The organism is Elusimicrobiota bacterium (genome assembly GCA_016180815.1).
In the GTDB taxonomy this organism is placed as follows: Bacteria; Elusimicrobiota; Elusimicrobia; order JACQPE01; family JACQPE01; genus JACPAN01.
Window position 1 is genome coordinate 1 of the sequence record JACPAN010000021.1, and the last position, 41,354, is coordinate 41,354.

General features: G+C 55.0%; 40 protein-coding genes. 23 read left to right on the forward strand and 17 right to left on the reverse strand.

Features of this window, described 5'->3' with window-relative positions:
• A partial coding sequence (locus tag HYT79_10700; GenBank protein MBI2071054.1) for a ribonuclease P protein component occupies positions 1-165 on the forward strand: 165 nt, incomplete at its 5' end.
• Between the two features lie 2,379 nt (positions 166-2,544).
• On the opposite strand, the gene amrB is transcribed toward HYT79_10700, so the two are convergent.
• Positions 2,545-4,032: an AmmeMemoRadiSam system protein B gene (gene amrB, locus HYT79_10705; GenBank protein MBI2071055.1), complete on the reverse strand. Its 1,488-nt coding sequence runs from the start codon at positions 4,030-4,032 to the stop codon at positions 2,545-2,547.
• 39 nt (positions 4,033-4,071) lie between these two features.
• On the opposite strand from amrB, the gene HYT79_10710 reads away from it, so the two are divergent.
• Positions 4,072-4,554 carry a hypothetical protein gene (locus tag HYT79_10710; protein ID MBI2071056.1) on the forward strand — a complete coding sequence of 161 codons (483 nt, stop codon included), beginning with the start codon at positions 4,072-4,074 and terminating at the stop codon, positions 4,552-4,554.
• On the forward strand, positions 4,551-5,864 hold the full coding sequence (locus tag HYT79_10715; GenBank protein ID MBI2071057.1) for a DUF393 domain-containing protein: 1,314 nt from the start codon (positions 4,551-4,553) through the stop codon (positions 5,862-5,864). The genes HYT79_10710 and HYT79_10715 overlap by 4 nt, the downstream gene beginning before the upstream one ends.
• Before the next feature lie 47 nt (positions 5,865-5,911).
• Here the strand turns inward: HYT79_10715 and HYT79_10720 are convergent, their stop codons facing one another.
• The 3 genes from HYT79_10720 to HYT79_10730 are packed head-to-tail and all read right to left on the reverse strand — an operon-like array spanning position 5,912 to position 9,921.
• Positions 5,912-6,295, reverse strand: a complete 384-nt coding sequence (locus tag HYT79_10720; GenBank protein MBI2071058.1) for a type II toxin-antitoxin system VapC family toxin — start codon at positions 6,293-6,295, stop codon at positions 5,912-5,914.
• Positions 6,296-6,550, reverse strand: coding sequence for a hypothetical protein (locus tag HYT79_10725; GenBank protein ID MBI2071059.1), 255 nt, complete (start codon positions 6,548-6,550; stop codon positions 6,296-6,298). It lies immediately after the preceding gene.
• A 44-nt stretch (positions 6,551-6,594) separates the two neighbouring features.
• Entirely contained in the window at positions 6,595-9,921 is a 3,327-nt protein-coding gene (locus HYT79_10730; GenBank protein ID MBI2071060.1) for a CapA family protein, read from the reverse strand.
• A 91-nt stretch (positions 9,922-10,012) separates the two neighbouring features.
• On the opposite strand from HYT79_10730, the gene HYT79_10735 reads away from it, so the two are divergent.
• Genes HYT79_10735 through HYT79_10760 form a run of 6 tightly spaced genes read left to right on the forward strand, consistent with a single transcriptional unit; the run spans position 10,013 to position 14,729 of the window.
• The gene (locus HYT79_10735) at positions 10,013-10,903 is read left to right on the forward strand and encodes a PAS domain-containing protein (GenBank protein ID MBI2071061.1); all 891 of its coding nucleotides are present in this window, start codon (positions 10,013-10,015) and stop codon (positions 10,901-10,903) included.
• A gap of 30 nt (positions 10,904-10,933) precedes the next feature.
• Entirely contained in the window at positions 10,934-11,311 is a 378-nt protein-coding gene (locus HYT79_10740; protein MBI2071062.1) for a RidA family protein, read from the forward strand.
• Positions 11,312-11,319: 8 nt separating this feature from the next.
• Positions 11,320-11,757 carry a hypothetical protein gene (locus tag HYT79_10745; GenBank protein ID MBI2071063.1) on the forward strand — a complete coding sequence of 146 codons (438 nt, stop codon included), beginning with the start codon at positions 11,320-11,322 and terminating at the stop codon, positions 11,755-11,757.
• Positions 11,747-12,487 carry an alpha/beta fold hydrolase gene (locus tag HYT79_10750; protein MBI2071064.1) on the forward strand — a complete coding sequence of 247 codons (741 nt, stop codon included), beginning with the start codon at positions 11,747-11,749 and terminating at the stop codon, positions 12,485-12,487. Before HYT79_10745 ends, HYT79_10750 begins: the two co-directional genes overlap by 11 nt.
• On the forward strand, positions 12,484-13,833 hold the full coding sequence (locus HYT79_10755) for a glycoside hydrolase family 1 protein (protein ID MBI2071065.1): 1,350 nt from the start codon (positions 12,484-12,486) through the stop codon (positions 13,831-13,833). Before HYT79_10750 ends, HYT79_10755 begins: the two co-directional genes overlap by 4 nt.
• Positions 13,830-14,729, forward strand: coding sequence for a TIGR01777 family protein (locus HYT79_10760; GenBank protein ID MBI2071066.1), 900 nt, complete (start codon positions 13,830-13,832; stop codon positions 14,727-14,729). Before HYT79_10755 ends, HYT79_10760 begins: the two co-directional genes overlap by 4 nt.
• A 4-nt stretch (positions 14,730-14,733) precedes the next feature.
• Here HYT79_10760 and HYT79_10765 read toward each other — a convergent pair whose 3' ends face one another.
• From HYT79_10765 to HYT79_10775, 3 genes are all read right to left on the reverse strand, one after another.
• Positions 14,734-15,798, reverse strand: coding sequence for a trypsin-like peptidase domain-containing protein (locus HYT79_10765; protein MBI2071067.1), 1,065 nt, complete (start codon positions 15,796-15,798; stop codon positions 14,734-14,736).
• A gap of 16 nt (positions 15,799-15,814) precedes the next feature.
• Positions 15,815-16,801, reverse strand: coding sequence for a hypothetical protein (locus HYT79_10770; GenBank protein ID MBI2071068.1), 987 nt, complete (start codon positions 16,799-16,801; stop codon positions 15,815-15,817).
• Between the two features lie 347 nt (positions 16,802-17,148).
• Positions 17,149-17,541: a cupredoxin domain-containing protein gene (locus tag HYT79_10775; protein MBI2071069.1), complete on the reverse strand. Its 393-nt coding sequence runs from the start codon at positions 17,539-17,541 to the stop codon at positions 17,149-17,151.
• A gap of 192 nt (positions 17,542-17,733) precedes the next feature.
• On the opposite strand from HYT79_10775, the gene recA reads away from it, so the two are divergent.
• From recA to HYT79_10805, 6 genes are all read left to right on the forward strand, one after another.
• Complete coding sequence (gene recA / locus HYT79_10780) at positions 17,734-18,816, forward strand: recombinase RecA (protein ID MBI2071070.1); 1,083 nt, start codon at positions 17,734-17,736, stop codon at positions 18,814-18,816.
• A gap of 72 nt (positions 18,817-18,888) precedes the next feature.
• Positions 18,889-19,725 (forward strand): tyrosine-type recombinase/integrase, encoded by an 837-nt coding sequence (locus HYT79_10785; GenBank protein MBI2071071.1) that lies wholly within the window; start codon positions 18,889-18,891, stop codon positions 19,723-19,725.
• A complete protein-coding gene (locus tag HYT79_10790) occupies positions 19,722-20,873 on the forward strand; it encodes a hypothetical protein (GenBank protein MBI2071072.1) in 1,152 nt (383 codons plus the stop codon). The genes HYT79_10785 and HYT79_10790 overlap by 4 nt, the downstream gene beginning before the upstream one ends.
• Before the next feature lie 5 nt (positions 20,874-20,878).
• Positions 20,879-21,946, forward strand: a complete 1,068-nt coding sequence (add, locus tag HYT79_10795; GenBank protein MBI2071073.1) for an adenosine deaminase — start codon at positions 20,879-20,881, stop codon at positions 21,944-21,946.
• A complete protein-coding gene (locus HYT79_10800) occupies positions 21,946-22,938 on the forward strand; it encodes an NAD(P)-dependent oxidoreductase (protein ID MBI2071074.1) in 993 nt (330 codons plus the stop codon). Before add ends, HYT79_10800 begins: the two co-directional genes overlap by 1 nt.
• Before the next feature lie 43 nt (positions 22,939-22,981).
• Positions 22,982-23,860 carry an alpha/beta fold hydrolase gene (locus HYT79_10805; protein MBI2071075.1) on the forward strand — a complete coding sequence of 293 codons (879 nt, stop codon included), beginning with the start codon at positions 22,982-22,984 and terminating at the stop codon, positions 23,858-23,860.
• Between the two features lie 2 nt (positions 23,861-23,862).
• On the opposite strand, the gene HYT79_10810 is transcribed toward HYT79_10805, so the two are convergent.
• From HYT79_10810 to HYT79_10825, 4 genes are all read right to left on the reverse strand, one after another.
• The gene (locus tag HYT79_10810; protein ID MBI2071076.1) at positions 23,863-24,867 is read right to left on the reverse strand and encodes a hypothetical protein; all 1,005 of its coding nucleotides are present in this window, start codon (positions 24,865-24,867) and stop codon (positions 23,863-23,865) included.
• A gap of 72 nt (positions 24,868-24,939) precedes the next feature.
• Positions 24,940-26,448, reverse strand: coding sequence for an ABC transporter permease subunit (locus HYT79_10815; GenBank protein ID MBI2071077.1), 1,509 nt, complete (start codon positions 26,446-26,448; stop codon positions 24,940-24,942).
• Positions 26,433-27,185: an ATP-binding cassette domain-containing protein gene (locus tag HYT79_10820; GenBank protein MBI2071078.1), complete on the reverse strand. Its 753-nt coding sequence runs from the start codon at positions 27,183-27,185 to the stop codon at positions 26,433-26,435. Before HYT79_10820 ends, HYT79_10815 begins: the two co-directional genes overlap by 16 nt.
• A 22-nt stretch (positions 27,186-27,207) precedes the next feature.
• Positions 27,208-28,032, reverse strand: a complete 825-nt coding sequence (locus HYT79_10825; protein ID MBI2071079.1) for an alpha/beta fold hydrolase — start codon at positions 28,030-28,032, stop codon at positions 27,208-27,210.
• Positions 28,033-28,072: 40 nt separating this feature from the next.
• Between HYT79_10825 and HYT79_10830 the strand changes: the two genes are divergently transcribed.
• Together HYT79_10830 and HYT79_10835 are read left to right on the forward strand one after the other, a co-directional pair.
• On the forward strand, positions 28,073-28,372 hold the full coding sequence (locus HYT79_10830; protein ID MBI2071080.1) for a (2Fe-2S) ferredoxin domain-containing protein: 300 nt from the start codon (positions 28,073-28,075) through the stop codon (positions 28,370-28,372).
• A 103-nt stretch (positions 28,373-28,475) separates the two neighbouring features.
• Positions 28,476-29,171 (forward strand): hypothetical protein, encoded by a 696-nt coding sequence (locus HYT79_10835; protein MBI2071081.1) that lies wholly within the window; start codon positions 28,476-28,478, stop codon positions 29,169-29,171.
• Positions 29,172-29,175: 4 nt separating this feature from the next.
• Here HYT79_10835 and acs read toward each other — a convergent pair whose 3' ends face one another.
• The 5 genes from acs to HYT79_10860 form a co-directional block, all read right to left on the reverse strand.
• Positions 29,176-31,176, reverse strand: coding sequence for an acetate--CoA ligase (gene acs, locus HYT79_10840; protein MBI2071082.1), 2,001 nt, complete (start codon positions 31,174-31,176; stop codon positions 29,176-29,178).
• Positions 31,177-31,247: 71 nt separating this feature from the next.
• Positions 31,248-31,715 (reverse strand): hypothetical protein, encoded by a 468-nt coding sequence (locus tag HYT79_10845; protein ID MBI2071083.1) that lies wholly within the window; start codon positions 31,713-31,715, stop codon positions 31,248-31,250.
• The gene (locus HYT79_10850) at positions 31,712-32,653 is read right to left on the reverse strand and encodes a hypothetical protein (protein ID MBI2071084.1); all 942 of its coding nucleotides are present in this window, start codon (positions 32,651-32,653) and stop codon (positions 31,712-31,714) included. Before HYT79_10850 ends, HYT79_10845 begins: the two co-directional genes overlap by 4 nt.
• A gap of 61 nt (positions 32,654-32,714) precedes the next feature.
• Positions 32,715-34,136: a hypothetical protein gene (locus HYT79_10855; protein ID MBI2071085.1), complete on the reverse strand. Its 1,422-nt coding sequence runs from the start codon at positions 34,134-34,136 to the stop codon at positions 32,715-32,717.
• Between the two features lie 24 nt (positions 34,137-34,160).
• Positions 34,161-35,021: a hypothetical protein gene (locus tag HYT79_10860; GenBank protein MBI2071086.1), complete on the reverse strand. Its 861-nt coding sequence runs from the start codon at positions 35,019-35,021 to the stop codon at positions 34,161-34,163.
• 314 nt (positions 35,022-35,335) lie between these two features.
• On the opposite strand from HYT79_10860, the gene HYT79_10865 reads away from it, so the two are divergent.
• Both HYT79_10865 and HYT79_10870 read left to right on the forward strand, forming a co-directional pair.
• Positions 35,336-35,911 carry a hypothetical protein gene (locus HYT79_10865; GenBank protein ID MBI2071087.1) on the forward strand — a complete coding sequence of 192 codons (576 nt, stop codon included), beginning with the start codon at positions 35,336-35,338 and terminating at the stop codon, positions 35,909-35,911.
• A 49-nt stretch (positions 35,912-35,960) separates the two neighbouring features.
• Complete coding sequence (locus HYT79_10870) at positions 35,961-36,740, forward strand: hypothetical protein (protein MBI2071088.1); 780 nt, start codon at positions 35,961-35,963, stop codon at positions 36,738-36,740.
• A 35-nt stretch (positions 36,741-36,775) separates the two neighbouring features.
• Here the strand turns inward: HYT79_10870 and HYT79_10875 are convergent, their stop codons facing one another.
• Positions 36,776-37,966: an ATP-binding protein gene (locus HYT79_10875; protein ID MBI2071089.1), complete on the reverse strand. Its 1,191-nt coding sequence runs from the start codon at positions 37,964-37,966 to the stop codon at positions 36,776-36,778.
• 242 nt (positions 37,967-38,208) lie between these two features.
• Here HYT79_10875 and HYT79_10880 point away from each other — a divergent pair, with 242 nt between their 5' ends.
• The 4 genes from HYT79_10880 to HYT79_10895 are packed head-to-tail and all read left to right on the forward strand — an operon-like array spanning position 38,209 to position 40,878.
• On the forward strand, positions 38,209-39,192 hold the full coding sequence (locus HYT79_10880) for a formylglycine-generating enzyme family protein (GenBank protein MBI2071090.1): 984 nt from the start codon (positions 38,209-38,211) through the stop codon (positions 39,190-39,192).
• Positions 39,193-39,214: 22 nt separating this feature from the next.
• On the forward strand, positions 39,215-39,772 hold the full coding sequence (locus HYT79_10885) for a hypothetical protein (protein MBI2071091.1): 558 nt from the start codon (positions 39,215-39,217) through the stop codon (positions 39,770-39,772).
• 24 nt (positions 39,773-39,796) lie between these two features.
• Complete coding sequence (locus HYT79_10890; GenBank protein ID MBI2071092.1) at positions 39,797-40,411, forward strand: hypothetical protein; 615 nt, start codon at positions 39,797-39,799, stop codon at positions 40,409-40,411.
• A gap of 11 nt (positions 40,412-40,422) precedes the next feature.
• The gene (locus tag HYT79_10895; GenBank protein ID MBI2071093.1) at positions 40,423-40,878 is read left to right on the forward strand and encodes a hypothetical protein; all 456 of its coding nucleotides are present in this window, start codon (positions 40,423-40,425) and stop codon (positions 40,876-40,878) included.
• Positions 40,879-41,354 lie beyond the last annotated feature (476 nt).

Genomic DNA, 41,354 nt, shown 5'->3' on the forward strand with positions numbered 1-41,354 from the left:
CTCCTGACCTGGCGCGTGCGCCCCGTGGAATCGTCAGCCGCCCCGGCCCGTGTGGGCGTGGTCGCCTCCCGCGCCTCCGTCGGCGATGCCGTCCACCGCAACCGCGCCAAGCGCCGCCTGGGCAGCCCGGTTAACAACGGCGGCTTGGTGAACTCCGTGTCATAAGCCAGGCTGATAAAAGGTCCGGCGCTCGCCTTAAGCAATTTGCCGTCGATATCCATGGTTTTGTATTTGAGCTCGGTTTCCACCAAGGCTTGATCGATGGTTTCGTTTTTAATGGCGGGAGTGTTCTGGGGCTTGAGCGTCAGGCGGCCGTAATCCGCGGTGAAGCCGGCATCCCAAGACAATCGTTTGATCATGAGTTCGGAATAAATTTTGAGCGATCCGCGCGCGAAGACTTGATTGATGGCTTGAATCCGGGCGTTGGGCACTTGAGCATAAGCCGCCGCTTGTTCAACTTGAGTATTGGCTAATTGCAGGCTTGTTTGCCTGAGGTTAATCCGCCACAGCGGCTTGGGCGGCGTTTTGCCTTCGCAAAGCCGCTTAATGTGACCGGCGTAATTTTCAGGATTTTGGGTTTGTTTTTTGTCGTTGAGCCAAGCGAGAACGACTTTGTCCAACGTCGTTTCATGCTTGTTGATGTTTTGACCATGGGCAAATTCCGGCAACTTTTCGTCATTGAGCAAATTGTGAGAAACGGCCACCCGGTAGAGCTCATTGTCTTTAAGAGGCAAGCCCGCGACCCTGGCTTCTTGGTCCAAACCGGCCGCGGCCAAGCGTGTTTTTTCGTAATAGCGCGTGGGCCGTACGTCCTTGGGATGGATGGGCACGTCGTCGAAACTCATCTGTTTCATGAGGGCGCGGATATCGCGGCCCGGAAGGTCCATCGTGACGATTTTTTCTTTGTCATCCAGCCAACTGGCGACCAAGCCTTCAAAGGGAGCGCCGGCGACATTGGAACGCAAAGGCTGAATTTTGACCAAAGCCAGTTCCGCGTCGAATGTTTCGCGCATGATCTGGGCCGTCAAATTCCAGATTTCTTCGGCCACATAAACAAGTTTGGGCAAACCTTGCGGTTGGGGCCATAAATTTCTGGGATCGGGCAACACAGGTTCCGAGGAATATTGTTCGGTAATCAGGCCCAAGAGTTCGTCTTGAATTGAAGAAAACAGCTCATCCTCAGGAGCGCGCTCGTTCAACGGCGCGACTGTTTCAACGATCTTTGTCAGGGAATAGCCGGCACGGGTTTTTTGAAAGCCGAGTTTGATATCGCCGTAGCCGTAATTGGGCATCAAGGCAACGAGCGCCGGCCTGCGATGTGTTTCTTGGGACCAATCCCCGAGCGTGATATTGTTTTGCCGCGAACTTGTCAGATCGTCCGTGGAATCTCCGATCATCATATCCACGCCGACGGCATCAAAGAGAAGCTTGGCGTCATCTTGCCTGAGCAGATGGGAGACGCAAACGACCAGATCGACCTTCTGCCGGTTGCGCAGTTCCTCGACGATTATTTTGGCTTTGGCGATGGGTTCTTCCGCTCGATAAGGCAAATGTTTTGAGGCGAATAAGCCGTTGGCGTTCTCGCGGACAAGGGCAAAAACGCCGACCCGCACGCCGTCGATATTTTTGACGACCCAGGCTTTGGCGTGGAAGGGGACCGTGTCATCAAGCGCTTTGACGTTGGCAACAACGATATCCATCGATGTTGTTTTTTGGCCCCGAAGAAGAGGCTGCATGTCGTCATTGCTTAAATCGCCGGCTGTGGGAGCAAAAATGCTGAAGCCGAGTTTTTCAAGAGACTCAAGCAATAGATGACGATGGGATTTAATTTTTTTGGGCAGAAAAGCCCCGCCTTTAAAAATAAGCAATTTAGGCAGGGGGCTTCGTTGAATGCGTTTCTCAAGAGCTGTTGTAATGGCGGCGGGCCCCGGGCGGGGCTTGCCGATCGCGACAACGCGTATTTCGCGGCCGTTGATCGTCAGCCGGTAAGCCTGGGCCAAGTTTGCCTGCCATCGGGCAATTTTTGCGTTAGGGTCGGTGATCAAAACAGGTTGCCACGCGTTCGTAGCATCGCTGATCATGGCCAAGGTGGCGGTTGTCCGTTGAATGCGGGGGTTGTAACCTTCCCCGGACCGGTCCGCGGCTGTTTGAAGAAGCGCTTCCAGAAGCGGGTATTCTGTTTTGGGGTAAGCCAGGAGAATGGACTCGCGGGTTTCAAGAATTTTGACGGTCTCCTGATTTTGTATCTGCGCGGTGTTGGGCAGGCTCTCTTTTTTAAAATTTGCCGGGATATCGAAAAGATAGCGGCCGTTTGATAAATAGGCCGGCTTAAACGCGATATTGTCGAGACGAACGGAAGCCGTTGACGTCTGCAGAAAAGCCTCGAAGGTGGACAGGAGATCGAGATTAACGCCGTGGCGCCATCCGTAGGTGTAAAGAATTTCTATGGTTTTTTCGTCGCCGGTATTCGACGCCGGAGAGAGACCCTTGGCTTGGTTGGGACTGATAAGCCAAATAAGCAAAAGGGGAAAAGGCGCAAACCGTTTAATTTTTTTCTCCGAATTTTTCAGCGTCAAAAACCTGGATTTCGGTTTTGGGATCGTTCCAACAATCGTCGGGCAAATGGGCTTTTTGAGAACAAAGTTCGTTTAAGAAATCGGTTTTATCGGGAATATCCTCCCAAACCGAGGGCAGGAAAAGCCCGGAATTGCGGCCTTGCCGGATCAGCACTCCCTGCCCTGGTTTGACGGCTTGGGCTGAAGAAACTTTGCGAAACGGCGTCAGCATCGAGACCTCGATCGTGATGAGGTTCAATTCTTCCGCCGTGACCGGGCGAAAGCGCGGGTCCTCGACCGCGCTTCTGACGGCGTAGGCTTGAACCGCCTCGGCCAAAGGCAAATCGCAGACTAAAGAGCCGATGCAGCCTCTCAGCGACGCGGCATGAGGCCTGTCTTTTCTGCGCAGCGTCATAAACACCGCGGCCGGAAGATTGAACTCCAAGTCATTCCAGATCGCCCGCTTGGGATTTTCTTTTTTGGCGATGTAATTGACCAACGCTTCCCGGGAAAGTTTCAGCAGCGCGTCTTTTTGCGTTTTCGTCAGCTGCGGGCGTTGGGGCGCGGGCGCTGATTTCGTCCAAGCGACGGCGGCATAGCCCACGGCCCGATCGGGCTCTCCGTGAGCCAATTCTCCTGAATTGATGTATCCAAGGACACGGCTTTGACCTTTGAATGGTTTGACGGCATGGAGGGCGGTCAGCGCCGCGGCCTCGCCGCAATAGGTGCAGACCATATTCTTGGGCCCGCGCTCCATGAGCATGCGATTGGCGAGCCAAAAGTATTCCGGATCATCATGGGCCAGGCGCATGGCCTCAAGCGTGGCCAGATCCACGACTCGGGCCACATTTTTGTGCGGGTAATGCGCGAGATCGGAGGAAACAATGAGCAGGACTTTGCCCGGCTTCATGATTTTAGCCAGGGCGGCGCCGATTTCTTGAGCCACGCGAGGGTCGTCGGTGTTCATGAGCAAGGGGACTAATTTGGCGTTATTTAAAACGGTTTGCAGAAAGGGCAGTTGAACCTCGACCGCGTGTTCGCCCTGGAAGGCTTCGGGTTTGTGCTCGATCAGGGGCGTCAGCTTCATGAGCGTTTGAATCATGTCCGCGTTGATGGCAACCGAGCCCAGGGGCGTGGCGAATGTTCCGCTTTGAATGGTCGCCGCTCCCTTGATGCCCATGCGATGCCCGGAGGCCAGGATAATCGCCGTGTCATAAGAGCGACCCCGGAGCAGCCGGTAGAAACGGGCCGCCGTGCTTCCCGAGTAGATATAGCCTGCATGAGGGGAAAGCCCGCCCAAGAGATCACCTTTGAGCGTTTGTGTGGGCGCTTGAGCGAGGAAATCGTCCACCATGCTCTTTAGCTGCTCCTTGTCGGCCGGATAGAAGGCCCCGGCGACTTGCGGGGCGATGGTTTCGGCGTGTAGGAGATTGCCTGTTAGAAATAAGAATAGGGTGATGCAGATTCTTATGGACATGGCTCCCTTCTTGGGCTATTGTAGTAAGAGGAGGGGGAATTGTCTCGCTGGAAGAAAATCGCCATTTCCGTCTTTGTCGTTGCTTGGACCCTCGTTTTTCATTACGAGTCCACGCGCGCCTTTGTGCTCAATCGGATTTTCAACAAGGAACTACCCAAGTTGAAATTGCTGTTTCCTCCGGCGGGCTGGATTATGTTCTACCAGGTCGATGACAATTACGGCACGGCCGAGGTCTACGGCATCAAGGGCCAAATCGCATTTTTCATCGATCCCCATCGCATTTTTGAAACCCGCTGGCTGGGTTATGACAATATTCACCGCAATATGATGGTTTCCGTTTTAAACGCGCAGCGCGGCCCGGATTTCTGCCGGTATTTAAAGCGCAAATTTCCCGAGTACGATGGTTTTGCCGTGATGCGCGCGATTTGGCCCGCGTTGTCCAAAACCCCGGATTTGAAGCAAATGGGGCCTCTTTATCAATGCGACAAGGAAGGCCGGGCCTTTCTGCCGAGGCAGGGTTGAATACGCTCTCTCGCGCCTGGGATTCTTTATTTTTAGAGGAGCGTTCTTCCTTGAGCCTGTCTCTTTTTCGCATGGCCGTTGCCTGGACCGTTGGGTTTCATGTTCTGCCCACGTTTTTTGAGATGGGGGATAATTATTTATCCGTTTCTTTTCGGGAGTACAATGCCTCGTTTTTTCCGATTCCTGTTTTGGAATGGGTGGCCAAGCATCCCGATTGGGTTGTTTGGGCCATGGCCGGGGCGTTCGTTGTTTCGCTCGTCTTTTTCTTTATCGGTTTTTTGACGCCTGCCAGCGGCGCGATTTTATATTTGAGCTCCTATTATTTTTATGCCCGCAATTCGCTTCATATCGGCACGCTGTCCTGGGACATGTTTCTGGTGGTCTTTTTTTTAGTTTTTTGGTGCCCTTATTTAGGGGATTCTTTTTCCATCGACAGCCTGATTCGCGGTGATCCCGAACCCTGGCGCAAGAAGCGTCCGTTTCACATTCAGCGGCTGCTGCAGATGGTTTTGGCGAGCTTTTATTTTTACACGGCTTTATGGAAATGTTGGCCCCAGGGCAATTGGCTGTCGGATCAGCCGTATTATTACCTGATGCATTACCCCGACGGCGGGGTGATGAAGCAGTTCCCGGGCCGGTCCCTGCTGGCCGCTTCGCCGGTGTTATGCGATTGGCTTGAGGGCGCGATCCTGGCCTTTGAATTTACCTCGCCGTTATGGCTTTTTTGGAAAAAAACAAGGGTGTTCGCCATCCTGGCCTGGATTTTTTTCCATATCATGCTGGTCGTGACCATGCATGTGCCCACGATTTTCTTTTTTCTGTTCATCCCCATGTTGATGTTGTTTATTGACCCCGAACATCTCGTCGGATGGATCGAGCGCCGCCGCAAGGCCTGGGCCAAGGCCTGGGGCCGCCATCGTTTGATTTTCGACGGCGATTGCGGGTTTTGCCAAGCGGCGTTGGCCCGCGTGCGCGTCTTAGATCCGACCGGCCGCCTCGAGCCCGTGGATTTTAGGACAACGGATACGGCGGCTCTGCATTCTTCATTGACCAATGAAGCCTGCCGCGCCCGGATGTATTTGCTTGAGTCCGATGGACGCTTATCCGGCGGTTTTCATGCGTTTCGGCGGTTGACCGTTTGTTTACCCATGCTTTGGCCCATGGCGTTGGTTGTTAATATCCCCGGTTTAAAATTCATCGGCGAGCCCGCGTATGATTGGGTGGCCCGCAACCGTTTCGGGTTTCATGCGTTTAGGGCTTGCCGGGATAATGCTTGTTTGATTGCAGAAAGCGGCAAAAGTAAAGGCTGAAGGTGTTTGAGGGAAGGTCAGAGTTCAAGTGTCGCTGATGGACGGTTTTAGAGAGTGGCGAGTTGCGGAATTTTTGAAAAGTGAGAATCCGTGGTTAATAGCGGTAGATCGTGCTCAAGCGCTAGAGCCGCAATCCAAAGGTCGTTGGTGGGAATGGGAGTTCCTTTGTTTTTCAGGTAGGCGAAGATGCCGGCGTAATGATGCGTCGTCTGTTCGTCCGCATATAAAATCCGTACGCGCGGGGAATTTAAAAATTCAATGAGCTTGGCTTCGTTCTTTTTTCCGGCGCCCCCGACGGCAAAACCGGCTCGAAGCTCCGCCAGCGTAATAAAAGGAACATAAATTTCATCCGCTGCTTTGAGAGCACGCGCGGGTTTTTCCTGACCTCTGCCCGCGGCGCTATAACCGGAAGTATCCAAAGCGAGGCGCATTTATTTCCACAGTTTCGAGTCGATTTTTCTTTGCGCTTTAAGCGCCTGATCTACCCGCGGATCTTCAACCCAACTGCCGAAAAAATGATCCAAATCGTTATGCAGTTCCTGTTGCAAGCCCGCTCCTTTTGCCAGGGATTCCAGGATTAAACGATTCAAGCTCTTCCCGGATTTTTTGGCTTTGATCCGCAGGGCCTTGTCGAGATCGCCGGGCACGGACCGGATCGTATATTGAATATAGTGAATGCTTTCCATGCCTACATTATAGGCACTAAATGCAGGCAAAACAAGGGGGGCGATTATTCGGTTTCGATCCGGTAAACGGACACCGAATTGCCGCCATGAAGCTCGCGGCCTTGCGAGGTGACCCAGACCTGGGCATTGTCCGGAGAAACGGCCAGGCCCACGGGAAAAGAATCAGCCGGAACTTCGGCGACTTTCGTCAAATTCTCGGCGTTCAATGCGACGAGTTTTGAATCCGTGTTGACTGCGGCGAACACCCAGCGTCCATTCGGACTCAAATCAATGGTGCGCGCACCCGACCCGGCAAAAACTTCGGCTGCGGGTTTTACCTCATGACTGCCTGAAGCGTTACCGATGATTTCCTGAACGTTTAATTTGGAAATATAACCGCTGACATTCGAACTGGTATAAAGCCATTTACCATCGGGATGAAGCACCAAGTGTCGCGGCGTGGGCCTCATGCCCCAAACCGTGCCGATATAGCGGCGCTTGGCCACGTCGATCACGGCCACGCCGCCGCCCTTGAGGCGTCCGATCAGCAGGTGGCGGCTGTCTTTCGTGAAGGCGGCGCCGCGCAAACAAAGCCCGCATTCGCTGTCGCGGTCGATTTTTTCGCCGTTTGTTTCGGTTTCCAGATCGCTTAAATTCAGGCGTTTTTCAACGGCGACCAGATGGGAGAGCCGGAATTTGGAAGGATCGGCCCCTCTGATATCCACGAAACCCACGGTATTGTCGCCCCAGTGAACAAACGCCATCCAGCGTCCGTCCGGCGAAGGCGTGATGAATTTGGGTATGGGTCCGGAGGGCAATACCGTTACAATAGCATCGGTTTGCGTATCGATGACCGCAACCGCCGAAGGGTTCTGGGAAAATTCGTCGTAATCGCGCCGGTAATAAGAAACCCAGAGAAAGCGGCCTTCATGAGAGAAGGCCATTTCAACGGGCTTTCCGCAAAAATGGTCGACATCGCCGCTTTTGGGCTTGACGATGAAGGCGTAGTCGAATGGTTTTTGGGACGAGATCAAACCGGCGTTTTTTTCATCGAAACAATGGCGAATCGTGCCCAGTTGTTTTAAGGCGACCGGATCATAAGCGACGGTGGTGAAGCCTTCGAGAGAATTCACATAGGCCTTTGTTCCATCGGGTCTGAAGCCGGCGGATTTAGGCGATTGAACCATGACGTCATAGCGGTCTCGAGGATGCTCCGGGCTGCGGTTGTAGTGCTGGAAACGCGCGGACAGCGTCATTCGGAAATCGTTGTTTTTGGATTTGGCTGTCGCGCCGATGGGGACGCGTTTGACCGGAGGAATGTATTTTTTAGGCTCCTCCAGCGCTTTGAGCCCGCCGTCGGGCGCGATCTCGAGCAGGTTATTGGCGATGTCTTTGCGGCCGAGCTCTTTAATGAGCTTGGCTGCTCTGACTTGCGGGTCGAACAGGGGGATCCCGGGTTCCTTCTGAATAAAAGACACGATGCGGCCCCCCCGGAAGGAGCCGTCGCGGACATGCAGTTCCACGCTCAGCATCGGCGCATAGGCTCGTTGATCGGCCAGGTTCATTTTGCCGTAGGTCTGGAAATTGCCCAGGCTGTAGGCGATGAGGCGGTTTTTATAAAGCTCCATGGCGCGCGGCACATGGGGGCCGTGCCCGATGACGAGCGCGGCGCCGGCGTCGACGAGCGCATGGGCGAAGGCGCGCAAATCGCCGCGTTTGGTGTTTTCAAAAATTTCCATGCCTTGAGGCAGGCGCATCGCGTCCAACCCTTCGGCGCCTCCATGGAAAGAAACGATGACGATGGGGAATCTGGCCTTGAGGTTTGCGACCGACAAAACGGCTTCGGGGATGTTCAAGACGCTGGGGAATTCCCGGCCGCCGGTAAACCCAAAGGCGATCACGGCCGCGCTTGCGCCCGCCACATAAAATTCGGCGATTTCATTTTTTTTGCCGGCATATCGAAGGCCGATGTTGTTGAGGGTCGTGACCATATCCAAATACCCTTGGCCGCCGCAATCAAGGCTGTGATTATTGTTGATACTGACGACATTGAAGCCCGCTTCAATCATGGTTTTGGCGTAGCGGGCGGGCGTCGCGAATTGATAGCAGCCTTTGGGGGAAATATTCGCCGTTTTGCCTTTCTTGTTTGCGGATTTGCGGCATTTTTCCGTCGAGCAGTTGTCCGTGACCGCGCTTTCGAGATTGGCGAAAATAATGTCGCCTTTTAAATAAGGCTTGACTTCATCATAGAGCCCCCGTCCGTCATGCGGCGGCAACGAAGGGGGTTCCGGGCTCATGCTGGCCAATAAAACATCGCCGGCGGCGACGACCGTCATGGTTTCTTTGGGCTTAGCCGCGGCAGGAGCCGGCTCTTCGGGAACCGGGATTTCAACGGCCAGTTTTTGCGTCGCAGGCTGATCCTTAACTTTGGGCGAAGCGCATCCGGCCAGCGCGAGCAGAATCGAACCGGTCAGCGCCTTCCACCAAAGCGAGGAGAAAAGATAGCGCCCCAATTGTTTTTCCGGAACCCACTTTTTGTTCGCATCGGTTGTTTTCAGTCCGTCGCTTTGCGCGTGATCGACATGCGCGTGGATGCGCCAGCGCATAATGGCGTGCGTGAGGGTTTTCAATCCGTTGCCCGGCGGGCATCGATCGATGACCGTCGCAGGCAGGCCCCAGGTATTCTTTAGAAATTTTTCGCCGGGCCCACGGCGTTCAAGCAGAACCCGGCCGGTTTTATCTTGATGAACCCGGATGAAGAGTTCCAGCTTTTGGCTCGCGGCCGGTTTTTGCTCAACAGGATGAACGCCCTCGGTGGCGCAGAAAGCGCGCACCGGGCATGCGTGGCATCGGGGTTCGCGCGCCCGGCAGATCAGCGCTCCTAATTCCATCATGGCTTGATTGAATTCTGAGGGCAGCGCCCGGCTTTCAACCAGCATCGCGTCCAGGGTTCCGGGGTCTTCGGTGTTGAGGAGTCTTAAAATGACCCGCCGGACATTGGTGTCGAGCACCGGCGCCGGGGCCTCAAAAGCGATGCTGGAAACGGCGTTCGCTAAATATGGGCCGAACCCGGGCAAGGTTTTCAGATCTTCGGGATTTGCGGGAAAATTTCCTTGGCGCACGATTTCCTGCGCCGCGCGATGAAGATTGACGGCGCGGCTGTTGTAACCCAAGCCGGTCCAGGCTTTTTTGACTTTCCACAAGGGGGCTTCGGCCAAGGTTTGTATCGTTGGGAATTCTTTCAAAAATAGCTCGTATCGTTTGACGACGGTCGCCACCGTCGTCTGCACCAGCATGAATTCCGATACCATGATGCGGTAAGGATCGCGCGTTTTGCGCCACGGCAGGTCCCGTTTGTTCTTGCGATACCAGGCGATCAGCTTGCGAACCATGCGTGATTTATAACTTAAATAACTCAAGTTGTGAGCAGGCTTACCTTGCGTCCGGGAGTTTAAGGTCTATAATTAAGCAGAGGGGGGAAGAGTGCCTACAAAAGACGTTCGCGTTATTGGTCTGCATGAGTCCGTATTGGACAGCCTGCCGGGCGGTCTTATCGTCACTGATCTTGACGGCTCCGTTCTTGTTTTCAACCGTTCGGCCGAGCGCATCTTGGCTGTTGAAAGCCGCGCGATCCGGCAAAGCCATGTCCGGGAAGTTTTCCGCGCGCAGCCGGAAATCGCGGACATTATTCTAAAGACCTGCAAAACCCTCGATGAGAAGAACCGGCAGGAGGTCCGCGTTTTCAACGGGCGGGGGCAGCGCATTCTCCTGGGCTACGGCACCTTGGTGTTCCGGGGCGAGGAAGGCCATCCGGTCGGCGTGGGCCTGACATTCCAAGACATTACGCGTTTCGTGCCCATGCCCGCCAACGTCCAATTCATCAGTTTGATCAACAGGTTTTTCATGCCCTTTACCGTGGCGATGGTCGTGGCCGCCATGATTTGGGGCTTGGCGGAGACTTATGAAAAGTACATCGCGACCGTGATTTTGGCCGGGTTGGTCGCATTCAATTATTTCGTGGGCTGGCAGGCGCAGCAGCCCGGGCATTCGGATCATGGGATCAAGCGTTTCCACACGCCGGTCAATTTTTTGGGCCTGGGGTCGTTGGTTTATTTGCTGGGCACGCTTTGGGGGCCGATGTGGCTTTTGTTCGTGCTGACGCCGTTGGCGGCCAGCCTCTACACCGACCGTTTGGCCACCGCAGCCATCGCCGTCTTATCCGCCGTTTTTTTGCTGGGGATTTATGAGCACCGAGGCTTGACCGGCACCATCGGCTGGGCGCAAGCTTTCCTGCACGCCCTGTTCATCGTTTTTGTGAGCATGTTCGCCAATGCCCTGGCCAATCTGGTCAGCCGCGTGCGCTCGGGCCGGTAGCCCCTTCGTTATTTCCTGTAGAATATCTTGATGTCGAAAATTGTTCTGATCACGGCTAAAGCGCCTAAGGCCATCGGCCCTTATTCGCAGGCCGTTGAAAAAAACGGTTTTGTTTTTGTCTCCGGCCAAATTCCCGCGGATGCCGCCGGGCAGCCGGTCGCGGGCGACATTAAAATTCAGGCTGAGGCCGCCATTAAGAATATCGAAGCCATTCTTGGGGCCGCCGGATTGGACTTAAGTCATGTGGTGAAAACCACGGTCTACATGAAAAATCTTCAGGACTTCCCAGCCATGAACGAGGTTTATGCCCGGTTTTTCAAAGAGCCTTACCCGGCCCGCGCCACCATCGAAGTGTCCAATTTGCCAAAGGGCGCGGCCATTGAAATCGAAGCCCTCGCCGTTCGTTAAACTGCCGGATGAACCTGGGCGATTTTCTTATCAAAAGTGGCGCCCTCACTCAGAAACGATGGGATCAAGCCTTGGAGCTGTGTCATCAGTCGGGAGAGGAAGTCGGGGAAATCCTGCTCAAGAAGGGCTGGGTCGCAGAGGAACCCTTGGTTCGCGCCCTCTCGCGCACCGTAGGGCGCCCTTTTGCCAGCCGCGCCAACGGGCTTTTAGTCGTCAGCAACAAAAATAAGCTCAAGGATTTTATCCCCGTTGATTTATGCCGCCGTCATTTCATGGTGCCCATCTTTATCGATGACGCGCATTTCGCCGTCGCCTCTTGGAGAGTCCCGGATATGGAAACCATGGAAAATTTGAAAATCCTAACCGGCAAAAAAATCGAGGTATTCCTGGCCATGAAATCCGAAATCACCGCTTTGCAGGAAGAGTTGTACGACCATGCGCATTGACAGCGTTTTGCTGAGCGTTCAAGGGCAAAAACGCGTGGGCGTTCGCTATGCGCCTGATCAAGAGGGAAAAAAACGGCCCGGACTGTTGATGCTCCACGGTTTTCCCGGCGCCGAGAAGAACGTGGATGTGGCGCGGGCCCTCGTCCGCCGGGGCTGGGTTTGCCTGGCGCCGCATTTTCGCGGCAGCTGGGGGAGCCACGGGCAGTATTCCTTTTCCGGAATTTTGCAAGACACCGCGTATTTTTGGCGGATTCTCAACCGCGATCCGCAAGTGAAGAGGCGTTCGACGGCGGTTTTGGGTTTCAGCATGGGCGGCTGGGCCGCGCTGAATTTTGCGGCTCAAGGCGGCCGTAGCGCCAAAGCGGTCGTCGCTTTAGCGCCCATGGCCGGCTCGCGGCAATGGTTCGGTTCCCGTTCGCGCAAGAAAGTTTGGGATTTGGCGCGGACCTTGGACATCCGCTCCAAGGACGCGCTTTGGCGGGATTTTAAAAGGACCTTGGCCGTCCACGATCCGATGAACGTCGTGGGAAAGATCGCCGCGCCGCTGCTGATCGCTCACGGGACGCAAGACGAGTTGGTCCCTTATGAGTTGGGCCGGGGGCTTTTTGTGCGGGCCGGCAGCCCCAAGCGCTTCGTCACCGTGCGCGGCGCCGACCATCAGTTCTCCGAACACCGCGAGAAGCTGATTCAAAGTGTGGTATCCTTTTTGACGGAGACGATCAAATCATGAGCTATTTTCCACCGGATTTTTTATGGGGCGTGTCCACGTCCGCCTATCAGATTGAGGGCAACAACGTTCATTCCGATCTCTGGGCATGGGAAAAAAAGAGGAAGTGGGAGCCCTCGGGCGCCTGCGCGAATTCCTGGGAGCTTTTTGACGAGGACCTGGCTTGCCTTAAGGAATTGGGAGTCAACACCTATCGTTTTTCGGTTGAGTGGGGCCGCGTTTTTCCCGAGCCCGATCGGATTGATCACGAGGTGTTGGGCCGCTACCTGCGCCAAGCCGAACTCTTGAACAAAAGCGGCATTTTGCCCATGGTCTGCCTGCATCATTTCACGAATCCCGCGTGGCTGTTGAAGTTATGCCCATTGGGTTGGGCTGATGAGCGCGCGATCGAACATTTCCTTCGTTTCGCCGACGTGGCGGTGGAGGCCTTGGGCCCGCAGGTCAAGTGGTGGATGATTTTTAATGAGCCCAACGTTTACGTGCTTCAATCGTTGGGCACAGGGCATTTTCCGCCCGGCCGCCGCGCGATTGCAACGCCGGTTACGGGTTTGCTATCGAGCGCCATGAAAAACGTGGTGATCGCCCATCGCAAGGCCTATGCCCGCATCAAGAGCCGCCGTCCCGATTTTCAAATCGGCATCGCGCATAATGTCAACGCCATCCATCCTTACCGCGACAAGCCGAGCCATCGCCGGGCCGCGGAGCGTTGGGACCATTTTTTTCATTGGAGCATGCTTGATGCCATGGTTTCGGGCCGTTTCTCTTCCTGGGACGGCGTTCAGGAAGCGCTGCCCGGTGAACACCGGGACACTTTGGATTTCGTCGGCATCAATTATTACACGCGGGTTTACGTGCGGCCGTTTCCCTTGGTGATGCCTCCATTGAATTTGATTCCTCTCTATTCCGAAATGGAGTTTATCACCGGCCGTTTCCTCGGCTCGTTGATCGGCACGCGCCAGGGTGACAGGCCCAGGGAAGATATGGGGCATGAGGTTTATCCCGAAGGCTTACGCGAAGTGGCGGTGAAGGCCTGGCGTAGGTACTCGAAACCCATCCTAATTACGGAAAACGGCATGGCCACGACAAGCAACGAGCCGTTGAGGAGTGAGTATTTAAGCGGGCATGTGCGTGCCCTTGATGAATCGGTGCGCCAGGGAGTCCGCGCTTTGGGTTATTTGCATTGGTCGTTGCTCGACAATTATGAGTGGAGCACGTACCGGATGCGCTTCGGCCTCTACAGCGTCGACCGGGCCGACGGCTTTAAACGAGCCCCCAAACCCGCGGCCGGCGTTTATCGCAAAATCATCGAAGCCCACCGTTTATCCCAAGCCGGAGCGGCCAGGCCGTGAAAATTGTCGTTGCCGGAGGCGGCGGTTTCATCGGCAAGCGTCTTTGCGGGGCGCTTTCGGGGGAAGGCTATGACATCGTCATTTTAAGCCGCTCCCGCCAAGGCGCTTTTGACGGGGCGCGTTATCTGCGTTGGGACCCGTCCGAAGGCGCGCGTTGGGCCGATGCGGTGGGAGCCGCCGACGCCGTCATTAATTTGGCCGGAGAATCGATCGCGGACGGGCGATGGTCCGAGCCAAGAAAACGCGTTTTGGTCGAAAGCCGCATCGCTTCGACCCGGGCGATTGTCGCCGGATTAAACCGCCTGACGCCGAAACCAAAAATTTTCGTCAATGCTTCCGCGGTCGGTTATTACGGTCCCCGCGGCGATGAAACCATCGATGAAGACTCGCGCCCCGGCTCCGATTTTTTAGCCGAACTATGCCGCCAGTGGGAAAACGAATGCCTGGACGCCGAGCGTCAGGGCGTGCGCACCGTTAAAATCAGAATCGGTATTGTTTTAGGTCATGGCGGTGGAGCGATCGCCAAAATGCTTCTGCCTTTTAAGCTTGGCTTAGGCGGACCCCTGGGTTCGGGCGATCAATGGATGTCCTGGGTGCATATCGACGATTTGGCCGGCCTTGTCCTTTTTCTTATCGATCACCCGACGGCATCGGGACCAATTAATGCCACTGCGCCTAATCCGGTCACGAACCGTGAATTTGCCAAGACGCTCGGCGCCGTGCTTCGTCGTCCGGCTTTCCTGCCGGCGCCGGCCTTTGCTTTGCGTTTGGCTTTAGGCGAAATGGCGGACATGCTCTTGACCGGGCAGAAAGTTTTGCCTAAAAAAGCCCAAGCCCTGAGCTATTCATTCCGCCACTCGCAATTAAAAGAAGCCCTTCAGTCGCTGTTCCTGTAGCCGATTAACGCGCTCCTGTCTCAAAGAGGGCGCCCAAGCGTGATGCGGCGGATGATAATGAGCGCGCGTTAAAGCTCACCGGAACGAATCTCATGATAGGCGCGGAAGCGGCTTCCGGAGCCATGGCCAAGGCGTCCGAGCTTTCCTCATCGCCTGAGTCGGCGAGCGCTTCATTTTGAGCCGATGGGATCAGGCGGGCCAAAGCCGATATCTTTGTGACGTCTTCGCCCCGGCATTCTTCGTTTTTGCAGACTTTGGATACGCGGCAGCCGCCGATATCCTCGTAGTCCCGTTCTCCGCGCACGAGAATGCCTTCGATGGCTCCGGTATCAGCGTTGAAAACAGCGGAGCCGGAATTGCCGCCGTAGGTATCTAAATTCGCGACAAAATAGCCCGTCGGGCTGGAATCTCGGACCCAGGCGCCGCCCGCGACTTTGGTGGGCAGGCCCGCCGGGTGTCCGATGACGACCAACTGGGTTCCATTTTTAATCGTGCCTGAGCGATTGACGGTTCTGGGTTGGTGATTATTGACGGGGCGGTCCAGGCGGATTAGCGACCAATCGGCCCCGTTATGAACAACCGCGCTGCCGATAATTTGGGCGCAGCCGTACACTTCACTCGCGGCCACGCTTTCCGGCAAGGCGCCTGCTTCGCGGATCGCAAAACCAAAAACAAAGCGCGTGCTTTGGCATTCGCCTGCGCTTGAGACGCAGTGTCCGGCGGTCATGACCAGATCGGGACCAACCAAGCTTCCTGAACAAAAAGCCCCATGCTTTTGATCCCGGAACGGCTCGCCATGGCAAAGATTGTAATCGTCGGCATAGGAGTCGGTTCTGAGGTTCACCCGGCCGTTTTCGGCATCCAGAGTCAAGCGGCTCGCGTCAAAGAGAGCCACGGTCGAGTCCGCCCAAGACAATAGCTCGGGATCATCCACTTGATGCAGATCGAGGCGGTTGTCATCGCCGTAAATAACGTTGAGTTCAACGTCGCTTGCGGCGTCGAGCCTGGATACGGCCAGGCACAGGGCGAGCGCGATCGTGCTTTTCGTCAATGTTCGCGCGTTGTTCATGATAGGGCCTCCTTAATTATGGGTCCACCAGGACCATGGCGACCGCGGAATAAGGAACAAGAGCTTTTCGGGCCACAAGGGGTTCATCCTCGGGAGCTTGGGCCTTTTCAATGGCCGCGGAAATATATTGCGCCAACTCGGGATAATGGCGTTCAAGCTTATTCGGGTTGTAATAGTGGTAAATGAATCCTTCCATGAATAATTCAACGATGGAGGCATAGCCTTGGGGGCCTAAAGCCGGATCATCGTCATTGGGGCCGGGGAGATAATCCCAACGCCCCGGATGCGAGCGGGTGAGATGGTCCCGGAAGGATCGATGCCCATGGTCCCGGACATGCTTGTCGATGACGGTTCTATAGTTCTGGTAAATGGCGTTGAAATCGGGATCAGCGGCGCTTTTTAAGTCGCCTTCGCCGATCATCTGGTCGATGGCATGAGCTGTTTCCGCCAGCAAAATGGAGATGGGGCGCATGCAATAAATATCAATTTGTTTGCTCCAAGGCCGATAGCTGCCCGACGGACTGCAATTGGGCACATCGCCGCGGAAAAATTGCCGGTGATAAATAATGGTCACGCCCATGGCGTCGAGTTTGGCCAGAATCTGTTCGGGAATCATCAGGAACACGTCCGCGGCATCCTTGACGGGCTCCGGGGATTCGAGTAAAGCTGTTTTTAAGGAAGCAAAATTATAGGTCTGCTCAGGCTGGATGCCTCGGCGGGGGGCGTCTTCATTGGCCGCGGGGGAGTCGGGAGCGGCCGGCGCCGCATCATTAAAGGAGAGGGTTTTCGGGCGAATAGGCACAACCCGGACGCCGGACGCAGGGGCTGGCCCGTCAAAAAAGACCAGAGGTCCTCTGGCTAGTTGCGTCTGGCTCTGCCGTTGAGCCGTTGCGCGCAGATCGCCCGCCCTGCCCGGAAGGAGGCAGGCCAGCATGATCGCCGGCAAGCAGGCAAGAACATGGCCTATCTTGCTTGCGCCGGCCGCGCTAGCGAGTATTCGCATGAATCCTCCATGAACGTCGTCATGGGAGGAGCCGTTCCCTTGATGGTTATCAACTAAGTTGTTCGGTCGTCCTGCTTAGGTTTGTCGCAGTTCCCTCAGGGCTTTGAAAAGCCCGCTGCGCCAGCAGCCTATGTAGGGCGGCTTACATGCTCAAGTTGTCGTTCAAAGAGCGTCGTTCCGCCGGTTCGGCTTCGCGCTAAGCGCGGGCCGGTCCGGCTTGTTGTATGACGGACCGTTTGTCCGTCGGCGTTCCTAATCACTCTAGTTCCAAGGGCCTATTTTGACATGGGTCCTTAGTCCTATTTAAAAATAGGACTAAAGTCTAAACAGATGTGGGACTTTCTGGACTATTTGATATCGAGGACAACCAGTTGCCCGCCGATATGCGCCGGATGCATATGGCAATTAATGGGAAAGATGCCGGTTCGATCGGCGATGAAGCTCAGTTCTTTAGGTTTACCCGGCGCTACTTCCGTTTTGACGTTGAAATCGGGGATGGTGAAGCCATGGACGCCTGATTTCGTGTCGTTGATGAGTTTCAGTTCCACCTTCGCGCCTTTGGGAACGACAAGATAAGAGGGGACCCAAACCTTCGTTCCTTGGAATTCAATATTAACGATGGACTGTTTGATCACTCTGGCTTGGGTTTCTTTTTCTTGGGCGTCGGATTTGGAAACGAGCAGCCCGGCTGAGAGCGCCGCAACAATCAGGATTCCGGCTAAAACGATTCTATTTTTCATGGCAGTCCTCCTTAAATATGATCGATCGGTTTTCTTTATATACAAAAAGAAAGGGCGTTGGTAGGATCGGTCCAAGAACCTGCGCGCTAAAGCGAGGGATTTTTTTTCCATCGGCCTTGCCGCGTAAGCAATGGACGCAAAATGATAAACTTCGAACGTCAGAAAAAATTAAGCAATTTGGAGGAGAGCGACATGGGACAAAACGACCGCGCTAAAGCGTTGGAGCTGGCGCTTCAAAAAATCGAGAAAGATTTCGGCAAAGAAGCGATTGTGCGATTGGGGGAAAAAGTTAAAAAGGGGGAAGGCGTGGAGATTATTCCGACGGGAGCATTGTCCCTTGATTTGGCCATCGGCATCGGCGGTTTTCCAAGGGGAAGAATCGTGGAGATTTACGGTCCCGAATCAAGCGGCAAAACCACGTTGGCTCTTCAGGTGGTGGCCAGCGCCCAGCGTCAGGGCGGCCAGGCGGCTTATATCGACGCCGAACATGCCATGGATCCCACTTATGCCAAGCGGCTCAGAGTGGATGTCGACAATCTTTTAATTTCTCAGCCGGATTCCGGAGAACAGGCGCTTGAGATCGCGGATACCCTCGTGCGCTCCGGCGCTCTCGACGTTGTTGTGATCGATTCCGTGGCCGCCCTTCTGCCGCGCGCTGAAATCGAAGGAGAAATGGGCGATCAATTTGTCGGCTTGCAGGCGCGGCTCATGTCCCAGGCGTTAAGGAAACTCGCGGGTTCCATCGCGAGGGGAAAAACCTGCCTTGTTTTCATCAACCAACTCAGGAATAAAATCGGCATGGGACCGTTCGCCGGCAATCCGGAAACCACGCCGGGCGGCATGGCGCTTAAGTTTTACGCCAGCTTGCGTTTGGACATCCGCCGCATTGAAACGATCAAGGTGGGGGATGTGGCGGTGGCCAATCGCGTGCGGGTTAAAGTCGTCAAAAATAAAGTGGCGCCGCCTTATCGCGTGGCTGAATTCGACATGTATCACGGCGAAGGTATCTCCCGCGAATCCGGCGCCCTGGATATGGGCCTGCAGTACGGCGTGGTGACGAAAAGCGGCAGTTGGATTTTGCTTAAGGGAACCCAACTCGGTCAGGGCAGAGAGCAGGCCCGCGCCTATCTGAGGGAGAACCCGAATGTGCTTGAAAGCATCGAAAAAGACGTGCTTAAAGCCATCCTAGGCGAGCCTGCGGGAGCCAAGGACATCGCGGATGAGGCCGCCGCTTCCTCCAAAAAAGCGAAGAAAGCCGAACTCGTTAAAGCATAAACGCCGATTGAGTTTCGTCCGGCTTTAGAGCTTTTTCTTAATTACCTTTCCGCCGAACGGAATTGTTCGGCGTTGACCATCGACGCTTATCGCCGCGATCTGGATGCGCTTGCGGCTTATCTTGATCGCAAAAAAATAGCCTTCAATTCCCTGAAGCGGGAGCATTTGGACGGCCATTTGTCCTCGGACGGCGGACATCTGCGTCCGGCCAGTTTGTCGAGACGAATCAGCGCCATGAAATCTTTTTTCAGGTTTCTTCTTGAAGAAGAGTTGTTGGCCCATGATCCGGCCCAGAATTTAGTCCGCCCCAAACTCGGCGAGCGCCTGCCTTATTTTTTGGAGGAAGATGAGACGAGCCGTTTGCTTGAGGGCGTGCGGGATTTGGCCAAGGCTAAGCCCGCCAACCGGTCCATCGTCCGTTTCTGGGCCGCGCTCGAGCTTTTGTACGCGACGGGCGCGCGCGTTTCCGAGCTGCTCGGAATTAAAATAGGGGACATTGATTTAGCGGTGGGCTTGATCCGCGTGCGCGGCAAAAGGGGTTACGAGCGGCTTGTGCCTTGCGGGCAAAAGGCCCAGCATGCGTTTGCCGTTTATCAGGGGCGTTTCTTAAAGGGAGCTTCTCCCGAAAGCCTCGCGTTTCCGGGGCGCAAGGGCCGGCTTTGGTCGCGCGTGGCTTTTTATCTGGCGTTAAAAAGAATCGGCGGGCCGATCGTGGGACCCATGGCTTTTTCGCTGTCGCCGCATAAATTGCGCCATAGTTTCGCCACTCACTTATTGGCCAGGGGCGCTGATTTAAAGTCCATCCAGCAGCTATTGGGCCACAAAAAGCTGTCCACAACCCAGATTTACACCCACTTGAATCAGGCCCGGCTGAGACTCCTTCATAAAAAGTATCATCCCAGAGGATGATCAGCATCGTAATCAGGGCGCTGACCCTCGGGGTCTTTTTCGGCATTTTTGCCGGTGCGGCCGCCGCCGCAAAAATCAGCATTTCTTCGGCTCCTTTAGAGACGATCGGAATGTATCATGTGCCTGCCGACGCTTACCCATTGGTCAGGGAACTGGGCATCGAGTCGGTTGAAGTGGGCGCGGATAACGGGCGTTCCCGCGAGGATGTCGTAAAACAGCTTGACGCCGCTCATGCGGCCGGGCTTAAGGTTTTTGCCGGGGTGTACGGCACGCCCTTCGATTCGTTAAAAGTTTTGCCTGCGGTGGAATCCATCAAAAATCATCCGGCGGTCACTTTTTGGTATTTGATCGATGAGCCGGATATGCACGGGGTTAAGCCTGATATCGTCAAGGAGATCAATCGTTTTGTTCATACGACCGACCTTCAAGCGCGCCCGACATTCATTACTCTTTCCGATTTGAATTACGGCCCGAAGAAGCCCAACGGGATTACGGTGCGCGGGAAGTCCTACGCCCATTACAAGGATGCGGCGGATATTATCGGGGTCATCCGCTATGAAAATCCGCGCAAGCTGCGCATTTATCTCGATGCTTACGTATTCCCTGAATTCGACGGCCAACGCTGGTGGGCCGTCGTTTCTCTTAATCAAAAGCCCAAAGACCTCAAGAAAACCGTCGAGCTTTTTATGAAAGGCCGCCCGGCCGGGATTCTCTATTATGCTTTTGCGGATGAGGGTTGGAATTTCGATTTACGTCAAAAAGTCCAGCTGCAGCGGGTGTTGCGTGAAATTAATGCGATGCTGCGCGGGAGAAATTTGCCCAAGGACATGGGTTTGGCCCAGCAGCCGCCTCCTGCCCCGTCTTATTCTTCGCCCCAGCAACAGGGTCCGGCGTTTTCAATGCCCCCTGTTCCGGCTTCGGCCGGGCCTACTGGGCCCTCAGCGGCGCCAAGCGGCGCTCCTTCCGCCTGGAGTCCGCCCCCTTCATTTTTTTCTCCTCCTCCGCCGCCTGCAGGCCAGCAAAATCCTGCGGCTGCCCCGTCTTCTTCGGGTCAGGCCCCCCAGGCATCAAACAACCCGCAGCCGTCGTCAACGACTTTTTATTCGCCGCAGCCTCCGTCTTATCAGGGGGGAGGCTGGCGCCGGTAAGCGTCATGAGTTCGACGACAAAAAAATCGGCGTCCGCCGTTGGAAAAAAGAACCCGGATTTTTTTAGAACCCTGCCCAAAGTCGAGGCGCATTCCCATCTCGACGGCGCCTTAAGGCCCGAACTCGTTTTGAGATTGGCCAAGGAGCAAGGCCATCCGTTGGCTGAAAAATCCTTGGAAGAAATCGCCAAAATCGTCGTTGTTTCTTCAGCGCGCGATTCGTTAAAAGAAGTTTTGGACGCTTTTTTTACGATTTACCCTCTTCTTAAAGTCCCCGCAGCCATGGAAGAAGCGGCCTATGAAGCCTGCCGTCAGGCCAACAATGACCATGCCCTTTATTTTGAGACGCGTTTTGCGCCGTCTTTGATGGCCGGCGAACGCTTCGGTATGGATGAAATTCTTGACGGCGCGTTAAAGGGCCTGGCTCGAGGCCGCAAGGATTTCGGGGTTTCAAGCGGCGTCATCATCACCATGCTCAGGGATCATCCCCTCAAGGAAAACGAAGCCATGTTTCAATTGGCTTGCCGTTATAAGGATAAGGGCGTGGTCGGTTTGGATTTGGCCAATCATGAATCCGCGTCAAGCTTCGATGATTATGCGGATTTTTATCGGGAAGCCAAACGGCAAGGGTTGTTTACCACCGTGCACGCGGGTGAGGTCTATCCGAGCCCTGATTTGCCTGCCGTCCTGCGCGTGGGCATCGACCGCATCGGCCACGGCGTTTTTCTGCCGAAATATCCGGATTTGCTTCAGGAAGTCGCCTGGCGCAAAATCCCCATTGAGGTCAACCTTACCTCGAACGTGAGGACCGCTGCGGTCAAAAGTTATCAGGAGCACCCGTTGCCGAAATTCCTTGAACTCGGCATTCCCGTGATTTTAAATACCGATGATTACGGCATTTTCGGCATTGACTTGACGCATGAATATCAGGCCGCGGCCAAGGAGCTGCAATTGAGCCCGGCTGAGCTTTGCCGTATCGCCAGAAACGGCATTGACACGCTTTTTTGTTCCGACGAACGAAAAACCGAATGCCGTCGACTTTTTGACCAACAAAGCGCCGGACTTTGCTTTTGATGGTTAAGCTTGTTACCGGCGGCGCCGGCTACCTGGGCAGCCATCTGGCCAAAAAATTGCTCAAACAAGGCGAGCGCGTCCGGGTATTGGATATCGCGCGGACCAAATATCTGCCCCCGGAAGTCGAATTCGTCGAGGGGGACATCAGGGACAGAAGAGTCGTCGCCAAGGCGATGGAAGATGCGGATGTTGTTTTTCATCTCGCGTTCATTCAGTCCTTTTCCCGGCGTCCTGAACGGGAAAAATGGGAAATCGACATCGGCGGCACGCGCCATATGCTTGAGGCCGCCCTTGAAGTCGGCGTCCGGCGTTTCGTCCATACGTCAACCATTGAAATTTACGGAACACGGCCGCCGTTTCCCTGCACCGAAGACGCGCCGACGGATGATCCGGTGGGTTGGTATGGCCGCCATAAACTTGAGACCGAGTGGTTGTGCGGTTTGTTCATGAAGCAAGGCTTGGCGGTCACCATGTTGCGTTTGCCCACGATTTGCGGCCCCGGACACTACAATCACGGCCCCATGCTTGATCTTATGGACAGGATTTTGGCCGGCAAACCGGTTGCCGTAGCGGGCGATGGAAAAATTTACGGCAGTTTCGTCGGTTACGAGGATGCGCTTGATGCTTATTGCCTGGCTGCGGCCAAGGGTGAGGCGGTGGGCGAAGCTTTTAATGTGGCCGCAGCCGAGCCCGCGACTCACCGGGAAGTGTTACAAGCGATGATTGAGGCCGTCGGCAGCCGTTCAACAATCGTCGGCATTCCGCGTTTCCTGGTCGGCCCCGCCTTGCGCGTTTTGCGCGCCGCGGGCCTGTGGTCGCTGCCTGATTATCAAACCGGTTATATCCTTAATCACAATTGCTACGCCATTGACAAGGCTAAAAGGCTGTTGGGTTTTTCGCCTAAATGGTCGACGGCTCAGGCCGCGGCCGAGCTGATTAAATCTTATGCGGTCGATCGTCACTATGTCCGGCAGCGAAACAGAAATTATTAAGCCGGAGGCGCGGCCAAAGGGAGACCGCGAGCCGGCGGTTTTCGTGGCGACCGAAGACGCCTGGGAACTGGCTCTTTATCGCCATGAGCCGCCCCCGGGAACCAAGCCCAAGGCCGTCGTGCTTTGCCAGCACGCGGTTTTTACCAATGCCGCCAGCTTTGATTTCCCCCGGGGCCGCGGCTTGGCGTCTTATTTGGCTTTGAAAGGGTTCGTCGTTTATCGCCTCGATTTTCGCGGACACGGGTTTTCCCGGCACCGCTCGGGGGCGAGGCCTGATTTTACCTATGACGATGTCGGATTCAAAGATATTCCTGCTGCGGTTGAATTTTTAAGGGCGAGCCATGGGGGCCTGCCGTTTTTCATTATCGGACATTCCTTGGGCGGCAATACGACAACCATGCTTTTATCCCAGAGGCCTGATTTTCCGATTGACGGTTTGATTGCCTTGGGAGTGAATGTGTGGATGCCGTCTTTTGAGCCGGACGCCAAACGCCGACGGCAGAAACGTTGGGCCATGACCGCGATGAACTGGTTAACCCGGTTTTTGGGGTATTTTCCGGCTAAACGTTTGGGCATGGGATCGGAGAATTTGCCCAAGGGCTTTATGCGGCAGTGGTGCGTTTGGCCCGATCAAGACCGGTGGTTATCCGCGGACCGGCGCGTCGACTATAGAGAGGATATGAACCGGATCAAAATGCCGATTTTAGCTTTGGCCGGAGCCGATGACTGGATTTGCCCGCCGGAGTCAACGCGCGCGTTTTTTGGGCAAACCGGGGGCCCGGTCGAGTACGCCATGATCAGCCGCGAAACTCACGGTTGCCGCAGGGCCGGGCATATGGATTTATTGGTCGGCCGTTCCATGGAAAAAGCCTGGGACGAGATTGCGCGTTGGCTGGAGGTTAGACTCGGTAGGCCGATTTAGGATTAGCGGTAAATCCAAATATCGTCTTCGATTTCTTCGCCGATTTCATCCGCTTCGCGCTCAACGCCTTCGGGATCGGTAATGCCCCGGCGAACGGCCAAATCCACCATAAAGCTGTTTTGAGCCTGCTGGGTATGGCCGAATTCATGGGCCAAGACATCCCTGTTGCCTTCTGTCTCTTCATAGGACCTGTGTTCACGCGTTTGAATGAAGGCGCTGGAGAAAACAAAATAATCGGTTTCTTCCTTTTGTCCGAACAGCAGATTGGCCGCGCCCAGCGGCCCGCCGGCAACAACGGTTCGTATGCGCGGCCCAAGTCCGACCATGTAAACATCAGCCGCAGGGTCCTGGGGTCGTCCGAGGTGCCAGAACGGGTCGAGCGCGATGCTGGCCGCATTGGCGGCCATGGCCACGGTATTCCAGGCGGCGTTGATGACCGTCTTAAACGGCCAGGTCAGCGCATGGACGATATCGCCGGTGAAAATAGCCCCAATCCCCGAGACGATTCCTTCAATGACGTTCGAGATGATGGAAAGAGGCGCGACAATGGCGAGTTTGACCAAATTGGCGATGGAGTTAAAGAGCCTGCTGATGAAGGAAAAAAACGTGGGCCCCTGAACCTGCTCTTTCGTATTTTTGATTGCGGCGTTGGCAGCGGGTTGGGTAGACGTCGATTGGTTGATTTGGACGCGAATGGCATCAACGGCGTTCGCTTGGCCGGTCGACGAGGAAGAATTGACCGAGTTTAAGGGAGGATTCACGCGGCCTTGCCCGCAGCCCCCTCGATCGAAGGTTTCTTCAAGCCGCCGGTGATCGCCTTGGGATGGCGTTGATGTCGCCTCTTGCGTTGTTGTCGTTGCCGTTGAGCTTTCCGGCGCCGAAGGATTGATCATGATCGGGCGGAAGGTCATTTCCCTGGGCGTGCAGGAGCGGTCCATAGGCAATTGAGCCCCTACCGGCCCGGCAGCCAGGGTCAACAAAAATAAGAACGCCGGTATACCGGCCATTAGTTGGAGTTTAGGCAATATTGGTCATCATTGTTTAGGATTTAAGACCTAATGGGGATTAGGCCTTAGGACCTACATTTGTTTTAGGCGCAACCCCTTGGGAATTAAACAGAGGTCTAAAATTTCAAACAGCCCATGAACAAGAAGCGCCAAAAGCGCGGCCGGAATCGCGCCTCTTAAAATGATGGCGGTGTCATTTAACGCCAAGCCGGTGACAATGGGCTCGCCCAGGCCGCCCGCCCCGATCAAAGCCGCCAGGGTCGCTGTTCCGATATTGATGACGGCTGAAATCTTGATGCCGCTTAGAATGCTTCTGGAGGAGAGGGGAAGCTGGATTAAAAACAGTTGTTCCAGGGAAGATAAGCCTAAGGCCGCGGCTGATTCCGTGAGCTTGGGTTCGATGGATTGAAGCGCGGTCAGGGTGTTCCTGACGATGGGCAAGAGGCTGTAGAGAAAAAGGGCGATGACTGCCGGTCGTTCGCCGATGCCGGCGATTGGGATCATAAAGCATAGGAGCGCCAGCGAGGGTATGGTTTGAATAATGCCGGCGGCCGCCAGGGTTATTTGTCCGAGCTTAGGGCGCCTGCCGGCCAACACCCCAAGCGGAACACCGGTTAAAACGGCCAGAAAAAGGGACAGGCCCGTTAGAATCAAGTGTTCTTTGATGAGAACGGCCAATCTGCGCGACGGCGCGGATGGGGCGTTCGCCGGTTTTTGCGGCGCGGAGCCGATGGCGTGCAGATAATTCGAGGCGATGGAGGCGAAATCGTCGCCTTTGAGCTCCGCCTGCGCGTTCATGGCGATCATATCCTGCCGGCTGATTTTTCCGGCCATCGCGTCCAGGGCCGCCATTGTTTTGGGCAGGAGTTTCTCCAACTCTTTGCGGTAGAGAAAAACGCCGGAATAATCGGGAAAAAATAGAAGGTCGTCCTCGAGTATCCGCAGGTTGAATTTCAACAGCTTGCCGTCCGTGGTATAGACGTCCGTCGCGTCGATGGTGCCTGCGGCCAGTCCTTCGTAAGCGAGCCCATGATCGAGCCCGGTGATGTTTTTCATATTGAGGCGATAGGCTTTTTTCAATCCCGGGTATCCGTCTTTTCGCTTCAAGAATTCATGGCTTAGGCCCAGGCGAATATCAGCGTGCTTTTTTAAGTCCGATATCTTGCGTATTCCGAGCTCCGCGGCCAGGGTTTCAGGCAGGGCTAAGGCGTAGCTGTTGTCAAAACCCAGGGCGCCGCCCGTGGCCAGACCTTTGGCGGCGAGCTTTTGGTTGATTTCTTTCAAATCAAGCCGCCGGTCGGTTTGTAATATGACTTCGAGAATCGTGCCCGTATACTCCGGGTAGAGATCGACGGCATCCGTGCGTAAAGCCCGGTAAACGATGGCTGTTCCGCCCAGGCCGAATTTTCTGATGACGCGAGCTTCGCCCGTTTCTTCGGCTGTTTGGGCCGCGATTTCGGCGAGGATATAGGATTCGGGGAAGCGCTTGGAGCCGATGGTCAGCGTCGGTTTTTCAGCCTGAGCGCCGGGCGCGGCCCAGGAGAACAAAGCAAGAATCGCGGCGATCAGCGCCGCTGCCATCGCACAAGCTCCTCGGGAGGGCGTTGGGCCAAAATAAATTCGGTCACGAACGTATCGGACGGGTTCTCCAAGAGCTGCGCCAGCGGGCCTTGCTGGACGACGCGCCCGTCCTTCATCAGCACGATTTCATGCCCGAAAAAAGCGGCCTCGGCCATATCGTGAGTCACCCAGATAATGGTTTTTTTGAGCTGGTTGAAGATGCGCTTGAGGTCGTTCTGCAGGCGGGTCCGGATCATGGGATCGAGCGCTCCAAGAGGCTCATCGAGGAGAATGATGGCCGGATCAAGCATGATCGCGCGCATCAGGCTGATTCTTTGGCGCTGCCCGCCGGAGAGTTCGGCCGGATAACGCCGGAGTTCCTCCGGCCGGATGTCGGCCAAATTCGCAATTTCTTCGATGCGGCTGCGTATTCGTTCGCCCGGCCAGCCCAGCCTTTTCGCCATCAGCGCGACGTTTTGCCCGGCGGTCAGATGAGGGAAGAGCCCGCCTTCCTGAATGACATAGCCTATGTTTTGACGCAACAGGCGGCAGGATCGGTCGTCCATCAGCAGGCCGTTGATTTGGATCGTTCCTGTTTCCGGCTTGATTAGGCGCATGATCAGTCGTAAGAGCGTCGATTTGCCGCAGCCCGAAGGTCCGATCACGGCGAATGTCCGGCGAAGGGGAATTTCCAGCCGCTCGATACGAACAGCCGGATGTTCGCCGAAGCTCTTGCCGAGAGAATCGATGGAAATCATGCGGACAGGTTATGGACGCCCGTCATTTTTTTCGCGGCTGAGGAGGATTGAGCCAGTCAAAGAGACGTTGTTCCCATTTGCCGTCGAAAAGACCCACGCCGTGACCGGCGCCTGGTTTGACCCAGAACGTGGTTTTAGGGTTGAGTTTTTTAAGCTTCTGGGCGCTGAAATAGGCGTAACCGTCGTTATCGGCCACGGCGATGGCCACCCTGCCTTTGTAGGTTTTCATGGCCTGTTCCGTCTCAAGGCCGCCTGCATAACGCAGGCCCGGAGATAAAAGAATAACGCGTTCGATGCGCGGATTTTCAGCCGCGTAATTTAAGGCAATATTGGCGCCCAAGCTGGCGCCGGCCAGCACAATGCTCGACGTTGAAATTTCGTGGGCGGTAATATGCTTGACGGCCAGGTCGACATCCTTGATCATGAGGTGCCAGGGGGACCCGGGGCCGTTTTTAGGAAATGATTCATAAGTCACGGAATCGCCGGATTTTTTCTGCGTGCTTTCCCCGTGGCCGCGCAAGTCTAAGGCCAGGAATCCATGACCTTTCTTTTTAAGCTCCAGAGCGAATGTTTTCCATTCTTCTTTGTTGGCGCCCAAGCCATGCAGGAGAATCCAGGTCGCGGCATGGGTTGAAGCCGGGCGGTAGAATTGGCCCGACAACCGAAGGCCGTCTTTAGCCTCAAGAATGACGGCGCCGCCCCAACCGTCTGCCGGGGATCCGCCTCCGGCGGGTCGAGCGTCCCCCGAAGCTCTGCGTAGGGGGGCTTCGGTTTTGGGCGATGCCGGTTCTTGGGGCCAGGCGGCGGTCCCGGTTAAAAGCGCCAGTAAAATTCCCCAGCGTCGCATCGGTATAATATAAGCTAATTGGGTTTCCCTGGAAAGAGCGATGATTGAAAAAAAGATCCCTTATCGAAAAACCGTTTTTGTCTGCACCAATGTCAGGGATGACGGGCGCGAAGCCTGCGCCAATCCCGGCCGCGGCGGCGACGTGATTTGCGAGAAATTAAAAACTTACGTCAAGGAAGCGGGGCTGGGGGGGCAAATCCGCGTGGCCCGTTCCGGATGCCTCAGCCTCTGCCGCAAAGGACCGAACGCTTTTATTTATCCGGACGGCGTTTGGCAATCCGGCATGCGGGAAGAGGATATCCCCGAACTCATTAAAAAAATTACCGCTGCGTCCACTTAGCCCGCCTTTTTTCCATTCCCCGCGCCGTTGTTTGAGCCATCTTGCCGTCTTGAGGTTTTGATGGTACATATTGGGAGAGCAAGAATTCAAATGGGGGCCTGTTATGCAATTAAACGGATGTAGAAAGACGGTTGTTTTTATTTTTGCGCTTGCGCTGCCCGCTTATTTCGCCGCGGCATTATTATTCGCGGGGCCGGATGATTTGGAAAGCCCTGCGGCGCCGACTGGGGAATCAAGCTCCGAGCTTGACGGCATTGAGCTGACCAGTGTTTCGGATTGCGAGAGCGGTTCCGGTTTTATCGGGTGCGCCTTGGGCCAGGCGTCGGGTTTGCACGCGGAGATTCTCAAGTGGAAAGATTCGCTTCAAAGCGAATACAATGTTTTGCATCAACAATTAAGGCAGGCTGAGGCGGCTGCCGCTGAAGCGGCGCGCGCCAGCGGGGTTCGTTGCAATAGTACCGCTTGCCGTCAGGCGAGAGAACAAATCAGGCGGCGGCGTCCGGCCGTTCAAGCAACCCGCCGAGCTCACGGAAACGCCCAGGGTCTGATCAATCAGATCGACCAAAAGGGCACGTATTACCGTCTAAATTCGGAGCGGATGAGTTCAGGGGATCTGATGAGCTTTGAGTTGGAAGTCAGCGAGCTTGTGGGCCGAGTTTGTTCGCAATTGTTGGACGTCAAGCGCGCCTTTCAGAGAGCTTCGTTGCCTGACCCTGAAGGAACCGGCGGCAGTCCTTCTTGCCATGGGTCATCTGACGAACTGGAAACCCCCGACGCAGCGATTGAGCCGTTGCCCTGACCGCTCAGCCTTCGAGGTGCTCGTATTTTTCTTTCAGCGCCTTGACCACATTGACGTCGGCCAAGGTAGTGGTGTCACCCATGGCGCGGCCTTCGGCGATATCCCTTAAAAGGCGGCGCATGATTTTTCCCGAACGCGTTTTAGGCAGCTCCGCCGTGAAAATGATTTCATCGGGACGGGCGAGCGATCCGATTTTTTTGACTACATGGGCCTTGAGTTCTTCGGTCGCGGTTTCGCGGCCGGTTTGGCTTGCGCCGTTATTGCCTTGAGTTCCTTCTTTCAACGTCACGAAGGCCACGATGGCGTTTTCTTTGATGTCGTGATGGCGTCCGATCACCGCAGCCTCGGCCACTTTGGGATTATCCACCAGCGCGCTTTCAATCTCCATGGTGGAGAGGCGGTGGCCGGAAACTTTCAGCACATCGTCCACTCGGCCTAAAAGCCATAAATAACCGTCCTTGTCTCTTTTGGCCCCGTCTCCGGCGAAATATACGCCGGGGAATCGGCTCCAGTATTGAGCTTTGTAGCGTTCGGGGTCGCCGTAAATGCCTCTGAGCATGGACGGCCACGGTTTTTTGATGATCAGGTAGCCGGCGCCGACTTTGACCGGCCGGCCGTGTTCATCCACGACATCGGCTTCGATGCCCGGAAAAGGCTTTGTGGCGGAACCGGGTTTTAAGGCGGTTAAGCCGGGCAAAGGGGAAATCAAAATCGAGCCCGTTTCCGTCTGCCACCAGGTGTCCACAACAGGGCATTTCTCTTTGCCGATGACTTTGTGGTACCAGACCCAGGCTTCGGGGTTGATGGGTTCGCCGACGGAACCCAAAAGCCTTAGCGTGGAAAGGTCGCGGCGGCCGGGGTACTCTTCGCCCCATTTCATAAAGGTGCGGATGGCCGTGGGCGCGGTGTAGAGAATGGTCACGCCGAATTTTTCAATGACGGCCCAAAATCGGTCTTTATCCGGCCAATCCGGGGAGCCCTCGTACATGACGGTGGTGGCTCCGTTGGCCAGGGGGCCGTAGACGATATAGCTGTGGCCCGTGACCCAGCCGATATCAGCCGTGCACCAGTAAACGTCCTCGTCCTTTAAGTCGAAAATAAATTCCGTGGTTGTCTGCACGCCGGCTAAATATCCGGCCGTGGTGTGCATAATGCCCTTGGGTTTGCCGGTGGTGCCGCTGGTGTAGAGAATATAAAGAAGGTCTTCGCTGTCCATTTCTTCGGGTTTGCAGACGGCCGATTGCCCGGCGACAAGCTCATCCCAGTCCACGTCGCGGTCCGGAGTCCACGGGCAGTCATGGGTTTTTCCCAAGCGCCGGTAGACGACGACTTTTTCGACGCTCGGGGTTTCCGCGACGGCGTTATCCGTGTTTTGTTTTAAAGGGACGATGTTGCCGCGGCGGTACCCGCCGTCGGCCGTGATCACGACTTTGGCTTTGCAGTCGTTGATTCTGTCGCGCAGGGCCTCGGCCGAGAAGCCGCCGAACACCACGGAATGCGCGGCGCCGATCCTGGCGCAGGCCAGCATGGCGATGGGAAGTTCCGGAATCATGGGCATATAAATGACGGCGCGGTCGCCTTTGGCCACGCCGAGACTTTTCAAGGCATTGGCGAAGCGGTTGACCTCGCGCGAGAGCTGCTGGTAGGTCAGGGTGCGCGTTTCGCCGGGCTCGCTTTCCCAGATAATCGCGGCTTTGGTTTTGCGCCAGGAATCGAGGTGGCGGTCCACGCAATTGACCGAGGCGTTTAATTTGCCGCCCACGAACCATTGGGCGAACGGCTCTTTCCACTGCAAGACTTTTTTCCATTTTTTGGACCAGACAAGTTTGCCGGCCCGTTTTTCCCAAAATTTCAACGCCCGAGCCCCTTCTTTATAAATATTTTCTTTTTTGACGTTCGCTTGATCGCGGAATTCTTTGGAGGGGGGAAAGCGGCGTTTTTCGATCAACAGGTCCTCAAGCGTCTTCGTCGCGGCGCGGGGTTTTTCAAGGGTTGTCGTGCTCATAGCGATCCTCCATATTCAGGATAAATTTCTTCGGTAATGATAGAAAATTGCCTAGGAGCCTGAGCAATTAGTCATTTCTGCTGCAATGTTGGCTGCTGGCGGCCGCGGGCGGCGTCAACAAGCGTCTCGCCGAAGGTGTGCGTCTTAACCGCGCCGAAGAGCCGGTTCCAAAACGGAAGACTTTCGCTGAACGGGCATTGGGCCACCACCAACATTTTACCGTCCTGGGTCAAACCCAGGTTATTTAATGTGGCGGCGATTTTGCGCCGCTCCTGTTCCTGGTCCTCGGGCGAGGCGCGCTGCGTGCTAGCAGAGGGGCAATAGAAAAAAGACCGGACAAAACCGTAGCCGGGCTCTTCGCTTAAGTCGAGAAACACGGACTGGGCCCGGTAATGATCTTTAATGGCCCGCGCCGCTTCTTGAGGATAGCCGAAACGCCGTTGCCAAAGCCGCAAAAGATCCGAGGGCGGCAGCCAGTTGAGCGTCAGAATGACGGCAAGGACGATGATCGGCGCCAAGGATAGAACGGTTTTTTTCAAAGTTTCCAGCTCATCGACATCTGATGCCTGAGCCCGGTTTTATGAAAGACAAGCGCGTAATTTAAAAGCCATAGCTCCTGTCCCCAGCCGAAGCCGACATGGGTGGAGGGCGTTTGAGCCTCGGACCTGTAGCCTCCTCTGAGCGAAGCGATGGTCTCCGAGCCGAACAGATTAAACTGCGTCACTTCGAGCCCCAGCGACGCGATTTTTTTCTCATGTTTCACCTGGGACACGTCGCCGAGCATCAGCACTTCCCAACGGCCCGGCTCATCGCCCATCCCTTCCTGCGATTGCCCGCCGAAACGCCAGGCCAGGCCCCCGGCGCGTTTGGTCGGGAGGGGGTCTTTTTCTTTATGGAAGGTGATTTCATCGCCTTGATTCATCAGGCTGCCGCCCGCATAAAGATGCCCCAGTCGCCCGCCTAGCGGCAGGCGCATCAGAAGGCCGGCATCAAAAGCCGTTCCTTGCGCATCGTATTCTTCGGCTAAGGTCGAACGAAAGGATTTGGCCGATGCCCCCACGCTGACAACGGAGGTCAGCTCAAGGGCCATGGTTCCGGTAAAGGCCCAATCCTGCTCCGCTTTCCTTTTTTCTTGGAGACCGCCGGACAAATTCAAATCGATGCTGCCCGCGTCATAATGCGTCGCGCCTAAGCCGAAGTGAACGGGGTGAAGCTGCGGCAGGCCCAGGTTCATGGAGCCGAAATTATCCCCGGCAAAACCTCTGGAATACATCAAATCGATTTGAGTGTTGGTGATGGTGCCGACTCCGGCCGGGTTATAGCCGATGGATTCGATATCGCCCCAAGCCGCGGTGAAAGCCCCGCCTAAAGCCAGGGCGCGCGTGCCCGTGTCGCGAACGAGGAATTGGGCCGCGGTGCGTCCGGGTTCGGCGTATAGAAAAGAGGCCGTTGCAAGAGAGTTTATGCAGATCGTCATTGCGAGCCACGGGTGAAGCAATCTCATAACAGGTTTTCTTTTGTGGAGACATTTCGATTAATCATTTGATCACGATGATTTTTTCGATTTTATTGAGCTTGGGGCCTTTGGCGTGAAGGTAGTAGAGCCCGCTGGCGACGGGGCGTCCGTCTTGCGTGTCGCCGCCCCAGAAATAAGTCGATGTGCCGATCGGCTGCTCTCCTTCGAAGAGCTCTTTGACCAAAGCGCCGTTGATGGTGTAAATTTTCAGGCTGACGCTCCCGGGATCGAAAGTTTTTACTTCAATTTTGGCCCGCCCTCCTTCGGCAGGCTTGAACAAATTGTCCGTCATGACGATTTCGCCTCCGGGCGTATCGATGCGAAATCCTCCCGACAGCGTGGCGCTGCGGCCGTCGGAATTCGTCAGCAGCACGTCCCAGTAACCCGGCATCTTCCCTGAGATATTGAGCGCGCCGGTGATGGTCATATCATTGGGCCGCGCCAGGGCCGTGGCCGTGATCGGTGTTTCTCCGGAGCGCCGCAGTTCAATCGCGATCGTTCCGGTCGAGAAGATTTCGCCGAAAAGGGTAAAGGCTTGATTGGCATTCGTATTGGTTCCTGACTGCGGGCTGACGGTCACGGGATCGGGAAACAGAGTCAACGCGGACATGACCACGGGATTGGTGGAGCCGCCGATAAACGCGTAATAAACGCGCCACCGGTAGTCCGAGACTTTCTGGAGCACGGGCGAGGTGAAGCCGACCGAGTTCGGTTCGGTCGACAGCCGCACGCCTGATTCCGCCGAAAAGTTTAATCCGTCGATGCTGATCCGGCTCAACAACCGGGTTTCAACCGTTGTCCCGGAACCGAGGTTGGTGTAGATGATGCGCGTCGGACCCAGCGTCAGGCGGGCCGTGTCGAAGCTGCCGAAGGGCGCGCTGATGATTCGCTCCGGAGCTGACCACGTGGCGCCTTCGTCCGTGGTGCCGGCCGCCCAAAGCTCGTAGTCCGTGATTTCATTGCCGCCGTCGGCATCTTGGAGGAAATAAAGCCTCCAGATGGCGCCGGCGCTTGAAATTCTGACGGCGCCGACGAATGCGGTTGCGGGATTGGCTTCCACGCGCACCCCAGGCTCTTTGACCCAATCAATGCCGTCGGTCGAGGTCGCGGAAAGGATGTGATAACCGCCCGTCGAACTGATCGCAGAGTACAGCATTCTGTAACCGGTGGTCAGCGGCAGTAAAGCGCAAGACGTGATCGAGCTTTGATCGAGTTGGGCTGTTTGCGTGGAAATGCGAAAGCCCGGCTCCTCGCTCCAGGCCAAGCCGTCCGTGGACGTGGCCGAGTGCACGCGGACATGATCCCGGACAAAGTAGAGCCTCAGGAGGCCGCCGGCTTCGATGATGTCGTGGGGTACGCCCGAAGACAAGCGGACGCCGTCGTCAGGCGTGAAATTCGGCGTTGCCTGAAGCGCCGGGGCCAGGGCGCATAATAAGCCGAACACCGGCCAAAAAAAAGCCTTCATGAGTTAAAACGGGCACAACTTACGGACGGTGCCCTCGACGACAAAAAGCGCGGAATCAGGAGCCGGATCGAACACGGAATAGATGCCGATGCCGTTGATGGCCTGGCTGAGGTAAGGCAGATAATTCAACAGGGCGTTTTCCGGAACGCGTGTCAGCGCGAAGCGTTTGAACATGAAGGCGCCTTTTTTCTTTTGCATGTTGTTCCAATATTTTTCGTAGGTCTGGTAATCGGGGGGAACGTAAAATTCTTTGCCGCTGCGCGGGTGCATGAAGGAAGCGCCGGCTTGCGGGCATTCAAAGCTTCCGTCTTTATTTTTTTTAAAAATTCCGGCCGCGGTGAGGCGTTCGAGTCCCTGGCGCGTTTTAGCCGGACCCAGGCCCAGCAGTTGAGCCAATTCATCCGCCTTCCAAGCCCTCCGGTCATTGGTCAGAGTCTCAAAAACCCAATAATTGGCGGGCGACGCCCTGATTAGTTTGGACTGCTCCACGCTGAGATTGACCCGGCGCGTTTCATGGAGCGTTTTAATGGCCGCACCCAAGGGATGTTTTTCCCGGCTTTCGGACGGGCGCACGAAGCTGGGGGCGATCAAGAATCGGAATGTCTCCTCGCCCCAGGACGACTTCAAATAAGCCAGAAGAAATTGCCTCAGTTTGTTTTCCTCTTGACCCAGCAACAGCAGCCTGGCGACGATGGCGAGGCCTTTGGGCCTGGGCAGCGACGTCCCGCGTTCGAAGTTTTTGTACTGCGAATAGCCGAACCCGAAAATTTTTGAGGCGCCGTTTTTGTGATAGAAGGCGTAGCCTGATAGGTAGCCGGCCTCCCGCCGGAATTGAATCAGCGCGTTCGCAAAATCTTTGGTCATCTCTTTACATATATAGCTCCTATTGTTAGGCAAATCAAGATTGACTTAGTTTGCCATTGCTAGGCGAATCAGGCGTCCTGAGGCTAAAGACTAAGGGCCCAAGGTCTAAAGTCAGGCGACGTTATGGCGGATTGCTCAGATAATAAGAATGTGATGAGGCAGTCGCGATTCGATTGCTTTCGGCGTTTTTATCATCCCGTTGACGTTGTTTGCTTTGGGAGAGCTTCGGTATTTAAACCGCATTGAAAAATCGGTGATTAGGGAAATCGAGGACGAAATCAATCGATCTAATGAAAAAAAAGGAGATTAAAAATATGAAAAACAGACACTTGGCGATCGCCGCAATCGCTCTTATGGCGGGCGTCGCGCCTTGTTGGGCGGATGATTCGTCGGATCAAACGGCAGCCGAGGCAGGGGCGCCTTTCGAGGAAGGCGGGTCCGGCAAGGGTCGGCGCGTGGTAACGCAGCAATTCCAGGTTGATCCTCCGGAAGCAGAGGAGGAATCTGATTGGCCCGCGCAGCAGGATCAATTGACGATGCTGGAAGCCCAGCAGCAAGCGCTTGACGCCCGGCGGCTTCAATTAGCCGGCAAGATGGAATCAGCGTCCGACAATAAAGAAATTTATGACGGCCTCAAATACGCTTCACTTGCGGGCGGCGCGGGTTTAGCGGTCGGCGGCTGGATCGCCATGATGGCCGGAGCGGGAACGGCAGGCGGCGTTCTTTTCGGCGTCGGCATTGTTATCGCGCTCGGTTTCTTGCTCTTTGACTATCTATCCAAGCAGGAGAGAAAAGAAGAAACAAGCGCCATCGGCGAACACAATCGTGTTGTTGAGCGCATGAACGAAAATACCGATCAAATGCAATATCCCCAGCAGGAGAGTCAGTGAGGCGAGGGTGGCCCCGCGTTCATTCTGCATCTAAACTATAAAGGTAATCATGATCAGGAAACGGTCGGCATTCGCATGGATGGCTCTGCTTGTGTTGATGCTGCCAATTTCGTCGTGGGCACAGCCGAGGTCAAAATCAAAAGCCAAAACTTTGACGGCGGAGGATATCGACGCCAATATCGAGGCTGCCCGGCGCGAACGGGGGGAACGAAAGGCTCAGCAGGCGGACGCTTTATTCAATTGTTTGGTCAAAAAATATTGGCCGGATCACGAAGAACATACTCAATGCGGCCCTTGCGGGGACCGGGAGGGTTGCAGCGAAGTGTTGGGCGATGAATGGTATGACGACAATAACCGCATTCGGGATTTGCTGTTGGATCGAGATGTGTCCGAGCATTATGTCGCGAGCGCCATTCACCGGTATGTCCATTTGGCCAGCTTGGGCCGCTATGGGGCGACGACTTTTTTAAGAACGGTGGAAGACGCAGCCCGTGAGCGCCATTCCGCCGTGATCCGCCGCAACGCGGCCGCGGTCATGATTAATTACATGAAGTTCGTCCGTCCTAAAAAAGAGAACAGTGATGATCCTGATTTCTGGCCGGCCATGACCGCGGTTCACGCCATGCACGGGCTTTATGACGACAACCCGAATGACGGCGATTTAAGGGATATGATCCGCACGTCCATCGCGGACCGGGCGGCCAATGAGGAACATTCCCGGCTGTATCAGTCCTGCATGAGTTTTCTTTGCAGCAGGTTTCGCAGCGTTGTTGCCATCGTCAACGAGGAGCGGGAGAATAAAGACCTCGACGTCGAGCCCTGCCGTTAGCCCGACAAGCGGGGTATATCAAGCGCTGCGAGCGCTTACGAGACCTGCCACCAAGTCCTTGTCCGAACACCTTCTCGCAGAGCGGATTCTTCCCCGCCATAGACCAGCACGCAGTCCGCGCGTACTCCTTTGAGTCCAGAAAAATATTTAAGACCCTTGAAGTAGTCGGAAGATATGGTCTGGCCGGCCTTAATTTCGATCGCGGTGAGCCTGGTCCCGAGATCCAAAAGCACATCGACCTCATGCCCCGTCCGATCGCGCCAGTAGTAAAGCGCAGCGCGCTCGCCGCGATGACTAAAGGCCTTCAGCATCTCCGATACCACGAAGGTTTCATAGATACTTCCATACAATGGATGTCCGACGAGATCTTTGGCGCTTCTGATTTTCAATAGGTGGCACATCAGGCCGGTATCAATGAAATATAGCTTAGGACTCTTCATAATGCGTTTGGAGAAATTATTATGGTAAGGCTGAAGGAAATGGACTATAGAGCTAGCCTCTAAGACTGATAGCCACTGCCGGGCCGTAGGGTGCGTGATACCGCAGTCCGATGCCAGCGCTGAGAAGTTAAGTATCTGCCCGGACCTGCCGGCGCAGAGCTGGACGAACCGCTGGAAATTCATCAGGTCACCAATTCGCAAGACTTCACGAACATCGCGCTCCACATAAGCCGAGGTATAGGATTCCAAGAAATCCGGCGCGTTAAGTTTGTGGTCATGAATTCTTGGATAGAGCCCTTGAAAAAGGATTTCGTTCAATTTTAGGGCATGCGGCCGGTCCTTGCGGGCTGCTCCGTGATAATTCCGTGGATTTTGCGGGACGTTGCGGGAAAGCTCCGATAAGCTAAACGGCAACAATCTCAAATACGCCGCCCGTCCGGCCAGCGACTGGCTGACCTTAGCGAGCAGGTTAAATTGCTGTGAGCCGGTTAGGATGAGCGACCGTGAACCGTCCTCATCCACAGCCGTCTGAATATAGGAAAGCAAATCCGGGTCTTTTTGAGCTTCATCGATGATAACTCTGTTGCCGTATTGGGCCAGGAATCCCCTGGGATCGCGAACGGCAAAGTCCCGATTGTCGAGATTCTCCAGAGAGACATACGCATATCCTGGAAATACCATTTTCGCCAATGTGGTCTTGCCTGATTGGCGCGGTCCGGTCAGGACGACGACCGGAAACTGCTTGGCTATAGATGCCAGCTTGGGCGCAATGGTTCTACGGAGCATGTGCAAGAGTGTACCAGCAAAATTGTTATTTGTCAAATTGAAAATTATATTTTCAATTTGACAAATAACAATTTCTTCGGGGGCTTGTTTGATTTTCCAAAGCCTGCCGTTAGGCCAATTCAATTGGCCTAAACCCAAACCCATCGGGCAATTTCCTGTCCAGAGACTTTTTTCCTGTTGGACCCTAGGGGGTTTTTGATGCAGTTTTCATAATAAGTGAGGAATTTCAACAAGGGTTCAAAATGACCAGAAGACTGACGGCATTCTTTATCGTTTTTATGGGGTTGGCCAGCATGGGGTTTACGTCTAGCTCTGATCAGGTGGCAGGAGACGTCCGGGGCTTATTCCAACAGCCGGGAAACAGCGGCTCAATGCCGGTTATTTTCGTCACTCAAATAACAGGCGGCCCCGACGTCTTAAAACCCACGGATGCTCTGGATGAGACAAAAGTGGGTGTTGCCGCTAAATTCATCCCCATCCCAGCCGGTGAATTTAAGATGGGCAGTCCAACTGACGAGATAGGCCGGGACAATAACGAAACCCAGCACCCGGTTAAACTCACCAAAGCTTTTGAGATTCAAGCCACCGAAGTCACCCAGCTTCAGTACTTCCTGGTCATGGGCAGTACCCCCTCTCACTTCAGGAAGCAAGAGAACTGCGATGACGGGTCCTACAAGATATTTTTTGGATTTAGCCTCTGCGCCAATCACCCCGTAGAAAGAGTTTCTTGGTATCAAGCCCAGGAGTTCATTAATGAGCTCAATAGAATCCAAAATAAATACACGTATCGCCTCCCCTCTGAAGCCGAATGGGAATACGCGGCCCGGGCCAATAGGCGTTCAAGTTTCCCGTACTCTTTCGGATTTAATTATACCGATGAGCTTGATCATTATGGCTGGCACTGGGGCAACTCCAAGAAAAGAACCCATGCTATGGCCACTGGAAAACCCAGCTTTTGGGATGGTGATTCTTCCAAGCCTCTCTTTGATATGCACGGCAATGTCTGGGAATGGACCCAGGATGTCTACGATAAGGACTATGGATCAAAAGATTTAAAAGTTTTGGCTATTGACCCCACTGGTCGCGCTGCAGGCTGGTTCCGGGTTCTGCGGGGCGGTTCCTGGCATAGCAACGCCAGTGACCTGCGCTCCGCCAGGCGCACCGGCGACCCTGGCCATCATCTCTATCCCGATGTGGGGTTCCGCCTTGCGAGGACCCTACGTTAATTTTTCGTCAGGAGGTATGATCATGCGTTTATTTTTATTTTTGAGCGCAGGGTTGTTTATCGGAAGTATTTCCTGGGCCAAGGACAAAGAAGAGTTTGAAGAGCCCGCGCAATTGCAGGCGACTTTTGACGGCGCGCCCGTGCAGTCGGCTGACCCGGTTGCTGTGCAGCCGTCGGGCATGGATCCGATGCGCCGCAGCGAGCTCCAGTATCAATTGGAGGACCGCGTTGAATTGGGCATTCGTTTGGATCAGCAGCGCAGGATGTACCTGAATCAATCGTCCAAGGAGCGCATAGCCGCCGGCGGTCTTAAAGCAGCATCCTTGGTATTGGGGGTGGTGGGCGGTTTCTTCGTATTGGGCGGCGCCGCCGCAGCCATTACCGGAGCCTGGGGAGCAACCGCTGCGCTTTGCTTAGCAGGCGCGGGACTTTTGGGCATTGCTTTTTTGTTGTTGTATTTTTCGGGCAAAGCCAAGGATGAGTCCGCTGAAAAAGCGAATCTTTACGAACAGGCCGAATATGAATACCAAACCAATGAACAGCAAAAAGATGAAATCCGCAATGAACTGTTGGCGGATTAAGGGGTTCAAGAGGAGAAAACGAGAATGATAAAAATCGCAGCGTTATTGTTGGGGTTGAGCCACGCCGCTTTACCTGGGGCCTCCGGTTCCGCCGAGGCGCCGGTTGAATTTTCGGTCCTGGACAAACCGATGGGCCTTTCGCGCCAAGAGCTTGATCAGGTATTCGCCAGGGTCAGGGAAGCGCAGCAAGACAACGCGTTCAGGGAATATAAAAGAGTCCCTTTGAGATTGGCGAGCGCGGATTTAAGCAATACCGGCGTCATTCATGCCGGCCATATCGCACACCGGGCACCCGATGGAACGCCCGGAGCGCATCTGATCGTCACCGCCTCTCAGCCTTATTCCCGCGTCAGCATGGTCAAGGCGGCTTTAAAAATGGGGTTCAGCAACAATGCGCCCAAGGCCATGAAACAAGCCCTTTTCGGCCCGAGGCCCGAGAATCTATTGAATTTCGCGGTTTCCAATGAGGGGAAGACAGCGGTTTATTTTACCGGCACGGTGAGCTCGAATCGTTTTTCTGGCGCCAAGTGGCTTAAGCCTGTTTGGCCGCCTTTGAGCGTCGATTTTTGCCGGGACGCCGCAGCCTCGGTTCTGCGCCATTTGCGCAAAATCGCCGTTCGGACGGCGTCAAGAATTTAGGAGGTTGAGAGATGAAGAAATTTTGGTTGATTCCGTTTGTTTCGGTGGCCGTCGGGCTTTGGGCCCAGGATGCTTCTTTAAATGATGATGCTGATCGGCAGGCGGCCGAAGCCGGCGCAATTTTTGATGAGGGACAAGACGCCGCCGGTCAAGATGCCGTGGAGGGCGCCGGCGTGGTTGAGCCGGATATGATCACCGGGGCCGGCACCGTAGAACGCGAAGAGAGCGCCAAGTCCGCGATCCCCGAAGAAAAACCTAAACGCTCCGGCTGCCGGACCAATTGTTTTTCCGAAGGCGACAGCGGCGGTTATTTTGGGGACAGAAAACTTTCGGGATCAATATTGGGCATCGGCGCAGCGACTTTTGCCGGTTTCATGTTGGGCGGATTTTTGGGCGGGTGGAGGGGGGAATTTTGGCGGATTGAAGGGGCAGTATGGGGATATTGGTTTATAGCCCGCGCCCCATGATTCCAACGTGAATTGCACGCGAAGCGTGTGGCTTGCCATGGTGCCGAAAATCCAGTCATAACAGCCTGTTGATTTTCGAGCATCTGCCGGAATTAAGATACCGTAGCGCATGCTCGAAAACCAACAGATGAACTGACTCGGTTTTCGGCACCCATTGCGTGGGTTTCCATGTTGCTCCAGCAGCTGGATTATCCAGGCATAGGCAGAGCTTTCCTGCAGTTGTTGAGGTTACATTGGCCCTTATTTCACCTACATTGCAGGTTGTTGCTGTTGCATTGCTTGTAGCTACTCCTCCTCCAGAGATTTGTAATAATGAGGATGGTGCAGTCGTCCCGATGCCGACGTTGCCGCATTAAATTGAAATAACTAATTTGTCTTTTCCTTCTGGATACACCTCAACCTCTTTTCCTTTTTTCAAATTTAAAAAGTCTATTATTTTTTTAGGCAGCCTTATGTCCAAAGTTGTTCCAGACTGG

What these genes read in the sequence shown, in the direction of transcription:
- amrB (MBI2071055.1), bottom strand. Translation starts at nt 4,032, where the DNA reads ATGTCCATAAGAATCTGCATCACCCTATTCTTATTTCTAACAGGCAAT.
- HYT79_10720 (MBI2071058.1), bottom strand. Translation starts at nt 6,295, where the DNA reads ATGCGCCTCGCTTTGGATACTTCCGGTTATAGCGCCGCGGGCAGAGGT.
- HYT79_10725 (MBI2071059.1), bottom strand. Translation starts at nt 6,550, where the DNA reads ATGGAAAGCATTCACTATATTCAATATACGATCCGGTCCGTGCCCGGC.
- HYT79_10730 (MBI2071060.1), bottom strand. Translation starts at nt 9,921, where the DNA reads ATGGTTCGCAAGCTGATCGCCTGGTATCGCAAGAACAAACGGGACCTG.
- HYT79_10740 (MBI2071062.1), top strand. Translation starts at nt 10,934, where the DNA reads ATGTCGAAAATTGTTCTGATCACGGCTAAAGCGCCTAAGGCCATCGGC.
- HYT79_10745 (MBI2071063.1), top strand. Translation starts at nt 11,320, where the DNA reads ATGAACCTGGGCGATTTTCTTATCAAAAGTGGCGCCCTCACTCAGAAA.
- HYT79_10750 (MBI2071064.1), top strand. Translation starts at nt 11,747, where the DNA reads ATGCGCATTGACAGCGTTTTGCTGAGCGTTCAAGGGCAAAAACGCGTG.
- HYT79_10755 (MBI2071065.1), top strand. Translation starts at nt 12,484, where the DNA reads ATGAGCTATTTTCCACCGGATTTTTTATGGGGCGTGTCCACGTCCGCC.
- HYT79_10765 (MBI2071067.1), bottom strand. Translation starts at nt 15,798, where the DNA reads ATGAACAACGCGCGAACATTGACGAAAAGCACGATCGCGCTCGCCCTG.
- HYT79_10770 (MBI2071068.1), bottom strand. Translation starts at nt 16,801, where the DNA reads ATGCGAATACTCGCTAGCGCGGCCGGCGCAAGCAAGATAGGCCATGTT.
- HYT79_10775 (MBI2071069.1), bottom strand. Translation starts at nt 17,541, where the DNA reads ATGAAAAATAGAATCGTTTTAGCCGGAATCCTGATTGTTGCGGCGCTC.
- recA (MBI2071070.1), top strand. Translation starts at nt 17,734, where the DNA reads ATGGGACAAAACGACCGCGCTAAAGCGTTGGAGCTGGCGCTTCAAAAA.
- HYT79_10790 (MBI2071072.1), top strand. Translation starts at nt 19,722, where the DNA reads ATGATCAGCATCGTAATCAGGGCGCTGACCCTCGGGGTCTTTTTCGGC.
- add (MBI2071073.1), top strand. Translation starts at nt 20,879, where the DNA reads ATGAGTTCGACGACAAAAAAATCGGCGTCCGCCGTTGGAAAAAAGAAC.
- HYT79_10800 (MBI2071074.1), top strand. Translation starts at nt 21,946, where the DNA reads ATGGTTAAGCTTGTTACCGGCGGCGCCGGCTACCTGGGCAGCCATCTG.
- HYT79_10810 (MBI2071076.1), bottom strand. Translation starts at nt 24,867, where the DNA reads ATGGCCGGTATACCGGCGTTCTTATTTTTGTTGACCCTGGCTGCCGGG.
- HYT79_10815 (MBI2071077.1), bottom strand. Translation starts at nt 26,448, where the DNA reads ATGGCAGCGGCGCTGATCGCCGCGATTCTTGCTTTGTTCTCCTGGGCC.
- HYT79_10820 (MBI2071078.1), bottom strand. Translation starts at nt 27,185, where the DNA reads ATGATTTCCATCGATTCTCTCGGCAAGAGCTTCGGCGAACATCCGGCT.
- HYT79_10825 (MBI2071079.1), bottom strand. Translation starts at nt 28,032, where the DNA reads ATGCGACGCTGGGGAATTTTACTGGCGCTTTTAACCGGGACCGCCGCC.
- HYT79_10830 (MBI2071080.1), top strand. Translation starts at nt 28,073, where the DNA reads ATGATTGAAAAAAAGATCCCTTATCGAAAAACCGTTTTTGTCTGCACC.
- HYT79_10835 (MBI2071081.1), top strand. Translation starts at nt 28,476, where the DNA reads ATGCAATTAAACGGATGTAGAAAGACGGTTGTTTTTATTTTTGCGCTT.
- acs (MBI2071082.1), bottom strand. Translation starts at nt 31,176, where the DNA reads ATGAGCACGACAACCCTTGAAAAACCCCGCGCCGCGACGAAGACGCTT.
- HYT79_10850 (MBI2071084.1), bottom strand. Translation starts at nt 32,653, where the DNA reads ATGACGATCTGCATAAACTCTCTTGCAACGGCCTCTTTTCTATACGCC.
- HYT79_10860 (MBI2071086.1), bottom strand. Translation starts at nt 35,021, where the DNA reads ATGACCAAAGATTTTGCGAACGCGCTGATTCAATTCCGGCGGGAGGCC.
- HYT79_10865 (MBI2071087.1), top strand. Translation starts at nt 35,336, where the DNA reads ATGAAAAACAGACACTTGGCGATCGCCGCAATCGCTCTTATGGCGGGC.
- HYT79_10870 (MBI2071088.1), top strand. Translation starts at nt 35,961, where the DNA reads ATGATCAGGAAACGGTCGGCATTCGCATGGATGGCTCTGCTTGTGTTG.
- HYT79_10875 (MBI2071089.1), bottom strand. Translation starts at nt 37,966, where the DNA reads ATGCTCCGTAGAACCATTGCGCCCAAGCTGGCATCTATAGCCAAGCAG.
- HYT79_10880 (MBI2071090.1), top strand. Translation starts at nt 38,209, where the DNA reads ATGACCAGAAGACTGACGGCATTCTTTATCGTTTTTATGGGGTTGGCC.
- HYT79_10885 (MBI2071091.1), top strand. Translation starts at nt 39,215, where the DNA reads ATGCGTTTATTTTTATTTTTGAGCGCAGGGTTGTTTATCGGAAGTATT.
- HYT79_10890 (MBI2071092.1), top strand. Translation starts at nt 39,797, where the DNA reads ATGATAAAAATCGCAGCGTTATTGTTGGGGTTGAGCCACGCCGCTTTA.
- HYT79_10895 (MBI2071093.1), top strand. Translation starts at nt 40,423, where the DNA reads ATGAAGAAATTTTGGTTGATTCCGTTTGTTTCGGTGGCCGTCGGGCTT.